General features: G+C 40.2%; 53 protein-coding genes and 2 tRNA genes (2 of these 55 cut by a window edge). 32 read left to right on the plus strand and 23 right to left on the minus strand.

All coding sequences use genetic code 11. The features are described from left to right. The 4 genes from sufD to OA84_RS03170 form a co-directional block, all read right to left on the minus strand. Positions 1–342, minus strand: the 5' portion of a protein-coding gene (sufD, locus tag OA84_RS03155) for a Fe-S cluster assembly protein SufD (protein ID WP_039342158.1). The gene continues 978 nt to the left of window position 1, outside the view; only the first 342 of its 1,320 coding nucleotides appear in the window; the start codon lies at positions 340–342; its stop codon lies beyond the left edge, outside the window. A gap of 62 nt (positions 343–404) precedes the next feature. Further along, the gene (gene sufC / locus OA84_RS03160) at positions 405–1,148 is read right to left on the minus strand and encodes a Fe-S cluster assembly ATPase SufC (RefSeq protein WP_039342161.1); all 744 of its coding nucleotides are present in this window, start codon (positions 1,146–1,148) and stop codon (positions 405–407) included. Between the two features lie 114 nt (positions 1,149–1,262). Beyond that, positions 1,263–2,711 carry a Fe-S cluster assembly protein SufB gene (gene sufB / locus OA84_RS03165; protein WP_039342164.1) on the minus strand — a complete coding sequence of 483 codons (1,449 nt, stop codon included), beginning with the start codon at positions 2,709–2,711 and terminating at the stop codon, positions 1,263–1,265. A 21-nt stretch (positions 2,712–2,732) separates the two neighbouring features. Continuing rightward, the gene (locus OA84_RS03170) at positions 2,733–3,062 is read right to left on the minus strand and encodes a HesB/IscA family protein (protein ID WP_039342166.1); all 330 of its coding nucleotides are present in this window, start codon (positions 3,060–3,062) and stop codon (positions 2,733–2,735) included. 146 nt (positions 3,063–3,208) lie between these two features. On the opposite strand from OA84_RS03170, the gene OA84_RS03175 reads away from it, so the two are divergent. Beyond that, positions 3,209–4,048 (plus strand): GLPGLI family protein, encoded by an 840-nt coding sequence (locus tag OA84_RS03175; RefSeq protein WP_039342731.1) that lies wholly within the window; start codon positions 3,209–3,211, stop codon positions 4,046–4,048. 42 nt (positions 4,049–4,090) lie between these two features. Here the strand turns inward: OA84_RS03175 and OA84_RS03180 are convergent, their stop codons facing one another. Next, entirely contained in the window at positions 4,091–4,855 is a 765-nt protein-coding gene (locus OA84_RS03180) for a murein L,D-transpeptidase catalytic domain family protein (protein ID WP_039342169.1), read from the minus strand. A gap of 139 nt (positions 4,856–4,994) precedes the next feature. Between OA84_RS03180 and OA84_RS03185 the strand changes: the two genes are divergently transcribed. The 3 genes from OA84_RS03185 to OA84_RS11140 all read left to right on the plus strand — a co-directional run bounded on the left by OA84_RS03185 (position 4,995) and on the right by OA84_RS11140 (position 8,572). Beyond that, complete coding sequence (locus tag OA84_RS03185) at positions 4,995–5,372, plus strand: hypothetical protein (RefSeq protein ID WP_039342172.1); 378 nt, start codon at positions 4,995–4,997, stop codon at positions 5,370–5,372. Between the two features lie 66 nt (positions 5,373–5,438). Next, positions 5,439–8,102 carry a TonB-dependent receptor domain-containing protein gene (locus tag OA84_RS03190; RefSeq protein ID WP_039342174.1) on the plus strand — a complete coding sequence of 888 codons (2,664 nt, stop codon included), beginning with the start codon at positions 5,439–5,441 and terminating at the stop codon, positions 8,100–8,102. A gap of 26 nt (positions 8,103–8,128) precedes the next feature. Then, entirely contained in the window at positions 8,129–8,572 is a 444-nt protein-coding gene (locus OA84_RS11140; RefSeq protein WP_052252083.1) for a hypothetical protein, read from the plus strand. Between the two features lie 47 nt (positions 8,573–8,619). Here the strand turns inward: OA84_RS11140 and msrB are convergent, their stop codons facing one another. Continuing rightward, positions 8,620–9,138 (minus strand): peptide-methionine (R)-S-oxide reductase MsrB, encoded by a 519-nt coding sequence (gene msrB, locus OA84_RS03200; protein ID WP_394332712.1) that lies wholly within the window; start codon positions 9,136–9,138, stop codon positions 8,620–8,622. A 118-nt stretch (positions 9,139–9,256) separates the two neighbouring features. Between msrB and OA84_RS03205 the strand changes: the two genes are divergently transcribed. Beyond that, complete coding sequence (locus tag OA84_RS03205) at positions 9,257–10,501, plus strand: DUF445 domain-containing protein (protein ID WP_039342178.1); 1,245 nt, start codon at positions 9,257–9,259, stop codon at positions 10,499–10,501. Between the two features lie 3 nt (positions 10,502–10,504). Here OA84_RS03205 and OA84_RS03210 read toward each other — a convergent pair whose 3' ends face one another. Further along, positions 10,505–11,512: a quinone-dependent dihydroorotate dehydrogenase gene (locus tag OA84_RS03210; RefSeq protein ID WP_039342181.1), complete on the minus strand. Its 1,008-nt coding sequence runs from the start codon at positions 11,510–11,512 to the stop codon at positions 10,505–10,507. A gap of 200 nt (positions 11,513–11,712) precedes the next feature. On the opposite strand from OA84_RS03210, the gene OA84_RS03215 reads away from it, so the two are divergent. From OA84_RS03215 to OA84_RS03230, 4 genes are all read left to right on the plus strand, one after another. Next, entirely contained in the window at positions 11,713–12,087 is a 375-nt protein-coding gene (locus tag OA84_RS03215; protein WP_156965024.1) for a hypothetical protein, read from the plus strand. A 232-nt stretch (positions 12,088–12,319) separates the two neighbouring features. After that, positions 12,320–13,861, plus strand: a complete 1,542-nt coding sequence (locus OA84_RS03220; protein ID WP_039342184.1) for a glycine--tRNA ligase — start codon at positions 12,320–12,322, stop codon at positions 13,859–13,861. A gap of 98 nt (positions 13,862–13,959) precedes the next feature. Then, the gene (locus OA84_RS03225; protein ID WP_156965025.1) at positions 13,960–15,099 is read left to right on the plus strand and encodes a serine hydrolase domain-containing protein; all 1,140 of its coding nucleotides are present in this window, start codon (positions 13,960–13,962) and stop codon (positions 15,097–15,099) included. Positions 15,100–15,177: 78 nt separating this feature from the next. Continuing rightward, positions 15,178–16,398 carry an aminotransferase class V-fold PLP-dependent enzyme gene (locus OA84_RS03230; protein WP_039342187.1) on the plus strand — a complete coding sequence of 407 codons (1,221 nt, stop codon included), beginning with the start codon at positions 15,178–15,180 and terminating at the stop codon, positions 16,396–16,398. 2 nt (positions 16,399–16,400) lie between these two features. Here OA84_RS03230 and bcp read toward each other — a convergent pair whose 3' ends face one another. Next, complete coding sequence (gene bcp / locus OA84_RS03235) at positions 16,401–16,853, minus strand: thioredoxin-dependent thiol peroxidase (protein ID WP_039342190.1); 453 nt, start codon at positions 16,851–16,853, stop codon at positions 16,401–16,403. 32 nt (positions 16,854–16,885) lie between these two features. Between bcp and nth the strand changes: the two genes are divergently transcribed. Next, positions 16,886–17,503: an endonuclease III gene (nth, locus tag OA84_RS03240; RefSeq protein WP_039342192.1), complete on the plus strand. Its 618-nt coding sequence runs from the start codon at positions 16,886–16,888 to the stop codon at positions 17,501–17,503. A gap of 2 nt (positions 17,504–17,505) precedes the next feature. Here nth and OA84_RS03245 read toward each other — a convergent pair whose 3' ends face one another. The 3 genes from OA84_RS03245 to OA84_RS03255 all read right to left on the minus strand — a co-directional run bounded on the left by OA84_RS03245 (position 17,506) and on the right by OA84_RS03255 (position 22,137). Next, positions 17,506–17,883 carry a response regulator gene (locus OA84_RS03245; RefSeq protein WP_039342195.1) on the minus strand — a complete coding sequence of 126 codons (378 nt, stop codon included), beginning with the start codon at positions 17,881–17,883 and terminating at the stop codon, positions 17,506–17,508. 6 nt (positions 17,884–17,889) lie between these two features. Further along, on the minus strand, positions 17,890–20,133 hold the full coding sequence (locus OA84_RS03250; protein ID WP_039342197.1) for a PAS domain S-box protein: 2,244 nt from the start codon (positions 20,131–20,133) through the stop codon (positions 17,890–17,892). Between the two features lie 210 nt (positions 20,134–20,343). Continuing rightward, a complete protein-coding gene (locus tag OA84_RS03255) occupies positions 20,344–22,137 on the minus strand; it encodes a DUF885 domain-containing protein (RefSeq protein ID WP_039342200.1) in 1,794 nt (597 codons plus the stop codon). Positions 22,138–22,308: 171 nt separating this feature from the next. Here OA84_RS03255 and OA84_RS03260 point away from each other — a divergent pair, with 171 nt between their 5' ends. The 8 genes from OA84_RS03260 to OA84_RS03295 all read left to right on the plus strand — a co-directional run bounded on the left by OA84_RS03260 (position 22,309) and on the right by OA84_RS03295 (position 28,027). Beyond that, the gene (locus OA84_RS03260) at positions 22,309–22,770 is read left to right on the plus strand and encodes a hypothetical protein (protein WP_039342201.1); all 462 of its coding nucleotides are present in this window, start codon (positions 22,309–22,311) and stop codon (positions 22,768–22,770) included. A 91-nt stretch (positions 22,771–22,861) separates the two neighbouring features. After that, complete coding sequence (locus OA84_RS03265; protein WP_039342204.1) at positions 22,862–23,542, plus strand: MotA/TolQ/ExbB proton channel family protein; 681 nt, start codon at positions 22,862–22,864, stop codon at positions 23,540–23,542. Then, positions 23,542–23,940, plus strand: a complete 399-nt coding sequence (locus OA84_RS03270; protein ID WP_039342207.1) for an ExbD/TolR family protein — start codon at positions 23,542–23,544, stop codon at positions 23,938–23,940. The genes OA84_RS03265 and OA84_RS03270 overlap by 1 nt, the downstream gene beginning before the upstream one ends. A 32-nt stretch (positions 23,941–23,972) precedes the next feature. Continuing rightward, a complete protein-coding gene (locus OA84_RS03275) occupies positions 23,973–24,806 on the plus strand; it encodes a hypothetical protein (RefSeq protein ID WP_039342738.1) in 834 nt (277 codons plus the stop codon). 27 nt (positions 24,807–24,833) lie between these two features. Continuing rightward, positions 24,834–26,072, plus strand: a complete 1,239-nt coding sequence (locus OA84_RS03280) for a bifunctional folylpolyglutamate synthase/dihydrofolate synthase (protein ID WP_039342210.1) — start codon at positions 24,834–24,836, stop codon at positions 26,070–26,072. Between the two features lie 52 nt (positions 26,073–26,124). Next, positions 26,125–26,199, plus strand: a tRNA-Val gene (locus tag OA84_RS03285). Between the two features lie 39 nt (positions 26,200–26,238). After that, positions 26,239–26,313 (plus strand) — tRNA-Val (locus OA84_RS03290). Between the two features lie 178 nt (positions 26,314–26,491). Continuing rightward, positions 26,492–28,027 carry a YifB family Mg chelatase-like AAA ATPase gene (locus OA84_RS03295; RefSeq protein ID WP_039342213.1) on the plus strand — a complete coding sequence of 512 codons (1,536 nt, stop codon included), beginning with the start codon at positions 26,492–26,494 and terminating at the stop codon, positions 28,025–28,027. A 46-nt stretch (positions 28,028–28,073) separates the two neighbouring features. Here OA84_RS03295 and OA84_RS03300 read toward each other — a convergent pair whose 3' ends face one another. Both OA84_RS03300 and OA84_RS03305 read right to left on the minus strand, forming a co-directional pair. Further along, positions 28,074–28,850 (minus strand): DUF4382 domain-containing protein, encoded by a 777-nt coding sequence (locus OA84_RS03300; RefSeq protein ID WP_039342216.1) that lies wholly within the window; start codon positions 28,848–28,850, stop codon positions 28,074–28,076. Positions 28,851–28,996: 146 nt separating this feature from the next. Beyond that, positions 28,997–30,106, minus strand: coding sequence for a DUF3078 domain-containing protein (locus OA84_RS03305; protein ID WP_039342219.1), 1,110 nt, complete (start codon positions 30,104–30,106; stop codon positions 28,997–28,999). Positions 30,107–30,253: 147 nt separating this feature from the next. Here OA84_RS03305 and OA84_RS03310 point away from each other — a divergent pair, with 147 nt between their 5' ends. From OA84_RS03310 to gdhA, 3 genes are all read left to right on the plus strand, one after another. Next, positions 30,254–31,024 (plus strand): rhomboid family intramembrane serine protease, encoded by a 771-nt coding sequence (locus tag OA84_RS03310; protein ID WP_039342222.1) that lies wholly within the window; start codon positions 30,254–30,256, stop codon positions 31,022–31,024. A 29-nt stretch (positions 31,025–31,053) separates the two neighbouring features. After that, positions 31,054–32,163: a DNA-processing protein DprA gene (gene dprA, locus OA84_RS03315; RefSeq protein WP_039342225.1), complete on the plus strand. Its 1,110-nt coding sequence runs from the start codon at positions 31,054–31,056 to the stop codon at positions 32,161–32,163. A gap of 183 nt (positions 32,164–32,346) precedes the next feature. Beyond that, positions 32,347–33,705, plus strand: coding sequence for an NADP-specific glutamate dehydrogenase (gdhA, locus tag OA84_RS03320; RefSeq protein ID WP_039342229.1), 1,359 nt, complete (start codon positions 32,347–32,349; stop codon positions 33,703–33,705). A gap of 157 nt (positions 33,706–33,862) precedes the next feature. Here the strand turns inward: gdhA and OA84_RS03325 are convergent, their stop codons facing one another. Further along, entirely contained in the window at positions 33,863–34,357 is a 495-nt protein-coding gene (locus tag OA84_RS03325; protein WP_039342233.1) for a YkgJ family cysteine cluster protein, read from the minus strand. A gap of 214 nt (positions 34,358–34,571) precedes the next feature. Here OA84_RS03325 and OA84_RS03335 point away from each other — a divergent pair, with 214 nt between their 5' ends. Further along, the gene (locus OA84_RS03335) at positions 34,572–34,955 is read left to right on the plus strand and encodes a group III truncated hemoglobin (RefSeq protein WP_039342238.1); all 384 of its coding nucleotides are present in this window, start codon (positions 34,572–34,574) and stop codon (positions 34,953–34,955) included. A gap of 156 nt (positions 34,956–35,111) precedes the next feature. On the opposite strand, the gene OA84_RS03340 is transcribed toward OA84_RS03335, so the two are convergent. The 3 genes from OA84_RS03340 to OA84_RS03350 form a co-directional block, all read right to left on the minus strand. Then, a complete protein-coding gene (locus OA84_RS03340; RefSeq protein WP_039342241.1) occupies positions 35,112–36,032 on the minus strand; it encodes a glutaminase in 921 nt (306 codons plus the stop codon). A gap of 41 nt (positions 36,033–36,073) precedes the next feature. After that, positions 36,074–37,300: a GTPase HflX gene (hflX, locus tag OA84_RS03345; RefSeq protein WP_039342244.1), complete on the minus strand. Its 1,227-nt coding sequence runs from the start codon at positions 37,298–37,300 to the stop codon at positions 36,074–36,076. Between the two features lie 95 nt (positions 37,301–37,395). Next, complete coding sequence (locus OA84_RS03350) at positions 37,396–37,830, minus strand: META domain-containing protein (protein WP_169743476.1); 435 nt, start codon at positions 37,828–37,830, stop codon at positions 37,396–37,398. Positions 37,831–37,923: 93 nt separating this feature from the next. Between OA84_RS03350 and OA84_RS03355 the strand changes: the two genes are divergently transcribed. After that, positions 37,924–38,433: a GNAT family N-acetyltransferase gene (locus tag OA84_RS03355; protein WP_039342246.1), complete on the plus strand. Its 510-nt coding sequence runs from the start codon at positions 37,924–37,926 to the stop codon at positions 38,431–38,433. A 49-nt stretch (positions 38,434–38,482) separates the two neighbouring features. On the opposite strand, the gene hemE is transcribed toward OA84_RS03355, so the two are convergent. Genes hemE through hemA form a run of 4 tightly spaced genes read right to left on the minus strand, consistent with a single transcriptional unit; the run spans position 38,483 to position 42,438 of the window. Next, on the minus strand, positions 38,483–39,511 hold the full coding sequence (gene hemE / locus OA84_RS03360; RefSeq protein ID WP_039342250.1) for a uroporphyrinogen decarboxylase: 1,029 nt from the start codon (positions 39,509–39,511) through the stop codon (positions 38,483–38,485). A 23-nt stretch (positions 39,512–39,534) separates the two neighbouring features. Further along, a complete protein-coding gene (locus OA84_RS03365; RefSeq protein WP_039342252.1) occupies positions 39,535–40,233 on the minus strand; it encodes a uroporphyrinogen-III synthase in 699 nt (232 codons plus the stop codon). Between the two features lie 29 nt (positions 40,234–40,262). Next, positions 40,263–41,177, minus strand: coding sequence for a hydroxymethylbilane synthase (gene hemC, locus OA84_RS03370; RefSeq protein WP_039342255.1), 915 nt, complete (start codon positions 41,175–41,177; stop codon positions 40,263–40,265). Further along, on the minus strand, positions 41,164–42,438 hold the full coding sequence (gene hemA, locus OA84_RS03375; RefSeq protein WP_039342258.1) for a glutamyl-tRNA reductase: 1,275 nt from the start codon (positions 42,436–42,438) through the stop codon (positions 41,164–41,166). Before hemA ends, hemC begins: the two co-directional genes overlap by 14 nt. A 250-nt stretch (positions 42,439–42,688) precedes the next feature. On the opposite strand from hemA, the gene OA84_RS03380 reads away from it, so the two are divergent. From OA84_RS03380 to rodA, 5 genes are read left to right on the plus strand one after another with little or no spacing between them, the layout of a single operon-like run. Continuing rightward, the gene (locus OA84_RS03380) at positions 42,689–43,714 is read left to right on the plus strand and encodes a rod shape-determining protein (protein WP_039342263.1); all 1,026 of its coding nucleotides are present in this window, start codon (positions 42,689–42,691) and stop codon (positions 43,712–43,714) included. A gap of 23 nt (positions 43,715–43,737) precedes the next feature. After that, the gene (gene mreC, locus OA84_RS03385; RefSeq protein ID WP_039342266.1) at positions 43,738–44,589 is read left to right on the plus strand and encodes a rod shape-determining protein MreC; all 852 of its coding nucleotides are present in this window, start codon (positions 43,738–43,740) and stop codon (positions 44,587–44,589) included. After that, a complete protein-coding gene (locus tag OA84_RS03390; RefSeq protein ID WP_039342269.1) occupies positions 44,586–45,092 on the plus strand; it encodes a hypothetical protein in 507 nt (168 codons plus the stop codon). The genes mreC and OA84_RS03390 overlap by 4 nt, the downstream gene beginning before the upstream one ends. Further along, positions 45,089–47,101 (plus strand): penicillin-binding transpeptidase domain-containing protein, encoded by a 2,013-nt coding sequence (locus OA84_RS03395; RefSeq protein WP_039342271.1) that lies wholly within the window; start codon positions 45,089–45,091, stop codon positions 47,099–47,101. Before OA84_RS03390 ends, OA84_RS03395 begins: the two co-directional genes overlap by 4 nt. Beyond that, entirely contained in the window at positions 47,098–48,327 is a 1,230-nt protein-coding gene (gene rodA / locus OA84_RS03400; protein WP_039342274.1) for a rod shape-determining protein RodA, read from the plus strand. Before OA84_RS03395 ends, rodA begins: the two co-directional genes overlap by 4 nt. 493 nt (positions 48,328–48,820) lie before the next feature. Here rodA and OA84_RS03410 read toward each other — a convergent pair whose 3' ends face one another. Both OA84_RS03410 and OA84_RS03415 read right to left on the minus strand, forming a co-directional pair. Then, on the minus strand, positions 48,821–49,513 hold the full coding sequence (locus OA84_RS03410) for a C40 family peptidase (protein WP_039342280.1): 693 nt from the start codon (positions 49,511–49,513) through the stop codon (positions 48,821–48,823). A gap of 333 nt (positions 49,514–49,846) precedes the next feature. Further along, entirely contained in the window at positions 49,847–52,045 is a 2,199-nt protein-coding gene (locus tag OA84_RS03415) for a glutamine synthetase III family protein (protein ID WP_039342282.1), read from the minus strand. Positions 52,046–52,294: 249 nt separating this feature from the next. Here OA84_RS03415 and OA84_RS03420 point away from each other — a divergent pair, with 249 nt between their 5' ends. From OA84_RS03420 to OA84_RS03435, 4 genes are all read left to right on the plus strand, one after another. Beyond that, complete coding sequence (locus tag OA84_RS03420) at positions 52,295–53,971, plus strand: DUF6909 family protein (protein WP_039342285.1); 1,677 nt, start codon at positions 52,295–52,297, stop codon at positions 53,969–53,971. 121 nt (positions 53,972–54,092) lie between these two features. After that, on the plus strand, positions 54,093–55,937 hold the full coding sequence (locus tag OA84_RS03425) for a M1 family metallopeptidase (protein ID WP_039342288.1): 1,845 nt from the start codon (positions 54,093–54,095) through the stop codon (positions 55,935–55,937). Positions 55,938–55,996: 59 nt separating this feature from the next. After that, on the plus strand, positions 55,997–56,755 hold the full coding sequence (locus OA84_RS03430; RefSeq protein ID WP_039342290.1) for a type III pantothenate kinase: 759 nt from the start codon (positions 55,997–55,999) through the stop codon (positions 56,753–56,755). Positions 56,756–56,765: 10 nt separating this feature from the next. Then, a protein-coding gene (locus OA84_RS03435; protein ID WP_039342293.1) for a hypothetical protein crosses the window boundary here: on the plus strand, positions 56,766–57,671 show its 5' portion. 45 nt of this gene lie beyond the right edge of the window; the window shows 906 of its 951 coding nt (coding positions 1–906); its start codon is at positions 56,766–56,768; its stop codon lies beyond the right edge, outside the window.

Raw genomic sequence — 57,671 nt, forward strand, 5'->3', positions numbered from 1 at the left:
GAAATTAAATGATAATAATTCCACGTTTTCGATCGAAATTTTTGAAAGTTCCTTGTGCAGTCTTCCATTAATAAAGACAATCCAGTCGAAATTTTCTTCGCCTAGATGAAGTTCAGCTATCTGTTCCTTGGAAATGGTGTGCGCTTCTGTCGGGAAAAAATTATAATTTTTTTCGGTTATTTCGCGCAAATTTGTGTATTTATATTCTTCGTCTTTCTTTGTGGGAAAGCCAAAATGAAAGAACTTTTGCAGGGCTGCCTTTCGGTTTTCATCAAGAAAACGGTGCTGAAGCGTATCTAAAAAAGCCGCGTGGTTATTTTGTATATTTTCTAATAAAGCCATTATTTAGTTTGATATTTGAAGTTTGATATTTTAAAAGAAATCAGCGTAGTTCAAATCTCAAATTAATTCAAAAGCCAATCGTATCCTTTATCTTCAAGTTCCAAAGCCAGCGATTTGTCGCCTGTTTTAATGATTTTTCCGTCAGCCAGAACGTGTACAAAATCTGGTTCGATATAATCTAAAAGTCTCTGGTAATGGGTAATCAATAGAACAGCGTTTCCGGCGTTACGGAAAGAATTTACACCATCTGCTACAATTCGAAGCGCGTCAATATCAAGACCAGAATCAGTTTCATCCAGAATCGCTAATTTCGGATTGAGCATCATCATCTGGAAGATTTCGTTACGTTTTTTCTCACCACCAGAAAAACCCTGGTTTAAAGAACGTGAAAGGAAATCTCTTTTAATGTTCAGCTTTTCGGAGTTTTCTTTCACCAAAGCCAACATTTCTTTCGCCGACATATTTTCTAAACCTTTTGCTTTTCGGTTTTCGTTGATGGCAGCTTTTATAAAATTGGTCACGGTAACACCAGGAATTTCCACAGGATATTGAAAAGAAAGAAAAATGCCTTCGTGCGCTCTTTCTTCCGGCGCATCTTCCACGATATCTTTTCCTTCGAAAAGAATTTCACCGTCGGTAACTTCGTAATCTTCTTTCCCGGCGATTACCGAAGCTAAAGTTGATTTTCCGGCACCGTTTGGTCCCATAATCGCGTGAACTTCACCCGGATTTATTTGAAGATTAATTCCTTTCAGAATTTCTGCTCCGTCTTCGATCTTTGCGTGTAAGTTGTTAATTTTTAACATAATATGAAATGAGGTAATTAGATAATTAAAGGTTAATTACTTCCTGTTTTTTATTTTAAATATTTAATGAAATTTTCTGGCAGGTATTTGGGCAAATTTTTTGCTTTTGGCAAATTAACCGACGCTACCTTCCAAAGAAATTTCTAATAATTTTTGTGCTTCGATGGCAAATTCCATCGGTAATTTGTTCAGTACTTCTTTTCCGAAACCATTTACAATCAGCGCAATTGCTTTTTCAGTGCTGATTCCTCTTTGGTTACAGTAGAAAATCTGGTCTTCACCAATTTTTGAAGTTGTGGCTTCGTGCTCAAGCTGCGCTGTCGGATTTTTTACTTCAATATATGGGAAGGTGTGTGCGCCACAATCATTACCCATCAATAAAGAATCACACTGTGAAAAGTTCCGCGCACCTTTTGCAGTCGGCATTACTTTCACCAAACCACGGTAAGAATTGTTGGATTTACCGGCTGAAATTCCTTTAGAAATTATGGTGGATTTCGTGTTTTTTCCGATGTGAATCATCTTTGTTCCCGTATCTGCGTACTGATGGTGATTGGTAACCGCGATGGAATAAAATTCACCGATGGAATTATCACCTTTTAATATACAGCTCGGATATTTCCAAGTTACGGCAGAACCTGTTTCCACCTGAGTCCAGGAAATTTTTGCGTTTTTCTCACAAATTCCGCGTTTTGTTACGAAATTAAAAACACCACCTTTACCTTCGGAGTCTCCAGGGAACCAGTTTTGTACAGTTGAATACTTAATTTCTGCATCATCTATAGCAAATAATTCCACTACGGCAGCATGCAACTGATTTTCGTCGCGCGCTGGTGCGGTGCATCCTTCCAGATAAGAAACGTAGCTTCCTTCATCAGCGATAAGCAGCGTTCTTTCGAACTGCCCACTACCCGACTGGTTAATACGGAAATACGTGGAAAGTTCCATCGGGCATTTTACCCCTTTCGGAATGTAGCAAAAACTTCCGTCGGAAAAGACCGCGGAGTTCAGGGCTGCATAGAAATTATCGCCTCTTGGGACAACTTTTCCGATATATTTACGAACCAATTCGGGATAATCGCGGATCGCTTCGGAAATAGCGCAGAAAATAATGCCTTTTTCCTTTAATGTTTTCTGAAACGTGGTTTTAACTGAAACTGAATCGACCACGATGTCCATCGCAACGCCGGTCAGCCTCTTCTGCTCATTAATATTGATGCCGAGCTTTTCGAAAGTCTTCAATAATTCCGGATCAACTTCATCTAAACTCGCCAATTCCGGTTTTTTCTTTGGTGCCGCGTAATATTGAATCGACTGAAAATCAACCTTTTCATATTTCACATTCGCCCAATCCGGTTCTTCCATTTTTTGCCAGATGCGGAAAGCTTCAAGGCGCCATTCCGTCATCCATTCCGGTTCTTCTTTTTTTGCCGAAATCATCCGGACAATTTCTTCGCTTAAGCCGATGGGGAAATCGTCATACTCAATATCTGTGGTAAAACCGTATTCGTATTTCTGATTTTCAAGATCAACCCGAAGGTCGTCTTCTGTATATTTTGCCATTTTCTTAAAAATTATAGGAATTTACAGGGAAAAACTTTCACCACAACCGCAAGTTCTGTTCGCGTTTGGGTTGTTGAAGATGAACCCTTTTCCGTTTAAACCTCCTGAATATTCCAAAGTAGTTCCTGCCAGATAAAGAATTGATTTTTTATCGATGATAATTTTAATACCATTATCCTCAAAAACCTGGTCAGCGTCGTCTTTTTGGTTATCAAATCTCAGTACATATTCCAATCCAGAACAACCGCCGCTTTTTACACCGACTCTTATATAATCTTCAAAAGGCCTAAAACCTTCTTCAGTCATTAACTGAATGGCTTTGTCTTTTGCGTGATCGCTAACTTTTATCATTGTTTTTATTTAGAATCATTTTAGATTGCAAAATTACTAATAATAAAATGAAAATCAAATTAGGACGTATATATTTGTCTATACCTTCAATAGCTTTAAAAATTTAACTATTGCAGGCGAATTTCATCCAAAACCAAATTAAAATAATGAAAAAATTAGGATTGTTTTTTTTGGCCTTAACGAGCCAATTTTTTTTCGCACAAGCCACGCGTTTTGTTTATCAGGTTTCAATGAAACCGGATTCTACCAACCGAAACAATATTAAAACCGAAAACGCTTACCTTGATATTACTCCGGAAAAATCGGTTTTTTATGCTGAAAACCGGCTAAAAAGAGATTCCATTATGGGTAAAGCACGACAAACCGGCAGCTTTAATTTCGACAGAAGCCAAATGCAGTCATTGCGTACAAACCTGGATTTTCTTATTGAAAAAGATTATAAAACAGGTAAAAAATTGTACAACGCCAGAATTTTGCGCGATCAATACTCTTACGAAGAAGACCGCCAGATGGACTGGAAAATTCTTCCAGAAATCGCCACAATTGGTGAATATAAAACCCAAAAAGCGCAAACAGATTTTGCAGGAAGAACCTGGTCCGCCTGGTTTACGACAGAAGTATCGTTTCAGGACGGACCATATAAATTTTCGGGTCTACCGGGTTTAATTGTAAAAGTTGAAGATGCGAAAGGTGATTATTCCTTTGACTTGAAAGAAACCAAAAAAATTGCTGAAATGCAGGATTTTAACCAGCGTGGAAATTTAGTGAAAGTAAAACGGAAAGATTTTGAAAAGCAGGAAGCACAGTTCCGCAAAGATCCCGCAGCTTTTGTTCAGGCAGCGATGGGCGCGCGTGGCGGCTCCGGAATCAGCGCACCGCAAAGCCGTGGTTCCATGAGAAGCCCGGACCCCAATCAGCGCCGGCAAATGGAAACCAGAATGGCCGAGGAGCAAAAGAAAAACAACAACCCGATTGAACTGAAATAAAAAAATAACCCGCTATTTGCGGGTTTTTTTATGTTTTGCTGTTTAGGAATTTACCTCTGCTTTCAACCATTTCGAGCTCGAAAGATATTGCTGATCAGGATAATAAATAAAGAGACAGTTTTCGTTTTTTATCGTGTTGATGATCGGCTGCGCCAATTCACGCGGCACCGCCGGGCAACCCCAACTTCTACCCAAACGTTTCTGGCTCTTAATAAAATCATCACTCACATAATCTGCGCCGTGCATTACAATTGCGCGCTGCAGCGCCGCATCATTGTAACCCGCGTCCATGCCGATGAGCTTCAGCGAATATCCGTTTGAACCATTATAAGAACCTTCGGTGATATAAAAACCCAAACTGCTTTGGTAAGAACTTTCAATATTCGAAAATTTCTGCGCAAATTCTTCACCGGTATTTTTTCCGTGTGCGACAAGTGAATTAAACAGAACTTTCTTTTCAGCAAGATCTATTACCCACAATCTTTTTTCGGTGGAAGAAAGTGAAAAATCGCAGATGGTTAAAAGATTGGAATTTTCGGGCATTTTTCCGGCTTTTTTTAAGTTTTCAAAACCAAGAAAAGCTTTTTCAAAAACTTCGGGATTAAGTTTTTTCATATCGGAAAAAGAAATGCTGTTATAAATTTCTGCCGCCTTTTCGGCCGAATTTTTTGCTTTTGACTTCAGCGGAATATTTGTGGTTTCAGCTTTAATAATATTTGCTGTGTGCTTTTCGCTTTTGCTTTTAATGGTGTAGAAAGAAGTGCTGAAAAACAGAACAGAAACTAAGATTAAAAGGAATTTTTGCATAGGTAATGTTTGGTAATTTGGAGGCGCAAAAATACAATTATTTAATTATCAAGCCTTTAAATGATAAATTTTTAACTTTTTCTTATGAAGGTTTAACAGTGTTCGTAGATCGGAAATTAATTAGTAATTTTGCATCAGCATGTTGAAAACTTTAAAAATACTTTTTATCGTCTTGGGTCTTGGAATTTTTATTCTGCCCAAACAAATGGTATTTGCACAAAGCCCCGTTGAACATTGCGACAAAAAAATGAATGACGCCAAGAACTGCTGCGACACGAAAAAGTCCACCGACTGTCATTCGAAAACCACAAAAGATTCACCTAAAAAAGACGACTGTAACCACGATTGCAACGACTGTAAATCGTGCACTGTTCAGTTTACCGTAAATTTCCTTTCGGCGGAATTCAATTCACCTTTTGAAAAGCATTTTTTTGCTTCAAAGGCAAATTTTGATTACCAAACGCTGCACTTTACTTCTGCTCTTCAAAACATTTGGCAACCGCCAAAAATTGGTTAACATACCTCGTACAGCCGAAAGTTTGTACTTTCGGTAATTTCTATGTTAACTAATTTATTTTAAAAAATGAAAACTTTATTAAGAAGTCTCTTAGTATTTATATTCTTAATTTCCTCTTTTATTTCCGCTCAAACGCTTACAAAATCTACTTTTACCGTAAAAGGAGAATGCGGAATGTGTGAAGAAAGAATTGAAACCTCAGCCAAAAAATCCGGCGCTGAAACCGCTGTGTGGAACGCTGAAACCCAAAAACTTGAAGTAGAATTTGATCCGGCAAAAACATCGGCGGATTTAATTTTAAAAAATATCGCTGATGTGGGCCACGACAACGAAAAATACCGTGCTTCAGATGCAATTTATGACAAGTTACCAAGCTGCTGTCATTATGAACGAAGCCCAGATTTATTGTCAGCAACTACAGAAACTGTAATTGCAGCACCCACTCAGGAATACTTTGTGCGTGGCAATTGCGATATGTGTAAAGCCAGAATTGAAACTGCAGCAAAAAGCGCCGGCGCCACAGATGCAAACTGGAGTGCAGAAACGCAAAAGGTTTCTCTGGAATTCGATCCTGCAAAAACGTCTGCTGAAGCTATTTTGAAAAAAATCGCTGATGTTGGGCACGATAATGAAAAGTTTTTAACCACCGGTACGGTTTATAAAAAGTTGCCTGGCTGTTGTCTTTATGACCGCGACGCAGAATTTGGTGTGCAGGGCGAAGGCGTGCATTCCGATGCGCCAAAACCTAAAAAAGATTTCAGCAACTTCGATGACCATTTTCAAAAATCCATCGACGAAGTTCGGCTTATAAAAACGGCTGATGCAACGGCTCTAAGCAAGAAGGAAACCGGATTAACCTTTAATATCGGAACAAAAGAATTGCTGAAAGCGGCATGTTGTAACCTTTCTGAAAGTTTTGAAACCAACGCCACTGTGGACGTTTCCTTCAGCAACGCAGTCACGGGAACAAAACAACTGAAAATGCTTGGTTTAGACCAAAAATACACCGCTTTAACTAAAGAACTTTTACCTTCTGTTCGCGGTTTAGCGGCGCCTTATGGTTTAAATTTGATTCCGGGACGCTGGATTGGCGGGATTCAACTGACCAAAGGTGGCAGCACCGTGGTGAACGGCTACGAAAGTATTACCGGCCAGATCAATACCGAGCTTTTAAAATTCAATGAAACTCCGGAAACTGCATTAAATGTTTTCGCTGACGCGAACGGCCGCGTGGAAACCAACATCACTTCTACTACTCCTTTGAACGAAAAATGGAACCAAACAGTGTTGCTTCACGGCAACGCAACTTTAGGTGAAATTGATTCTAATGACGATGGATTTCTGGATCAACCGACCGGGAACCAAATTAATGCTGCTTATTTGCTGAATTATAACGATTTGGAAAATTCGGGCTGGGGAACGCATTTCGGAATAAGTTTTGTGAAAGACGAGCGTTTCGGTGGACAAACTGCATTTGACAAAAAAATTGATCAGTCTCAGCAGAACGCTTATGGTGTGGGAATCGATCTTTCGCGCTTTGAAATCTGGAACAAAACCGGCTATATTTTTAAAGATAAACCCTACCAAAGTATCGGTTGGATGAACCAGTTCACCACGCACCTGCAGGACAGTTTTTTTGGAAACCGAAATTATTGGGGCAAACAGAACACTTTTTATTCAAATTTGGTTTTTGAAAGTATAATCGGCAACACCAATAATAAATTTAAAACCGGCGCAAGTTTTCTGTATGACAATTACGACGAAGATTATTTAACGCAAAATTACCAAAGAACTGAAACGGTTCCCGGTTTATTTTTCGAGTACACGCTTTCAGGTTTGAAATATACTTTGGTTGCAGGTGTCCGAACAGATTTCCACAACTTAGCCGGAACTCAGTTTACACCGCGTTTGAACTTCAAATATGATCTTTCACCGAAAACCATTTTGAGACTTTCTGCTGGACGAGGTTTCCGTACAGCGAATGTTTTCGCGGAAAATCAGCAGTATTTCGCTTCAAACCGTGAGATTGAAATCTTAGGAAATGGCGGAAAAATATATGATTTAGAGCCGGAAATTGCCTGGAATTACGGTGCAAGTCTTCAGCAGGAATTCAAATTATTTAATCGTAAAGCAAGTTTAGTTGCTGATTTCTTCAGAACAGATTTTCAAAATCAGGTCCTTACGGATTTAGACGTTTCACCGCAGAAAATCGTGTTTTACAACTTAGACGGAAATTCGTTTGCAAACAGTTTCCAAACACAGGTTGATTTTTCACCAGCCAGAAATCTGGAAATGAGATTGGCGTATAAATATTATGATGTTCAGGCTGATTTTAAAGGTGGAAGCAGAGAAATTCCATTCATGGCAAAAAACCGTGGATTCTTTAATGCTTCTTACTCCACAACTAAAAATGAAAAAGAAGGTTTCTGGAATTTTGACACCACTTTACAATTGGTGGGACAGCAAAAACTTCCGAACTTAAATTCAAACCCGGCAGAATATAGACTTCCGGAATATTCGAAAAGCTACGCGACGCTAAATGCACAGATTTCGCGAAACTTCAACAAAAATTTCCGTGCTTATATTGGTGGTGAAAATTTAACAAGTACAATGCAAGCCAACCCGATTTTGGATGCTGAGAATCCGTTTGGAAATTATTTCGATGCCGGAATGGTGTACGCACCGATTATGCCTGCAAATGTTTACGTGGGTGTAGATTTTAAATTTTAATTAATACTTTTGATAAAACAGAAAATATGCGAAAAATACCGCTAATAATTGCAGGCGCTGCGCTTTTGTATTCCTGCGACAAAAATGCGCCGGCGGCGAAAAATATCGAGCCGCTGAACACGCCACAAAAAGATGCGATGGTCGTCGCTGACACTACATCTGCAAACACAACTTTAAGCGAAAATACTGCTGCTACAGCACAGAAACCGACTTTAAATCCGGAACACGGGCAGCCGTATCACCGATGCGACATTCAGGTTGGTGCACCACTGGACAGTGCGCCGCAAAATGTACAGTCGCTACCGACGCCGGGCAGTATTGCACCTGGCTTTAATACCAGTCCGATTGCACCGGCAGTGTCATCTTCGGCAGCGCCCGTTCAGGTTAGCGGACCAAAACCGGCTTTCAATCCGGCTCATGGTGAACCGCACCACCGTTGTGATATTCAGGTTGGCGCACCTTTAATTTAAACATTAAAAGCTAAAAACAAAAAAATGCAGCAATAAGCTGCATTTTTTTAATTGTTATTTGCTGTTTTCGAGTCGGGAACAAAATCCAGACTTACGGAATTCATACAGAAACGTGTGCCTGTAGGTGGCGGACCGTCGTTAAAAACGTGTCCTAAATGAGAGTCGCAGCGTTTGCATAAAACTTCGGTTCTTTCCATGCCGTAGCTTGAATCTCTTTTATAGATGACGCCTTCTTTATCAGCTTCAAAAAAACTTGGCCAGCCACAGGTTGAGGAAAATTTAGAATCTGAGCGGAAAAGATGGTTTCCGCAAACAACGCAGTAATATTCACCTAATTCGTCGAACTGGTTATATTTCCCGGTCCCGGGTCTTTCCGTTGCGGCTTCCCGAGCAACTGCGTAAACTTCCGGTGAAAGTATTTTTTTCCATTCCGAGTTGGGAACATTCAGTTTGGTGCGGTCGGTGCGGGAATAATAAGGGTTTTCTTTTTGAGTGGTGGAATTTTCCATTGAAATTGAATTTTTATTCTGTTGAGAAATTTCGGGTTTTTGAACTTGCGAGCACATCTGTAACGACATACAGAAGGCAAAAAAAAGAAAGTATTTCATAGATTGATAAACTGATTTTTGTGTAAAATCGTATGAAGTAAAAATTGTAAAACTCAAATTTAGTACATTTGAAACAATGAACGATTTTGAAAAAAAAGCGCAACTGCGTAAGTACAAAATGTTTGCCACCGGGCTTTTCTTACTGATGGCGCTTATTTTCGTCACTACAACAATATTAGCAAAAGAAAATCCGGCGCACTGGATCGGTTACCTCAAAGCATTTTCAGAAGCTGCGATGGTCGGCGCTCTGGCAGATTGGTTCGCGGTTACCGCACTTTTCAATTATCCTCTCGGGCTGAAAATTCCGCACACCAATCTCATCGAAAACAGCAAAGAGCGCATTGGTGACAATTTGGGAAATTTCGTGGTTGATAATTTTCTTTCGCCACAAAATATCCGGCCTTACATCCAAAAAATTATGATTTCCCATTTTGTAGGCGAATGGCTTTCCGCTTCTCGAAATCAGGAAAAGCTGATTAAAGAAGTTTCGAACATTGTTCTGGATATTTTAAATAAACTGGACGACACCGAAGTTGTAAATTTTATTGAAAAGAAAGCCAAAGAAATGACCGACGATGTAAAAATCAACCAAATAATCGGCAACGGACTGGAATATATTTTAGATAAAAATGACCACCAACGCCTGATAACCAATCTTTCAAAACAAATTAAAGAATATGTTCTGAAAAATCAGCAAATGGTGAAAGAACGGGTAAAAAGCGAAAGTTTTTTTCTGGTTCCGAGGTTTGTCGAAGATAATATTGCAGACAAAATCACCGTTGGTCTTTCGAAGTATTTTGAAGAGGTGGAACATGATGAAAACCACTCTTTACGGCACGAAATTTCTAGCAAATTGTACACTTTTTCAAACGAAGTAAAAACCGAAAACCAATGGGCTGAAGAATTTCGGAACATTAAAGATGATTTTCTTACATCCGAAAAAATCACGCAATATTCTGCCGATATCTGGAACTCCATTAAAAAATCGCTCAGCAAAGAATTGGAAGACGAAAATTCTGCGCTGAAAAATTATGTTCAAAAAAACCTCACAGAACTGGCAAAAAATTTAAAAACCGACGAAAAGTTTCAGAATAAAATCGACCATTGGGTGCGCGTTACGGCGTATAAATACATTTTAAAAAACACGCATCAAGCCGGAAATCTCATCAGCTCCACAGTTGGTAACTGGCAGGGAAAAGAGTTGAGCGAAAAACTGGAACTTGAAGTAGGGAAAGATTTACAATTTATCCGAGTGAATGGAACAATTGTCGGTGGTTTGGTGGGCTTGATCATTTATACCGCGACGAATTTTTTCCTCTAAAAATTACATTTTTTCCAGAATTTGCTCGTTGATTTTCCGGATGAGTTCCGGACCTTCATAGATAAATCCGGTATAAAGCTGAATTAAACTGGCGCCTGCTTCCAGTTTTTCCAGTGCATCTTCCGCTGAATGAATTCCGCCCACCCCAATAATCGGAAATGCTTTTTCACTTTTTTCAGAAAGAAACCTAATGACTTCGGTGGAACGTTTTGTTAAAGGTTTCCCAGAGAGTCCGCCTGTTTCGCTTTTATTTTCGGACACCAAATTTTCGCGCGAAAGCGTCGTATTGGTTGCAATTACACCGGCTATTTTGGTATCTTTTACGATATCGATAATTTCTAAAAGTTGATCATCAGAAAGATCGGGCGCGATTTTCAGCAGCATTGGTTTTGGTTTTTCCTTTTTGGAATTGATTTCCTGTAATGTACCAAGCAGTTTTGTTAAAGGTTCCTTGTCCTGAAGTTCACGAAGGTTGGGTGTGTTTGGCGAACTTACATTCACCACAAAATAATCCACAACCGGAAACAGTTTTTCAAAACAGATGATATAATCGTTCACCGCGTCTTCATTTGGTGTAATTTTATTTTTACCAATATTACCGCCTATAAGCACGTTTTTTTTCGATTTTAACCGAGCGACAGCGGCATCTACTCCACCATTATTAAAACCCATTCGGTTGATAATTGCGGAATCTTCTTTCAGTCGGAATAATCTTTTCTTCGGATTTCCCTCCTGAGCTTTTGGTGTTAAAGTGCCGATTTCTATAAAACCAAAACCGAGATCTGAAAGTTCCTGGAACATCTTCGCGTCTTTGTCAAAACCTGCCGCCAAACCGACAGGATTTTTAAATTTCAAACCGAAAACTTCGCGCTCCAGACGTGGATCTTCGAGTGGTTTTGGCAGAAAAATTTGCGGTAAAAAGCGCAGATTTTTTAGAACTGAAAAAGTAAAATAATGAACTTTTTCGGGATCGAAATTGAAAAGAATCGGGCGGATAATGCTTTTGTACATGGAAGAAAAGTTTAGCAAATTTAAGGTTTTCTGCGTGCTGCAAAAAACAATTTGTGTGGTTTCAAAAATTTGCCTTTTTTAGCCGGAAAAATTTTTATGAAGAAAATTCTACTGTTAAGCGCTGTCCTCAGCTTTCAAACCGCTTTTTCACAAGTTTCTATGACCGGAATAAACTAGAAAAAGACGGACAAACCTACAAAATGTGTAAATCAAATGATGTTTTCAGCAATCCTGAAGCACAGAAAGCCTTCAAAAAAGCAAGAACCAACAACACTGTAGGACAGATTTTCGCGATCAGCGGCGGCTCTCTTATCGGCATTGGAATAATACCGGCTTTAAGCGGTAAAAAACAGGAAGTAAGAAACGGCGTGGTTTATGAAAACCAACCCTCTCGCGGCTGGACGGTAGTCGGAATGGGTGCGGGTTTGGTGGGAATTGGAATTCCGTTTGCGATTGCAGCTAATAAAAATGCCCAAAAAGCCTTGGAAATTGAAAACGGAGGTTCAACCGCATTTCAACCATATTTCAGATTGGAAACTGCAAGCAACGGCATGGCTTTGAGCTACAACTTCTAAGAAAACGAAAAAACATATAAAAGGGCGGAATATTTTTCTGCCCTTTTCTTTTTACCGAAGTTTTTTTATTAACCCAAAAGCCATAGCCTGATTGAAGCGGCATCCTTTTGCAGAGCGCAGCGGAGCAAAAGATACAGCGGAAACCTAGCGAAGTGGTTCGGCGTAGCCAAAGCAGGTTCCCGGCTCCTGAAATGAGAATTAAATTCCCTATTTTTGCACAAATTCAAAAAAAATGGCTAAACAGGAGGATGTTTTTAAAAAACTGATTTCCCACGCGAAAGAATATGGCTTTATTTTTCCTTCAAGTGAGATATATGACGGATTATCAGCAATTTACGACTACGGACAAAATGGTGCAGAGCTGAAAAACAACATCAAACAGTATTGGTGGAAAGCGATGGTGCAGATGAATGAAAATATTGTGGGAATTGATTCTGCGATTTTCATGCACCCCACGATCTGGAAAGCTTCCGGCCATGTTGACGCCTTTAATGATCCTTTGATCGACAATAAAGATTCAAAAAAACGCTTCCGCGCCGATGTTTTGCTGGAAGATTATTGCGCAAAACTGGAAGATAAAGCGAAAAAAGAGATCGAAAAAGCGGCGAAAAGATTCGGTGACGCCTTTGATAAAAATGAATTTGAAAGCACCAACGGCCGTGTTTTAGAATACCGTGAAAAGCAGAAAACAATTTTGTCGCGAATGGCAAAATCTTTGGAAAACGAAGACTTGGCCGATGTAAAAGCACTTATTGAAGAGCTGGAAATCGCTGATCCGGACACGGGTTCTAAAAACTGGACCGATGTTCGTCAATTCAACCTCATGTTTGGAACGAAACTCGGTGCTTCTGCAGACTCGGCGACAGATTTATATTTGAGACCGGAAACGGCGCAGGGAATTTTTGTGAACTTTTTGAATGTGCAGAAAACTTCGAGACAGAAATTGCCATTTGGAATTGCACAAATTGGGAAAGCTTTTAGAAATGAGATCGTTGCACGACAGTTTATTTTCCGTATGCGCGAATTTGAGCAGATGGAAATGCAGTTTTTTGTACCGCCGGGAACTGAACTTGGCTTTTATGAGGAATGGAAAGAAAAACGCTTGAACTGGCATTTGGCCTTAGGTTTGGGCGAGGAAAACTATAAATTTCATGACCACGAAAAATTGGCGCATTATGCGAATGCTGCGGCTGATATTGAATTTAAATTCCCGTTTGGTTTCAAAGAACTGGAAGGAATTCACTCGCGAACTGATTTTGATTTAAGCGCTCACGAAAAACATTCCGGCAGAAAACTGCAATATTTTGATGCGGAAAGAAATGAAAATTATGTTCCGTATGTCGTAGAAACTTCGGTTGGTTTGGATCGGCTATTTTTGGCGATATTCTCGAGTTGTCTGAAAGACGAAGTTTTAGAAGACGGCTCAGAACGCACCGTTCTTTCGCTTCCGCCGGCTTTAGCACCGGTAAAAGCCGCGATTTTACCTTTGATGAAAAAAGACGGTTTGGGCGAATATGGCGAAAAAATCTTCAATGAATTGAAATACGATTTCAACATGATTTACGAAGATAAAGACAGCATCGGGAAACGTTACCGCCGCCAGGACGCCATCGGTACGCCATTCTGTATTACCATCGACCACGACTCTTTAACCGACAACACGGTGACCTTGCGCGACCGCGACACGATGAAGCAGGAAAGAGTTGCTGTTGCAGATCTCCGCAGAATTATCGACGAGAAAACGAATTTCAGAAACCTGCTTTCTAAGATTTAAGCACTTTTATATTTTTAAAAAATTTCCGGTTTTAGGCCGGAATTTTTTTTATCTAAAAATGCCGATTATAATTCTAAATTTGTAAAAAAGGTTAAAATATGGCGCAAAAAATACTTCAGGGTTTTCTGGTGGCGGTGGCGGCAGCAATTGCTTTGTCGTACACTTTTGGCTACAGCTATCTTTTCAAAGGAATCCGCGAAACTTATCTGCGCGGCACCACCGGATCTTCAATCGACGACGGAACGTATTTTCCCTCGCACACCATTGCGAAAGGCGTTCCGATCCCGTGGAAAAAAGATTCAACTTATAACAAAAAGTCTTTACCGAAAGATTTCGTTGAGGATTTGAAAAATGCAAAAACAGCTTCTTTTTTGGTTATTAAAAACGGAAAATTAGTTCACGAAGAATATTGGGACGGCTACATGCAGACTTCGAAAACCAATTCATTTTCGATGGCTAAACCCGTGACCGTAATGCTTGTAGGAAAAGCCATTGAAGAGAAAAAAATTACCGGCTTTAACGCCAAATTTTCGGATTTCTTCGAAAATTATAAAAATATAGAGTTTGGTAAAAATTTAACCTTACGAAATCTTGCTGAAATGGAAGCTGGTTTAAATTGGGACGAAAATTACAACAATCCTTTTTTGCCAAATGCCAAAGCGTATTACGGCAAATCGCTGGAAGAAGCAGTTTTGCTGCGTGGCTTTAAAGCTGAACCTGGAACGAAGTTCGAATATCAATCCGGTGCCACACAACTTTTGGGGTTTGCATTGCGAAAGTCATTAAATAAAACTATTGCGGAATATGCTTCAGAAAAATTATGGCAGCCACTCGGCATGGAGCAAAACGCGGAATGGAATACCGATGATTTCGGAATGGAAAAAACATTTTGCTGCATCAACGCAACGTCGCGCGATTTTGCAAAACTGGGTCAATTATTTCTGCAGGACGGAATTTTTAATGGTGAACAGATTTTAAATAAAAGTATTATTGAGGAAATGCACATGCCCACGAAATTATCAAATGGCGCTTACGGAATGGGACTTTGGATTAATAACGATTCGGCAACCAAGCATTATTATTTCCGCGGTTTGTATGGGCAATACATCATCATTATTCCCGAAAAAAATATGGTAATTGTGCGCACCGGAATGAACAAAAATGAAAATCTGGACCAAAAAGGCCGGCCGAAAGAAGTGGAAAAATATGTTCACGAAGCCGTTAAAATTTTCGATTAAACTGTTTTTTAGCCGCTCGGATTGTACGAAATATTCAATTAAAAATTGCGTAAATTTGAAGCATTCTAAATAAGCAATATGTTCGACATTGAAAATATACGCGCGCAGTTCCCAATTCTTACGCAAACCGTAAACGGAAAACCTTTGGTTTACCTCGATAACGGCGCAACTTCGCAAAAACCAATTTCGGTTTTAGATTCCTGGCAGAAATATTACACCGAAATCAACGCTAATGTTCACCGCGGAATACACACTTTGAGCCAACTTGCGACGGAAGAAATGGAAATTGCCCGTAAAAAGGTGCAAAAATTCATTAATGCTAAAAATGATTTTGAAGTAATTTTCACCAAAGGAACGACTGAAGGTTTGAACCTCATCGCCTACTCGATGACGAATTTCATTAAAGAAGATGATGAAATTATCATTTCCTATCTCGAACACCATTCGAATATTGTCCCGTGGCAGCTGCTTTGCGAAAGAACCGGCGCGAAACTGAAAGTCATACCGATGGATGAAAACGGTGTTCTTCGGCTGGATTTTTTAGAAAATAATTTAAGCGAAAAAACCAAAATTGTTTCTTTTAACCAGGTTTCAAACGCGCTTGGAGTCATCAACCCGATCGAAAAAATCATCGAAATAACCCGGAAAAATTCCAGCGCGCTGATTGTAATTGATGGTGCGCAGTCCGTGCCGCATTTTAAAATCGATGTACAGAAAATGGATTGTGATTTTTTTGTTTTCAGCGGTCACAAAATGTACGCGCCGATGGGAACCGGAATTCTTTACGGAAAAGAGGAGATTTTAAGAAAAATACAGCCTTTTCATGGCGGCGGAGAAATGATTGCCACGTGTACTTTCGAAAAAACAACGTACGCGGATTTGCCTTTTAAATTCGAAGCAGGGACACCGAATGTTGGCGGAAATATCGCGCTCGGCGCAGCGGTTGATTTTATGGAAAATATCGGTCACGAAAATATTCAAAAGCACGAAAATGCTTTGCTGGAATACGCCCAGAAAAAACTGCTTGAAATTGAAGGTTTGAAAATTTATGGTGAAAAGGCGAAACGCACCGGTGTGGTTTCCTTTAACCTCGAAGGAATTGGTATTGCGTCGGATGTCGGGATGATTCTGGACAAACTTGGTATCGCCGTAAGAACGGGACACCACTGCACGCAACCGATTATGGAATTTTTCAATATCGCCGGAACGGTCCGCGCGAGTTTCGCGGTTTACAATACCTTCGACGAACTTGATATTTTGGCAGAAGGTGTGCGGAAAGCGCAAAAAATGCTGGGCTAAAATCACGTATTTTTCAGGATTTGCTTTGCGGCATTTTTAGTGTTTACTTTTTCGATGACGCGCGTACACACGCCGTTTTCATCAAAAATAAAAGTGGTGCGCACGATTCCCATGTATTCTTTACCCATGAATTTTTTTAGCTGCCAAACACCGAATTTTTCTAAAATTTCTTTGGATTCATCAGCGATTAAATCATATTGAAAACCAAATTTTTCATGAAATTTTTTCTGTGCTGAAACCGAATCTGCGGAAATTCCGAGGAGTTCGTAACCTTCTTTTTTCAGTAACGAAATATTGTCATTAAGGTCGCAGGCTTCGGCTGTACAACCCGGCGTATTGGCTTTTGGATAAAAGAATATAACCAGTTTTTTACCGGCAAAAACGGCAGATTTTACCGTTTTACCATCTTGGTTTACACTTTCGAATTCCGGTAAATGATCGCCTACTTGTAACATAATGTTTAATTTTGATCAAATTTAGTTTTAAAATGTTGAAAAAACAAAGAGCGGAAATTGTAAGAACGGAACTTGAAAAATTATATCCAAACGTCGGAATTCCGCTCGATCATACGGATCCTTTTACTTTACTGGTGGCAGTTGCACTTTCCGCGCAAACTACCGACAAAAAAGTAAACCAAATTACACCGAAACTTTTCGAAGTTGCCGGCGATCCGTTTAAAATGAAGGAGCTTGAAGTCGACGAAATTAAATATTTAATTAAGGAAATCGGGCTAAGCAATACAAAAGCAAAAAATCTGCGCAGAATGGCCGAAATTTTAGTGGAAAAACATCAGGGAATTGTACCGCAGAGTTTTGAAGAACTGGAAGCGCTGCCGGGTGTGGGCCACAAAACTGCATCTGTCGTGATGAGCCAGGCATTTGGAGTTCCGGCTTTTCCGGTTGATACGCACATTCACCGGCTGATGATCCAGTGGAAACTGACGTCGGGAAAAAATGTGGTGGAAACTGAAAAAGATGCTAAAAAATCATTTCCGAGAGACAGCTGGAATAAACTTCACCTGCAAATTATTTACTACGGCAGAGAATTTTCGCCGGCGCGGGGAAATAAAGAGAAAGACTTTATAACAAAAATGCTATTTGAGTAGAATTATTTCGCCTTTAATTCCGGGTTTTTTGCTAAAAGATTTTGAACCTTATCTACTAAATCATCAATTTCAAAGGGTTTTGCAAGAAAGTCATCAGCCCCGATTTCTTCACAAATTCTGCCGGCATCCGGATGCGCAGACATCAGCATCACTTTTACATCAGCAGTTGCCTCGTTTTTTTTCACGTCCTTGGTTAAAGTCCGTCCATCAAAACCCGACATCAGCATATCTGTAATAATAAGTTCCGGTATGGATTTGGTGAGTTTTTCCTTGTATTCTGCAGGATTGCAGCATGATTCCACATCATATCCATCAGCGAGCAAAATACTTTCGATGAGCATACAAATATCTTTGTTGTCATCAACAACCAATATTTTCATATTTTTCTATACATTTTCTTTCAGCGGCAGTGAAAAAGAGAACTTACTTCCTTTATTTTTCTGGCTTTCAACCCATATTTTTCCGTTATGGCGGTCCATAATATCTTTAACAATGAAAAGCCCGATGCCGAATCCCGGAAAGGTCATTTCATCTTTACCCGAAACGCGGTAGAAACGGTCGAAGATTTTGGTGAGCTCTTCTACATCCATCCCAATTCCGTAGTCTCGGACAGAAACAATTGCGCAATTTTCTTCCACGAGAAGCTCCACGTCCACCTTTGTGGCATTTGGGGAGTATTTAATGGCGTTGGTTAGCAAATTATTGAGCACCTGGTTTATGCGGTGCTTATCTGCTAACACCTCAATATCTGAAATGTGGCGCAGTTCAAAGTTTATTTGGTGTGTGTGGTGCGCTGCTTTTATGTCTTCGATGGTTTCTGTGACAAGTTTGACAAGGGAGAACACATTTTTATGAAGCGGCAACTGGCCGGATTCAATTTTGGAAATATCCAAAAGATCGCCCATCAAACCGTTTAGTTTATTGATTTGGTTTTCGATGGTATTTAAGGTATTTACCAAAAATTTGTCTTCGGAATCACCACGCATTTTTTTCAGCAGCTGCACATAACCTTTAATGGTTGTTACCGGCGTTTTCAGCTCGTGATTAGCGATTTTCATGAAATCGTTTTTATGCTGATCCTGGCGTTTCATGTCATCAATGTCCGTACTTGTGCCCACCCACTTATCTACTTTGCCGGCTTCATCGAAGTGCGGAATCGCGCGGCTGAGAAACCAGCGAAACTCTCCATTTTTATTCCGGAAACGGTGTTCGTTGAAATAGGGTATTTTTTGGGAAACACTTTTTAACCATCGGCGTTTGTTTTCCCAGCGTTCATCCGGATGAATTAAATCCAGCCAGCCATCGGCCTCCAACATATTTTTATAGTTGAGGCCGGAATAATCCATAGTTGCCTGGTTGAAGTAGGTCAGGCTTCCATCACTTTCGGCAAGCCACACAATTTGAGGAATAGCATCCGCTAAAAAGCGATATTTTTCTTCGCTTTCTTTGATATTTTTTTCGTATTCTTTAACAGTCGTAATATCGCGGATCGTTCCTGAGATATATGGTTTGGTTTCACCCAAATTCTTCATCAAGCGCCCGTAAATTTCAACCCACTTTATTTCGCCACTTCGCAATATGATTTTGCACTGGTAAAAAAGGTCGCCGGTTTCTTTTGCCTTTTTTAAAGCTTCGCTGCGCGCCTCCGCAAAGTCCGGGTGAATATGTTTTTCAAAAACATTTGAAGGAATGGTTTCTGTCTCCGGGTCATATCCCAAAATAGCGAGCGAGCGCGCAGAAAAATTATATTTTCTTTGCGTCTCATAATCCATATCAAACCGGCCGAGTTTGGTCGCTTCCAGCGCGGTGTTTAACTGATGGTGACTTTTTTGGAGGAGAATTTCATTGTTTTTTCTTGAAGTGATATTCTGCATGACGCCCAACATCCTAGTCGGTTCATCTTTCGAGTCACGGAAAATTTTACCGTTGGTAAAAATCCATTTTAGCTCACCATTTTTGTCGATTATCCGGGCTTCGTATTTGTAAATTCCCGTTTTTAAAGCTTTAGCAAATGCTTTTTCCACGATATTTACACGGTCAAAATCTATTAGATGACTTTTTAACTGTTCATGCGTGAGCTTTTCATCTTCTTCGTAACCGAAAATTTTGGTTAAATACGGCGAATGGATGATGTCGCTGTTTTTCAGGTTGAGATCCCAGGTCGCGGTGTGGGAGCTTTCGGTTGCTAAACGAAGTCTTTCTTCTTCGTCGCGAATTTTGCTGCGAATCCCCACCAAATCAGTAACTTCAATAACAACGGTAGCAAAATACTGCAACTGGCCACTGTCACCGTAAATCGGCTGATATACAAAATTGAAATACACGTCCTGAAGCACGCCGTCTCTTTTGAGACGCACGCTGTGTTCCGGCGCATAAAAGGGTTGCCCGGTACGTTTTACATTATCAAAAATGGAAAGAAGCTGATCTTCAGTCTCCGGGAAGAGTTCAAACATATTTTTCCCGATAACCTCTTCACTGGTTTTCTGAACGATGTCTAGCCATGCAGTATTCGCATATTCGAAAATATAATCCTCATTAACGAGAGAAAAACCAAACGGTGTTTTCTGCATTACATTTTCTAAAACATGTTCTTTCAGTGAAAGCTGATTATGAGGAAAGTTTGCCTCCATAAACAAAAATTGTTTTTTAACCGGTAAAAATACATATTTTATTTAATCCTTTCCTAAAATAATTTCAAAAGATCAAATAAAAAAACATTCATAAAGACTTTTCGGTGGTAAACCTGCTAAAAGATTATGGTGTTTACTGATGATAATCGAAAAAAAGCAAATCCGCAGAAAAACGCTGCGGATTATAAAGTTACAAAATTTACTGTTTTATCACTGCTTTTTTGCCCACAAACTCATTTTGCGGTCCAGTACATCCAGTGGTAAACAACCTTGATTCAGAATTTCCTGGTGAAATTTTGCCAAGTTGAATTTGCTGCCTAACTGCTTTTCGTACAGCGTGCGCAATTCGCGCATTTTCAATGAGCCAATTTTGTAGCTCACGGCCTGTCCGGGCATCGCCATATATCTTTCAACTTCCGCTGTCGCGCTGCCCTCATCGTAGGAAATATTGCTGAGGAAATATTTGATAGCTTCTTCTCTGTTCATCGTTCCGGTATGTAAACCTGTGTCGATGACAAGCCGCACCGCACGCAACATTTGGTCGCTTAAATAACCCATTTTCTGGTACGGATCGGTGTACAGACCAAACTCAGGTCCTAAAGTTTCGCAGTAATGCGCCCAACCTTCACCATAAGCACCGAACCAGCCAAAACGCATAAATTTCGGCAGCTGCAAATTTTCCTGCTGAAGCGAGATTTGATAATGATGTCCCGGAATTGCTTCATGTAAAAACAGAGATTCCATACCGGAAGTCACATTAAATTTGGTGGGATCCGGAATGGGAATATAGAAAATCCCCGGTCTTTTTCCGTCTGGTGTTCCCTGAATGTATTCAGCGCTCGCGGTGGCTTCACGGAATTTTTCAGTTTGCCGGATTTCAAAAGGTGTTTTCGGATTTACGCCGAACATTGCACCGAGTTTAGGTTTAATTTTCTCTAAAATGCCGTTAAAAGCAGCCAAAATTTCTTTTTCATTTTTGTACGGCATCGCTTTCGGATCCGCTTTCACGAAAGTGATGAACTCCTCTAAAGTTCCTTCGAAACCAACTTCTTTTTTTACTTTTTCCATTTCACCACGCAGCATCGCCACCTGCTCCAAACCCAATTTGTTGATTTCTTCAGGAGTTTTTCCGGTGGTGCTCCAGCTTTTTACGTAATAAGCGTAGATTTCATTTCCCTTCGGCAAAGCATTAATTCCGTCTGTTGTCCGTGCTTTCGGCAAATATTCCTGCTCCAGAAAACTTCCCATTTGGGTATAAGCCGGAATGATTTTTTTGGTAATTACATTGCCGTATTCCGTGGTGAATCGTTCTTTTTCAGCAGCTGAAAATTTCTTCGGAAAATTACGGATCGGGCCGAAAAAAATATTTTTTTCTAAAGACGGATCTGTTAATTCGGCGGCGTTCATCTGAACAATCATTTTTGCCACCAAAGATTTTGGTAAAACGATGCCGTTTTTCATTCCGGTGCGGAAATTTTCAGTCGCGGTTTCCATCCATTCCGGGAATTTTTCCATTCTTTTCAACCAATCTTCGTAATCTTTCACGGTTTTAAAGGGCTGACTTCCTTCACCACTTCCCAATAGCGGAAAGTCCAAAGGCAAACCACCGAACTGCGTGAACGGAATATATTCCGGATGATAAGCGTAGCGTTCAATTTTATCCTTTAAAGTATAATCCAAAACATCGTAAACTGTTTTATCATTGTCATTCAAACCGTCATAATCCACTTTTTTTAGCTGGTTTTGAACTGAAGCGTAAAACGAAATTTCTCCGGAAATAAAATCTTTATCAATATTATTCGGTAGCTGATCATTATACCTTGGATCGCCTTGTGCTGTGGCTTCGAGCGGATACAGTTTCAGATATTGTTCGTAATAATTTGCGGCGATAGAATCAATTGAAACCGGTGTGACTTTAGTTAAAGGCGAATCGGTTTTTTTGCATGCTACAGCACCGAATAAATAAGTGATAGAGAAAAGAATGACGTAAAAAGAATTTTTCATCTAAAATGGATTTTGTGATGCTAAATTAATGTTTTTGAATAAAGATTCGAACAATAAAATGCGTCGTGGAAGGCAAAACGAAAAAAAACTTTAAAAATTTTGCGCAATCGTGCAATTTTTTATCTTTGTTCACTAAGTTTTATAAACATTAACACTTTTTTTTCTTTAGCAATGAAAGGGATTTTGAAAATCTACCACCCGGATGAAACCCTGAAATATCACATCCAAAGTACCTATTGCAAAGCCGTTTACAGTAATACGCAACATTTGCTGGAAGTAGAAATTATCACCGATGATTCTTTGGATCATGTAGATGACGATTCGCTGCAATATCATTTTCCGCAGATCGCGCTCAACATTTCAGATTTTCCGGTCGCGGATGGTGAATTATGTGGTAAATGCCTTACGGTTGAAGACAGTGAGGATGAAACCTACACGGCGGTAGACCTTTTCGATGACGACGACGCTTACCTTTCTAATAGCAAACTTTCTTTCCGGAACAATGCTGAGGGCGTACTGGAGCTTTTCTGGGAAGGAAATATCGATGATTTTTATACCGGAAGTTCAGAATCCATTCCTTTTAAACTGAAGTGCAATTTCAAACCGGATGAAATTGTTGTTGATGAAGATTAAGTCCTAATTTCCAGACCGTTTTCTGTTTTTTCGCCTTAATCCGTAATATTACGGTAATTTTGCCGTTCCATTTTTAATCTAAAATAAACTCATGTTTTTACAAACTCCCACACCAATCACCACAACCACCACAGAAAAGCACGTTTTTTCGCTTTGGGAAATTCTATTTGGCGGCGGCATGCTGGGAAATATCATTATGATTGCGATATTTTTACTGGGAATTTTAGCACTTTATATCTTCCTTGAAAGGTATTTCTTCATTAAAAGAGCTTCGAAAGAAACGCCGAACTTTTTAGAAAATATTAAAGATTTCGTGCAGGAAGGTAAAATTACCACCGCGATTGATTATTGCAAAACTTTAGATTCTCCCGAAGCGCGGATGATTGAAAAAGGTTTGGCCCGAATCGGACGCCCGATTTCCGATATTTCAAACGCGATGCAAAATCAGGGACAACTGGAAGTTTCTAAACTCGAAAAAAACCTCAATATTTTAGCTTCAGCTTCGGGTGCAGCTCCGATGCTCGGGTTTTTAGGAACGGTTGTCGGAATGATCATGGCGTTTTTCGAAATCTCAAACGTTACAGGCGCAGTAAGTCCAAAACTCTTGGCATCAGGAATTTATACCGCAATGGCAACCACGGCAGTTGGTTTAATCGTGGGTATTCCTGCCTATTTTTTCTATAATATTTTGGTGACCAATGTGGACCGTTTGGTTTTGAAAATTCAAACTCATGTGAATGAATTTCTGGATACTTTAAATACGCCACTATAATGGAGTTGAAAAGAAGAAACAGGGTAAACGCCGAGTTTAGCATGGCTTCGATGACAGATATTATCTTTCTGTTACTCATCTTTTTCATGATTACAAGTTCTGCCATCAGCCAAAGTTCAATTGAAGTGAAACTACCAAGCGCAGACACCACGAACGCGAGTGTACAAGATCCGGCCGTTGTTACAATTAAAGAAGACGGCAACTATTTTGTTAATGATAAACCTATTGGAAAAAGCGAACTGGAGCAATATTTGGTAAATACCTTAAAAGGTGAAGAAAATCCCTCTTTCACCATCCGTGCAGACGAAAATACAAAACACAAAGATGTGGTATTCGTAATGGGAATTGCGGAAATGCACCGGTTTAATTTAGCAATTGCTACCATCCAGGAAAACTAGACGATCAATTCTTGCAGAAAGAATTCCGTATTATGAATTACATTCTTCAACATAAAAAAAACGAACAGAAAGACCGCACGAAAAGCCTGATTATCACTTTTCTCTTGTCAGTGCTGGTTTTTTTGCTTATTTTCTTTTATTCCTTTACCAAAGAAATCCAGAAACCTGCCGAGTTTACCACTATGCTCATCAATTTCGGTGATAATCAAAACGGTGCGCAGCTGGAAGAACCTGCAAATCAGGAAGGAAGTTTAGCCGCAGCAGCAGAAGTAGACCAACCGCAACCTGCCGAAGAAGTAGCAAAACCTGTGGTTCCGGAAAAAATTATCACCGGAAACAATCCTGTGGTGAAAGCGCCAAAAGCAGAAAAAACGGCCAAAACACCGGTAAAAACTGAAACTAAAAAAACAACACCTACAAAAAATTCCGCGACAAAAACCACTACACCAAACGCAAAAACCGGAACCGGAGACGGCAAAGGAACGGCTGCAATTGGAAATCTTTTGAAAGGCCGCGGCACCAAAACCGGCACGCAGGGAACAGACGGAACAACAGGAAATTCCGGTGATCCTCTTGGCGGTGACGGAAACGGCGACAGCAAAATAGGAATTGACCGCCAATTGGTTGGTTTTATTCCCGGAACAATGGGTCGCGGTGGCGCGCAGCCTTCGCATAGCTGTAGCGCAAGTGGCACCATTAACATAGCGTATACTGTAGACAAAGCCGGAAACGTGGTTTCCGCAAGACGCAGCGGTGGTGTTTCAGATGCTTGCGTGGTTTCAACTTCAGTAAGCTGGGTGAAACGTTATGTAAAAGCAGAACGAGCTACGTCCTCCTCCACCGGAACCTACAGCATTACCTTCTAAAACCGCGAAATTTCAAAAATTTCTCACATGACAAACCAGGAATATCAGGAAGCGATCGACTGGCTTTTTGCACAATTGCCCAATTACCAAAAGGAGGGTAAAACTGCATATAAACCCGGTTTTGACAACATAAAAAAGCTGTGTGAAATCTTCGGAAATCCGCAGGAAAAACTGAAAATGATACACATTGGCGGCACCAACGGCAAAGGTTCTACCAGTAATATGCTCGCTTCTGTTTTGCAGGAAGCAGGTTTTAAAACCGGACTTTACAACTCGCCACACCTCATCGATTTTACCGAAAGAATTAAAATAAACGGCGAAAACTGCAACAAAAATTTCGTTTTTAATTTTATTAAAAAAATGCGCGGTTTGCCGTCAGAATTTAAACCTTCATTTTTTGAATTTACCACAGTGATGGCTTTCGAATATTTTTACCAGAACCAGGTAGATTTCGCCATTATTGAAGTGGGTTTGGGCGGCCGACTGGATTCCACAAATATAATTAAGCCCATGCTCAGCGCAATTACCAACGTGGCGCTGGATCATCAGGAACTTTTGGGCGAAACTTTGGAGGAAATCGCGGGCGAAAAAGCAGGAATTATCAAGCCACATATCCCAATAGTTTCTGGTGATGAAAATGATGTGGTGAAAAACATCATTAAAGCTAAAGCCGAGATAGAAAACGCACCGTTTATCGATGCTACAGCTTTTGGAACCAATTTAAAATCCGACCTGGAAGGAAATTATCAGTCAAAAAATATTCGGGTTGTTTTGGCATTAGTTCAGGCATTGGGAAAACTTGGAACTTCAATTTCAGACGAAAATGTAAAAAAAGGCCTTTTAAACGTCCAAAAAAATACAAACTTTATCGGCCGATGGTTTAAATTTTCCGAAGATCCGCTAATCATTTGCGATACTGCACATAACCTTGCGGGTTTAGAGCTTGTTTTTGAGCAACTTAACGAAATTCCGGCCTTTAAGCACCTGATTTTTGGTTTTGTCGCAGAGAAGAAAATTGAAGGTGTTTTGAAAATTTTGCCTCGTAATGCGGCAAATTATTTCATTAAACCAAATAACAACCGCGGTAGACACCCGAAGGATTATGAAGAATTGCTGAAAAAATTTAAAATTAATTATAAAATTTTTGATCATCTGCAGGATGCCTATCTTTTTGCGAGACAGGAACTTAAAAAAGACGAAATGATTTTTGTCGGCGGCAGCAACTTTGTAGTGGGAGAATTTTTAGAAAATAATTTGGAGAAATAAAAAAACATTGTATATTTGCCGAACCAAAATTTGAGAAATCAATGACGGTATCGGGCTCTTAGCTCAGTTGGTTCAGAGCATCTGGTTTACACCCAGAGGGTCGGGGGTTCGAATCCCTCAGGGCCCACAAAAAAAACCTCAGCTTGTCTGAGGTTTTTTTATTTCCGGGCGGTTAGCTCAGTTGGTTTAGAGCGTTGCGTTGACATCGCAGAGGTCGCTGGTTCGAACCCAGTACCGCCCACACTTACAAAGAAATCCCCTGCTGTTTGGCAGGATTTTTCGTTTTTGCTGATGAAAACGGCTTTCTTTTAAACCTGAAAAATCAGCCCTTTTAGCGGCATACTTTTCCTTTTTAACAATCTGAAAATCATTATTTTTGTTTTATAATATTTTACTAATTTTATCTAAAATCACAAAGGATGTTAGTAAAGATTTACGGCAGCGCCATCCACGGTGTTTCCGCGCAAACCATTACTATTGAGGTGAATGTGGATACCGGCGGCGTTGGTTATCATCTCGTCGGCTTGCCGGACAACGCTATTAAGGAAAGCAGCTATCGAATTTCTGCCGCGCTGAAAAATATCGGCTTCAAAATTCCGGGCAAAAAAATTACCATCAATATGGCGCCAGCGGATCTTCGGAAAGAAGGTTCAGCTTACGACCTCAGTATCGCGCTGGGGATTCTTGCCGCTTCCGAGCAGATTAAAGCTGAAAACATCGGTGATTACATCATTATGGGAGAACTTTCGTTGGACGGTGGTTTATTGCCGATTAAAGGGGTTTTGCCCATCGCCATTAAAGCCAAAGAAGAGGGTTTCCGCGGGATTATTTTACCGAAACTGAATATCCGTGAAGCCGCAATCGTCAGTGATTTAGAAGTCTACGGCGTTGATAATATTAAAGAAGTTGTCGATTTTTTTAATGATGGAAAACCGCTGGAAAGAACAACCATCGATATCCGGAAAGAATTTCAGGAGAAAATACACTTTTTTCCCAATGATTTTTCGGAGGTGAAAGGTCAGGAAACCGCAAAACGTGCGATGGAAGTTGCGGCAGCGGGCGGACATAATATTATTCTCATCGGACCGCCGGGCAGCGGAAAAACCATGCTTGCAAAACGTGTCCCGACAATTTTGCCGCCTTTGACTTTACGTGAAGCTTTAGAAACCACAAAAATCCATTCGGTAGCCGGTAAAATCGGTACAGAAACTTCATTAATGACCGTTCGGCCGTTTCGCAGCCCACATCATACGATTTCGGATGTTGCATTAGTCGGTGGTGGAAGCTACCCGCAACCGGGCGAAATTTCATTAGCACATAACGGCGTGCTTTTTCTGGACGAAATGCCGGAATTTAAAAGAACCGTGCTGGAAGTCATGCGCCAGCCGCTGGAAGACCGCGAAGTCACTATTTCCCGCGCCAAATTCACGGTGAATTATCCCGCAAGTTTTATGCTCGTCGCAAGCATGAATCCCAGTCCGAGCGGCTTTTTTCCGGATGATCCGAACAACACTTCATCACATTTTGAAATGCAGCGGTATATGAATAAACTTTCCGGGCCGTTGCTGGACCGGATCGATATTCACATTGAAGTTCAAAAAGTGGAATTCGACCAGCTTGCAGACCGCCGAAAAGGTGAACAAAGCAATGACATCCGAAAGCGGGTTTTACTTGCTCGCGAAATTCAAACTAACCGCTATAAAGATTCAGCAATACATTACAACGCGCAAATGGGACCAAAAGAAATTGAGAAGTTTTGCGAACTCGACGAAGCTTCACAGCAGCTTATAAAAACTGCGATGGATAAACTGAATCTTTCCGCGCGCGCTTACGACCGGATTTTAAAAGTCGCACGTACTATCGCTGATCTCGAAAGCATCGAAAAATTAAATCCTGCACACATTTCCGAAGCAATACAATACCGAAGCCTGGACCGAGAGTTTTGGAATACATAAAAATTGCCTGCTTAAGCAGGCAATTTTTTTACTTTTGGAGAAGCATTTATTTTATTAAAGTCTTAGTGCCAAGGTCTAATACTTTTCCAAAAGTCACCGTTACATCCTGTGTAACATCTTTATAATTCGTGGTGTCCAAAGCGTCGTACATCAGTTTATAGTTGCCTTCCGGAATACCGCGCAACATAAAATATCCGTTTGCTTCCGGAATCGCAGTCATAATTTCTTCGTTTGTTGTCGCGTTCAGAAGTTTAACCGTAGTTTGTGCTTCCGCCGGCGCTACATAACCTTTGATCTGACCATCGGTTTCTTTACTGAAAATTCTGATTACAGGTTTCAGCAAATAATTACCGTTCCCTTGTTTTACCACAGATTTGTCAGCATCAAAATCTAACCAGATCTCATAAGCGCCGTCTGGTTGTAAAGTCTGATTCCAGTTTAATTTAATTCCGGACTGCTGCGCAGAAGGAGTTGCCAACGGATAACGTACACCATCAACAGTTACGTAGTTTTCTGTACCTAAAATCATTCGCATCTGCGTAACAGCGCCAGCCGGTAAAACGGTTTCACCTAAAAGTACATCTACGCCATTATTTAAATCCAAAAGGTTATAGATTCCTATTTTAGCCATGTTTAACGTGGACCATTCAGCATCGGATTTTCCAAGTTCCAGTTTCTGGATGTCAACTTCTACCTTGTCGTATTTCGCCGGAGCGTCGGTTAGGTGCACTTTTAAAGATGCATTTCCATCAGAAGTCCCGTCGTTCTGGCAGGATGTGAATGCCAGAAGCGTTGCGCTGAGCGCCAGAAATAGATTTTTCATTTGTTTTATGTTTTGATTAAACGATCATTTAAGATTTAAGCAATCGAATTATCTTTCAAACGAAAAAAGTGCCGAAATATTTTTTATCGCCTTAAAACGGCAAATTTTTGGATTTTTCCAGCTGAAGTTTATTGCCGGCAAAAGTGCTAATTAGAAACGAACGGCTTGATTTGCTTTTTGTTACGCTCTTTAAATTCGTAACCAAGATTGTAAGAAAAACCAACGCCTAAAGTCTGCTTCATTTGCAGTTTCTGCAGTTGGTCGTGATCATAAATTAAATCCAAGCTGATGACCGTTGTGATAAACTTGTTGAATTTAATATTTAAAGCACCGTTGTACGCAATATCCACGCGCTCCGGATGCGAAACATAATTGCTGAAGAAATTTACCTGGTTCACCAAATTGATGTCTTTGTATATTTTCAAACGGTAAAGCACATTCACCAGGGCACCGAGTTCCGCACGTGCCGACTGACCATCACGTTCCAAACCATATCTGCCGGCTTTCTGCAAAAGCGGATCATTAACAAAGGTAAATTTGCCGTTTACAGGCCGAAAAATTACCTGAAAGTTTTCACTCGGATTATACAAAATTCCGAGCCCGGCGTACAGATATCCGGGTGACATAAACCTGGAAATTCGGTCTGCAAAAGTTGGATTCGGCGTTGCAGAATAATTATATCCGGCTGCAAACTGCGACAGAAACTGAAAACCCGTAGAAAGGTAGAAATTTTTCCCAACATCGTAACCGTAATTGCTCATGATGTTTATGTAATCTTCTGTTTTCCGCGAAGCTTCATTTTGCGAAGCTACAAAACCATAACCAAGCTGAATATTATTGTCTAAAAAGTGTCGGCGGTTTTTGTAGCTGAGGTTGTAGTTGATTTTACCGATAATTCCGATGTTGTTGTTTCCTCCGGAATTCCAGTTCGAATAGGAAGACTGGTTGAAAACCAAATTATTCTGGCCGTAATAAAACCATTTTATCGGATCTTTCAGTTGAAGAAGATTGTACGGGGTCACCGGAATCTCCTCATTTTCCGGGATTATTGCAGTTTTATCTTTGATGACCAAAGTATCTTTAAACTTTACTTCAAATTTTTCGAATTTTGGGTCCGCTAAGCTGTCGAGATCCAAAGCGCGGGCTTTCCAGCGGTTTTGCGAAATAGAGTCGATTTCTGCGAGAATACTTTTTTCCTCTTGCGAAAAAGCAGTTACGGCAAGAAACAGCGACACGAGTACCAATAATTTTCTCATAGCCAGCAAAAATAAGACAACTATTTAAAATTAAAAACCGGAAATCCAAAACTTGGCATTATTTGGCCGATTTTTTTTACATTTAGAAAAGTATTAGCCATATTTTCTTCAATTATTTTTTGGTCAAAGTTTTGACAAAAACACCGAATGTCTGATAAAACCCTAAACTTTTCCGCTGTCCTGTATGCCGCACTGGTGGTCGCTGCGATGTGGTTTGGTTTTCTGCTGCAGAATTTGGGGTGGTTCAGCGGATGTTCCGGCGCCATTATTCCCTTAAGTCCATACGGCTTGAAAGGAATTTTTCTTTCACCTTTTTTACACGGCGGTTTGGAGCATATTTTCGGAAATTCTGTGCCTATTTTTGTGCTTATTTTTCTGCTTTTTCAATTCTATCCGTTTATCGCTAAAAAAGTTTTTATTGTCGGCTGGGTTCTTACCGGTTTTTTAGTTTGGCTCCTGCCGCCGATCGACATTTTTACCGGTGAATATAATCAGGTTTGTATTATCGGTGCCAGTGGAGTTGTGTATGTTTTGGCTTTTTTTCTGTTTTTCAGCGGCGTCTTCCGCTGGAATATGAAATTCCTCACTGTTTCCATGGTCGTTGCGCTGTATTACGGAAGTTTAATTTGGGGCGTTTTGCCGGAAGAATTATTTTCTCACCTTGAGGAACCGAGCAGAATTTCGTGGCAGTCGCATTTATCGGGCGCGGTTGTCGGAATTATCATGGCTTTTGTTTTCCGGAAGAACGGTGAGCGTAAACTGAAATTTATCTGGGAATTTCCAAATTATTACAGCGAAAAAGACGACAAACTTTGGCAGGAATATAAAGAAAATCACCCTGATGATTTTCTGGAACTACCTCAAAAAAAGAAAGATACCGTCTGGAATCACCTGGATAAAATCCGCCGGAATGAATAATTTTTGATATTTTTATAAAAATTTTTCGCATGCATTCCGAAGAGGTTTTATATTCCATCGCGCTTCGCCGCTGCCCGCTTATTGGCGATGTCATTTTTCAGAAGCTGATAAACGAAGCCGGCTCTGCGAAGCAGGTTTGGCAACTGTCAAAATCCGGTTTGCGGAACATTTTCGGTATCGGCAAAAAAATAGCGCTTGAAATCGGAAATAAAGAGCATTTGCATTTCGCGGGACAGGAAATTAAATTTTGCGAAAAACATGATATTAAAATTAACCTCCGCCATTTAGGAGACTTACCTCAACTTTTAAATTCCTGTGATGACGCACCCGCCATTCTTTACCAAAAAGGAAATTTAGCAAAAACCGCAAATTTCGTGAGCATTGTCGGAACGCGGAATATTTCTGCTTATGGAAAAAGCTTTATCCACGATTTTTTGCATCAAATCAAAGCGCAAAGTGTAGCAACAGTAAGCGGTTTAGCATTAGGTGTAGATTCTGAAGTTCATGAAATTTCGCTACAAAATTCTCTGCCGACCGTCGCGGTTTTAGCGCACGGTTTTCACACCCTTTATCCGGCAAAAAACCGCCGATTAGCCGAAAGAATTTTAGCTGAAGGTGGAATGCTTTTAACTGAATTCAATTCTTCACAAAAACCCGACCGCGAAAACTTCATTCAGCGGAACCGCGTCATTGCAGGCTTGTCGCCGGCAACAATTGTGGTAGAGACCGCATTTGGCGGCGGTTCCATAAGTACCGCAACTTTTGCTAATAATTATAACCGCGACGTTTACGCGCTTCCCGGTAGAATTGACGAAAAATACAGCCAGGGTTGCAACCAGCTAATATTTCAAAATAAAGCTACCGCAATTTCCACCATTTCCGGTCTCATTACAGAACTTGGTTACAACAGGGAAAAAGAAAAAACCGGCGAACTTTTTCCGTCTTCGGAAATTAGGTTGCTTTTGCCCCAAAATCAGCAGGATATTTTAGATCAACTTCATAAGTCGATTCCGCTTTCTCTGGATGAAATTTCCGAAAACCTAAAATTGCCTTCTTATAAAATTTTGCCTGATTTGCTCGAACTGGAAATTTCAGGATACATTCGTGCACTTTCCGGCAGACAATATTTGCTTTTGTAGTTTTTTACCGTTTATAAGAATTTACCATTCACAGCATTACATTGGTTTTTCCGCACCTAAAAAACACTTTCTTTACCGCTAATTTAGGGATTTTAGGGTTTATATGAATTTCTGAAAAGATGAAATTTTGTAGCTAAAGTTTTTAAAAAAAAATTAAATTTGTTTGTAAAATAACACCTTTTTATGGAACAATATAATGTAGAACAAAAAATCCAGGACTTCATCGCAGACATTGAAGCGAGAAATCCAAACGAACCAGAATTTCTTCAAGCCGTAAAAGAAGTAGCTGTTACCGTGATCCCGTTTATTGCCGCTCATAGCCAATATGACGGTAAAAAACTTCTGGAAAGAATGGCGGAGCCGGAAAGAACAATCATCTTCCGTGTACCATGGGTTGACGATTCCGGAGAAATTCAGGTGAACAGAGGATTTAGAATTCAGATGAATTCTGCTATTGGACCATACAAAGGTGGTATCCGTTTTCACCCAACTGTAAATCTTTCCGTTCTTAAGTTTTTGGCCTTCGAGCAGACTTTTAAAAACTCGCTGACTACATTGCCAATGGGCGGTGGAAAAGGTGGCGCAGATTTCGATCCGCAGGGCAAAAGCGATATGGAAATTATGAGATTCTGCCAGGCCTTCATGACCGAACTTTGCAAACACATCGGCCCTGAAACCGACGTTCCAGCTGGTGATATCGGTGTAGGCGCACGTGAAATCGGTTATTTGTTCGGACAGTACAAAAAAATCAGAAATGAATTTACAGGTGTTCTTACCGGAAAAGGTCTTGCCTACGGTGGTTCGCTAATCAGACCGGAAGCTACTGGCTACGGTGTGGTATATTTCTGCGAGCAAATGCTCAAAACAATCGGACAGGATATTAAAGGGAAAACTTTCGCTGTTTCAGGTTTCGGAAATGTAGCTTGGGGCGTGGTAAAAAAAGTAACCGAATTAGGCGGAAAGGTTTTAACAATCAGCGGACCAGATGGTTACATCTACGATGAAGACGGGATTTCCGGTGATAAAATCGATTATTTGCTGCAACTTCGCGCTTCCGGAAACAACAGGGCAGAAGATTACGCAACCAAATACCCAAGTGCGAAATTCTTCGCTGGCAAACGTCCGTGGGAAGTGAAATGTGACGTTGCAATCCCGGCTGCTACACAAAACGAACTGTATTTAGAAGATGCTGAAATGCTTGTCGCAAACGGAGTAATCTGTGTAACCGAAGCGGCAAACATGCCTTCAACTTTGGACGCAATCAATTATTTCCTTGACAATAAAGTTTTATTCTCCCCGGGAAAAGCTTCGAACGCTGGTGGTGTTGCCACGTCCGGTTTGGAAATGACGCAAAATTCCATCAGGCTGAACTGGTCTTCCGAAGAAGTTGATATGAGATTAAAAGAAATCATGATCGGTATTCACAAAGCGTGCAGCGATTATGGTAAAGATAAAGACGGCTACGTGAATTACGTAAAAGGCGCAAACATCGCCGGATTTGTAAAAGTAGCTGAAGCAATGCTTGCGCAAGGTGTTGTCTAAATAAAAATAAAGCCGGTTTTTGCCGGCTTTTTTTATAAACCTGTCCCGGGGAAATGGGAGAAAAAGTAAAGTGAAAGGATAAAAAGCATTGAATTTTCAATGCTTTTTATTATTTAAAAATTTGCCTCTAAATGGGCATTTTTTTCAAAAATTTCCGCTATTTATTTTTCAGGACTTTTTCCTGCATGCGTTCTACAAATTCAAAAGCGGCGGGACAGATCACCGTATTTTTCACGGTTAAATGATTGATCTGGTAAATCTTTTTGCGGTCAGTATGCGGAAATGCGCGGCACGCTTTGGGCCGGATTTCGTAGATTGAACAGGTGTTGTCTTCATTCAAAAACCAACACGGCAGATTTTGCAAAACTTTGTCCTGGTCTTCATCGGTGCGCAAATATTTCGCTTCAAATTCTGCCGGCTTCATCCGGAAATTTTTTGATATTATTTCAATGTCTTTTTCGGTGAAAAGCGGTCCGGTGGTTTTGCAGCAGTTGGCGCACTGCAGACAATCTACCTTGCTGAAAACCTCGTCGTGGGTTTCCTGCGCAAGATAATCTAGGTTGCGTGGCGGTTTTTTCTTCAGGCCGGCGAGAAACTTTTGGTGTTCCTTATTTTTGGCGAGTGCCTGCTGTTTGTAAAACTCTAAATCCATTTTGCAAAAATACGGGTAAAAGTTTTAAAAAAATGCCTGATTAGCAGCCAAAAACCGCGGCCGTGATAGCAGCGGCTACCCCGCAGGGCGGCGGCGGAGCGAAGCGGAGCCGCCAACCGAGGAGTAATAGCGGATAGCACGAAATGTCCGCCCGAAAAAAAACGCCCTGAAAACGGCAAATTTTCCGCATTAAAAATTTGACTAATTTTGCATCATGAAACAATTAGAAAGCCGGGAAGATATTGAAAACCTGGTGAATTTTTTTTACGAAAAGGTGCAGAAAGACGCGACGATTGGCTTCTTTTTCAATGATGTGGCGAAGGTTGACTGGTCGCACCACTTGCCGAAAATGTATTCTTTTTGGGAAACGCTGCTTTTCGGACAGATTTCTTACAAAGGCAACCCGATGTCGAAACATTTTCCCATCAATGCTGAGGTTCCGATTGAAAAATTTCATTTTGCACACTGGATAAAACTCTGGACGGAAACCGTGGAGGAAAATTTTACGGGTGAAATGGCGGAACTTGCCATTTATAAAGCCACGAATATTGCAAATCTCATGGGCCACAAAATGGAAGTTGCGCGCAAACTTTCCTGAGGTGAAAAGTGCTTAAAGTTTTGCAACAGCAATTAAGCTAAAACCAGAAAATCGGGCGGTTTTGCCGGTAAAAAATTTTAAGCAAACTAAAAGCAAAGCAGCAGCTATTTCACGTGGAACATTGCTGAAAAATCCGGTGCTGTTTGGTGCTTTTTCTTAGAAAATACTTTCGCCAGATTGTGTGGTAAATTCTTCCAGAAACTTCATGCCGCGGTAAGAATTTCCTTTGGAATTCAGCTTTGGACTCCATACCGTGATGCAGTAATGGCTCGGATAAAGCGCGATAATTCCACCGCCTACACCACTTTTTCCTGGTAAACCGACGCGGAACGAAAATTCACCTGATTCGTCGTAAAAACCACAAGTGAGCAAAATTGCGTTGATTCTTTTGACTTTGCTAAAAGGTAAAATTTGTGCTTCTGAGCCCGGAATTTTTCCTTCATTGGCGAGGAATAAAAGGCTTTTGCTGAGCTGTTTGCAACTCATTTCTATTGCGCAGAGATGACAATAAATTTCAATAACGTCTGCCGGCGAACTTCTAATATTGCCGAAAGATTTCATGAAATTGCAAATGGCGGAATTGCGGAAGCTGTTCTGCATTTCGCTTTTCGCCACTTTTTCGTTGAAAGTAATATTATTGTCGCCCGCAAGATTTCGGATGAAAGCCAGAATTTCTTCTTTCGGATCGGTACATCTTTCCAACAGAATATCGCAGATGACAAGCGCGCCTGCATTAATAAACGGATTGCGCGGAATTCCTTTGTCTGCTTCAAGCTGAACAAGCGAGTTAAACGGATTTCCGGAAGGTTCTACGTCCACGCGGGACCAAAGCTTTTCGCCCAACCTTTCGTAAACGTACGCGAGGGCGAAAACCTTGGAAATGCTTTGAATTGAAAATTTTTCTTCAAAGTCGCCAAAACCAAAATTTTGGCCGTTTAAGCCGGTAAAATTTACACCAAACTTTTCAGTAGAAATATCAGCAATTTCAGGAATGTAATCTGGGATTTTACCTAAATTTTCCTCAGCTCTTACCTGCGTAAAAACTTCTGAGATTATTTTTTGATAGTCGGGCGTCATGAGCTAAAACGAAAAAATTAGGTGAAATAGCGGCAAATTTTTTAAAGTTCCTCGGTGGATTCTTCTTCCTCGTCGAAATATTGGAAAAGGAAATCGTTGTACGGGAAACGTGAAATATGAATTTTTAAAACCTCGTCATAAATCATTTTTTTCAGCTCCGGGAAATTTTCTTTTTTCAGTGCGGAAATGAAAACCGTTGGATATTTTGATTTCGACATCCAGGTTTTCATCCATTCTTCAAGTGAGATATTTTTGCGTGTTTCCGGGCTTAAATCATCATCACTTTTTTTCTCGTAAGCAAAAGCATCGATTTTATTGAAAACCATGATCATCGGTTTTTGATGCGCTTCAATTTCCATCAACGTTTGGTTTACGGAATTAATGTGGTCTTCAAAACTTTCATGCGAAATATCCACCACGTGAATTAAAAGATCGGCTTCGCGAACTTCGTCCAACGTTGATTTGAAACTTTCTACCAGCTGTGTCGGCAATTTTCTGATGAAACCTACGGTGTCTGTCAGAAGAAATGGCAGATTTCCGATGACCACCTTTCGTACGGTCGTGTCTAAAGTTGCAAAGAGTTTGTCTTCTGCAAAAACATCGGACTTCGAAAGCGCGTTCATCAAAGTTGATTTTCCCACATTCGTATAACCAACAAGCGCGACGCGCACCATTTTTCCGCGGTTGTTACGCTGTGTCGCCATTTGTCGGTCGATGGTTTTCAGCTTGTCTTTTAATAATGATATGCGGTCGCGGATAATCCTTCTATCGGTTTCGATCTCCGTTTCACCCGGGCCGCGCATCCCGATACCACCCTGCTGACGCTCGAGGTGAGTCCACATTCTGGTAAGTCGTGGCAAAAGATATTCGTATTGCGCGAGTTCAACCTGAGTTCGTGCGTAGGAAGTTTGAGCGCGCTGAGCGAAAATATCGAGGATCAAATTGGTTCTGTCGAGGATTTTAACCTCAATTTCTTTTTCGAGGTTTTTTAGCTGAGAAGGCGAAAGTTCGTCATCGAAAATTACGGTACCGATTTCGTTTTCTTTTACATAATCCCGTATTTCCTGTGCTTTTCCGCTACCGATAAATGTTTTCGAATCCGGCTTTGTAAGCCTTTGCGTAAATCTTTTGTCTACGCTGGCGCCCGCAGTGTACGCGAGAAATTCCAGCTCATCGAGATATTCTGTTAATTTTTCTTCGCTTTGATTTTGAGTGATTAAACCGACTAAAACGGCTTTTTCGTATTGATGGTCGTTTTTTTCTAACATAAATTGCTACGGCATTTAAACAAAGATACTACTTTGCATTTTTTTATTAAAAAATCTCAGGCATTTAACCTAAGATAATTTTTTTGCTGATCATTTTAATCCCAGTCGGCAGCTGCGAATTTCATTTGCTCACCGCTCGGTGCGCTTAAAGTCAGAAACTGACCTTCCACTTTATATCTCGTCATTTTTGGGAGATTTTCAATAAAAGCCTTTTCCAAATCCATATTTTGTTCGCAGTACATCATCGTACTTCCCACCGCTGAGAATTTTACGCTTCCGCTAGTACCAAACGTTGCAGTACCAAACATGCTGTTGCATCCCATATTAGCAGAAAATTTTCCTGGCATTTCATTCTTGATGGCTAAATTAAGGTGAGCCTTATTAGTCACCATTACATCTTTATTAAAATCCTGAAATTCTACCAACATCCAATAGCGCTTGATGTTTTCGGGTATTGTTGATTGTGTGGTGCAGTTAGCTAAGAATAAAAGTGCAATGATTCCAAAGGTTGCGGAAATTAGTTTTTTCATTTTAAAAAATTTCAACCTACAATTCCATATCTGTGCCATGATTTCTCTAAATTTGACCGGTTTAGCGGCCAAAAAATTTAATTCAAAAAAAATATGGAAACCGAACGCTTATTTTTAAAACCCATCACCACCGATGATGCGGAATTTTTATTTGAACTTTATAATTCGCCTCACTTTCTGGAATTTATCGGTGACCGAAACATTAAAAATTTTGAAGCGGCGGCGGAATATATTGAAGCGCGTTTTCTACCGCAACTCGAAAGATTGGGTTATGGGAATTATGTCATCATCCGAAAAGCTGATCGGCAGAAAATTGGCGCGGTGGGTGTTTATGAAAGAAAAGGTTTAGACGTTCAGGATATCGGTTTTTCTTTTTTACCGCAATTTGAAGGGCAAGGTTATGGTTTTGAAGCGGCTTCGAAAGTTTTGGAAACTGTTTTTAATGACTATAAAGTGAAGAAAATTTCGGCAATTACCTCTAAAGCAAATTTCACTTCGCAGAAGCTTATTAAAAAATTAGGTTTGAAATACATTAAAAATGTTTTGCTTCCTGGCGATACCGAAGAATTGCTGTATTTTGAAATTGAAAACCAGACATTATAAAACCAAAAAAAACGCCCTTTTGAGGCGTTATTTTTTATATTTAAAATAATTAATTCGGTTTCCAGTCCACCACCGCGCGGATAAATGCTTCGGCGTTTTCCAGCGGAATATTCGGTAAAATTCCGTGACCAAGATTCGCTATATAGCGGTCTTTACCAAAACGGTTAATCATTTCAGTCACCATTTTAGTAATGGTTTCCGGCGAAGAATTTAATCGGTTTGGGTCAAAATTTCCCTGCAAAGTCATGGTGTGATTTGTGAGCATTCTTGCCAACTCGGGACGAACCGTCCAATCCACACCCAAAGCGGAAGCTTTAGATAAAGTCATTTCCTCCAGCGCAAACCAACAACCTTTACCAAAAACCACCACGTGGGTCAGCGGAGCTAAAGCTTCAACAATTTGGTTGATGTACGGCCAGGAGAAAATCTGGTAATCTTCCGGCGACAAACTTCCGCCCCAAGAGTCGAAAACCTGAACGGCAGAAACTCCTTTTTCAACTTTTCTCTTTAAATAGGCAATCGTGGTCTCGGTGATTTTCTGTAATAAAAGATGTGCAGCTTCTGGATTTTTAAAACAGAAAGATTTTGCAACATCCCAGGCTTTAGAACCTTTTCCTTCAACGCAGTAGCACAAAATCGTCCACGGTGAACCTGCAAAACCGATTAACGGAATATCATTATCCAATTTCAGAAGCGTAAGTTCAATAGCGTCGAAAACGTAACCCAAAGTTTCATTTACATCCGGAACCTCAATATTTTGCACATCTTCCAAAGTGCGGATGGGATTTTCAAGCCAGGGTCCTACACCTTCGCGCATCTCGAAATCCATTCCCATCGCTTGCGGAACCACCAAAATATCGGAAAAAAGAATCGCAGCATCCAACGGAAATCTGCGGATGGGCATCATGGTAATTTCGGACGCCAATTCTGGTGTACGGCAGCGCGTGAAAAAATCGTAATCATCGCGCATTGCCCGAAATTCCGGTAAAAACCTTCCTGCCTGACGCATCATCCAAACGGGCGGTCTTTCAACCGTCTCACCTCTTAAAGCTTTGAGGTATAAATCGTTTTTTATCATAATTTTTGCACTTAAAACCGAAATTATTCCGGCTTTAAGGTTGAATTTTTAGTAATTTCCTGTTTTACCAGTTTCAGCAAACCTAATAAATCATTTTGTTTGCCCGTAAATATTTTCTGGTCTGTATGTTTAACGATTTCCGCCGTTGTAGTTTCGCCGATTGAAAAAATATATTTAAAATCCAGCGAATTTTCTTTTATAAAACTCCGTACGCCACTCGGTGAAAAAAAAGCCACTGCATCATAGTTTTTTTCTGATTTCGGATACAGAAGTTCAGTTTCATAAACCACCACTTTTTTATAACCGATATTTTGGAGCGGTAAATTTTTCTGAAGAATATCGAGCGCCAAATCTCCGCAGAAATGCACGAAACTTTCTTCGGGACAGCTTTCAATGATAAATTCTGCGAGCTCCTGGGCGTTTTTTTTCATTTTGAAAACACCGAAGCCATGCTTTCTGAGCTGAAGTTTTGTTTTCCTGCCGACGCAATAAATTTTATTATAATTTCTGTCGGTGAAATTTTCGTGTGGTAGAAAACCATTTTCAAAAAAAGCTTCAACGCCGTTCACGCTGGTAAAGATCAGCGATTTATTTTCGAGGTTAAAAGGGCTAAATTTTCTGAAATTAATTTTAATGACTTCTAAAAACGAAGGTGAAATGTCCGTTCCCAAAACATCGGAAACTTCCTTTTCATCAAGCATTTTTGTAAACAGAATATTCATTAAAACAGCTTAAAATAACCTGAGAAAAATTACTTCATCTCGCGGTTTATTTGTTCCATAATTTCTGCACCGCCATTAGCGATAATTTTTTCCGCCAGAATCTGACCAAAATTATCATTAGGATTCCACTGGAAAATCTCGTCGGTTTCGATGCATTCTTTTCCGTCAAGCGAGCAAAGCCGGCCTACAAATCGAACCTCATCGAATTCATTGATCACCGCATAAGCGCCAATCGGCGCGGTACAGCCACCTTCGAGCGCACGTAAAAACGCTCTTTCGATTTCGATACAAATGCGGGTTTCGCGATGGTTTATATCTTTAAAAATTTCCTTAATTTCTGCGTCGTCAGCACGTCCGCAAACAGCAACCACACCTTGCGCAGGCGCTGAAATCATGAACGGAAGATACTCATAATCAACATTTAAGCTCATTCTTTCAATAGCAGCTAAAGAGAATAAAGTTGCATCAAAATCCTGATCTTCAAGTTTTTGCAAACGCGTTTGAACGTTTCCGCGGATGTCGCAAAATTCGGTTCCCGGGTAAGTTTTTGCCCAAAATGCGCGGCGACGCAAACTACTCGTAGCGATTTTCAAATCGTGAAGCTCTTTAACTTTTGAAGATTCTTTTCGCACCAAAACATCTTGGGGAAAATCCCGGGCTAAAACGGCAATAATTTCGATATTTTCGGGAAGTTGGGTGGGAATATCTTTCAAGGAATGAACCGCGATATCCACTTCTTTATTTAGCAAAGCAATGTCTAAATCTTTAGTGAAAATGCCGGTAATTCCCATTGCGTACAATGGTTCAGTCAAATTTTTATCGCCGGAAGAAACAATCGGGGTAATATCTGTTTTGTAATTTCTGTTCTGCAGATTTCTGGCGACTTCGCGAGCTTGCCATAAAGCCAGCGGCGAGTTTCTCGTCCCAATTTTAATGCTTCTCATTGAATTCGTTATTTGGCTGTTCTACTAAAATCTCGTGCATCAGCTTCGTGATCTCTTCGGCTTTCCATGGATTATCGATGATAAACTTGGCAAACCTGTTTGTGATTTTTTGAATCATACGATCGGAAAGTTGCATATCCGCGACGTCCACATACTTATGTTTTTTGTGGATATTGTGCATTTCATTGCGTTCCATATTTTTCAGAACGGCTTTAAAATGATGAATATTCGGTGCTAATTTTCTCTTTTTTTCCCATTCCAGAAAATCCTTGGTCATTTCCTTGATGATTCCTTCGGCCTTTGGAATTTCTTTCTGACGCTGCATCATGGTTTCATTGATGTGCAGCGAAAGCTGATCGACATCAACCAAACTCACATTTTGGTTGTCGGTAATGTCTTTTTCAACATTGTTCGGAATCGAAAGATCAATTACCAAAGTTTCCTTGCCGTTCGGGAAATGCGTTTTATTGATGATTGGATGCTGCGCGCCGGTGGCGACGATCAAAATATCGGTTTGACGAAGTTCTTCATCAAAACTTTCAAACTCGATGTATGGAATTTTATATTTATCAGCAATTTTTTCTGCTTTGTCGGCAGATCTGTTAGCGATTTTTACACGCGGTTTATAGACGTGTTTCACCAGATTTTCGACGGTATTCTGCCCAATTTCTCCAACACCCAAAAGCAGAATATTTTTTTCTGAAATATGCGGCTGATTTTTCAAAATATAATGCACCGCCGCGTACGAAACCGATGCTGCGCCATGCGAAATGCCGGTTTCGTTTTTAATTCTTTTTGAAATCTGGATCGCAGAATTGATCGCGCGCTCCATAAAAGGATTAGAATATTTTTTTTCTTTGCGGAAACGGTGGTACGCGTTTTTTATCTGGCCGATAATTTCGAAATCGCCGATAATCTGGCTTTCTAAACCGGCTGCAACACGGAATAGATGATTTAAAGCTTCTTCATTTTTTATAATCTGAACATACTGCATAAAATCGGTGAGCGTAACGCCCACTATTTTGCAGTAGAGTTCAGCGATGAGAAGATAATTTTGGGTCGTGGTGTAAATTTCTGTACGGTTGCAGGTAGAAACCACGAAAGCATCACCCAGATTCAAATCGTGAATTTGGTTGACGAAATTTTTCACATTTTCATCAAAAAAGGCAAATTTGCCCCTTATTTCTGCATCTGCTTTTTCAAAACTGACGCTAAGAGCCGCAAAATTGGCTGTTTTGTGAATGTTAGTATCCTTAATCATAGACCAAGCGCAAAATTAAGGTTTTAAATTGAATTAAAGAAGGATGTTTGCTATGATGATTATCACTTGTCTCTATCGCAAAGTGGTGATTTTTTATACTTTCCAAAAAAATACAAATATTATGGTAATTAAAAAGTTATCTTAAAAGAGTCGGTAATTTTAATATAATTTTAACCAAAATTAGCGACATTGCAATTTTTAGAACGGTTCTAAATCTATATCTTTGTACACTTTAAAAATTTAGCATAAAATGGGGTTATTTGATATGTTTACGCAGGATATTGCGATCGATTTGGGTACAGCCAACACGCTGATTATCCACAATAACAAAATCGTAATAGATCAGCCATCAATTGTGGCGATCGAGCGATCTTCCGGAAAGCCGATTGCAGTTGGCGAGAAAGCGAAACACATGCAGGGGAAAACTCACGAAGACATAAAAACAATCAGACCTTTGAAAGACGGTGTAATTGCTGATTTTCACGCGTCTGAACACATGATCAAGGAATTCATCAAACAAATTCCGGGCATAAAAGGCAAACTTTTTCAACCTACATTAAAAATCGTAATCTGTATTCCTTCCGGGATTACCGAAGTGGAAAAACGTGCGGTTCGCGATTCTGCACAAAAAGTAAATGCAAAAGAAGTACGCTTGATATATGAACCAATGGCAGCTGCAATAGGAGTTGGAATTGATGTTCAGAAACCTGAAGGTAACATGATCATCGATATAGGTGGTGGAACTACAGAAATTGCTGTTGTTGCTTTAGGCGGAATTGTGTGTGACAAATCTGTAAAAATTGCCGGTGATGTTTTCACCAACGATATCGCTTATTATCTGAGAACGCACCATAATTTATACATCGGGGAACGTACTGCGGAACGAGTAAAAATTGAAGTCGGTTCAGCAGTTGAAGAACTTGACGTTGATATCGAAGATATTCCGGTTCAGGGACGTGATTTAATCACCGGAAAACCGAAAGAAATTATGGTGAATTACAAAGAAATCGCGCGCGCACTCGACAAATCGATTATTAGAATTGAAGACGCGGTGATGGAAACACTTTCTCTTACGCCACCGGAGTTGGCGGCAGATATCTACAAAACAGGAATTTACCTCGCCGGCGGCGGCGCTTTGTTGAGAGGTTTGGCAGACAGACTTCACCGAAAAACAGGTTTGCCAGTTTTCGTTGCCGAAGATCCTTTACGCGCAGTAGTTCGCGGAACAGGAATTGCCCTGAAAAATATGGACAAATTCAATTTCCTGATTAAATAAAATCAAAATTTTTGGCCTAACGGATGGGATTTTTGCTGAGATTATTTTCGAAAAACGGTTTATTCGTTTTCTTTATATTTCTGCAACTCATTGCTTTAGTATTGATTTTCAGCCGAAATTCAATGCAACAGTCGTGGATTGCGGGCCAGTCTGCAGCATTTAACTCCTGGGTTTCCGGCTATATCGATGAAGGCGCTTCCTATTTAAAATTAAAGCAAACCAACGAGCAGCTGGTAGAGCAGAATAAAGTTTTGATGGAACAGCTTTATGGAAAAAATGCCAAAATAACGCCGAATTTCCGGAAAGTCCACGATACCATTGGCGGTGGGCAAATTTATACTTTCGTAGATGGTGATATTGTTTTCAACAGCATTAACCGGAAAGACAATTACTTCACCATAAACCGCGGAAAAAGAGACGGCGTTCAACCGAAAATGGGTGTAATGGCGCCGGGCGGAATTGCTGGAATTGTGATCAATACCACCGATTCTTATTCTTTGGTACAGTCGGTTTTAAGTTTAAATAAAATTAAAATTAATGCTGCGCTGAAAAATTCCGGTTATTTCGGTACTTTAACCTGGCGCGGTGAAGATTCGCGTGTAATGCATCTGGCCGATATTCCGAAATATGTGCCGCTGAAAGTTGGAGACACCGTTGTAACTGACGGAAAATCAGCTATTTTCCCACAGGGAATTATGATTGGTAAAGTTGCCGGTTACGAAGTGGATAGCAAAACCGGCTTTTGGGACATTTCTGTAGAACTCAGCGCAAAAATGGGAAACATCAGCAAAATATTTGTTGTTAAAAACCTAAAAAAAGCAGAAGTTTCTAAAATTCAGGATACACTGCAAGCTACTATACAAAGAGAAAAATGATAAGCCGTACATTATTTACCGACATATTATTAATTGTATTGCTTATTGCGCTGCAGGTTTTTGTCCTGAACAGAATCACGCTTTTTGGGAAATATACTCCGGTGATTTATCCGGTTTTCGTAATGTTTTACCCTTTTTTCCGAAATAAATACCAATTTCTGCTGCTGAGTTTTCTGCTTGGTTTAGGCGTCGATGCTTTCCTTTATACGTGGGGCATTAATGCATTCGCGACAACGGTTATAGCGTATTTCCGGACCTTAATTTTCCGGACTTCAACGGATACTTCTACCGACTTTTTTTCGTTTCAGTCCTTACAATGGTCTCAGTTTCTGTTTTTCATTTTGATGAGTATCCTGATTCATCAGTTTTTAGTTCAGTATATTGAGATTTTTAAATTTTCGCGGTTCTTTGACGTATTTTTAAATGTTTTGGCAACCAGTGCTATTTCGTTTATCTTTATTTTCATCTACGCATTAGCCTTTAAAATCAAACAAAAAGTTTGAAATCACAGTACATCAAAATTTTCATATTTCTCTCCTTTATTGCTCTGATTTTCATAGCACGGCTCGCTTATTTGCAACTTTTCACGGACAGATATGCACTGAACGCCGCAAATACATCCATAAAAACCGAATATATTATTCCGCAGCGCGGTGTAATTTTCGACCGAAACGGAAAAATTCTGGTCGGCAACCAACCTTCTTACGAAATCTCTTTCACCGAAGCTTTGATGAAACCGGATTTCGACACCTTGGAATTTTGCAATTTATTACGGATTTCGAAGGAAGATTTTATTAAAAATGTCAATGCAATAAAAGCTGAAAAATATTATTCGAAGCTGACGCCGATGACGTTCATTAAAAATTTAAGCCGCGAAGATATTGCAAGAATTCAGGAAATTATTTTTAAATATCCCGCGTTCAGCATTGTCTCCCGTCCGCAGCGCCAGTATGAAGTTTCAACTTCCGGAAATCTTTTGGGTTACACCAATGAGGTAAATGACCGTGATATTAAAAAAGATTCCCTTTATTATTTACCGGGCGATTTCATCGGAAAAACAGGAATTGAAAAATCTTATGAAAGAGAACTGCGTGGTGAAAAAGGCGTTCAGTACATTCAGAAAGACATTCGGCTTCGCAACATCGGCAAATATAAAAACGGTGCGTTAGACCGCGATGTTGTTACCGGCAAAGATCTCACGCTCACCATCGATTATGATCTGCAGAAAATTGCAGAGGAAATGATGATCGGCAAACAGGGCGCCATTGTAGCTCTTGACCCCAGCAACGGCGAAATATTGGTTCTTGCAACCGGCCCGGACATCGATCCGAACCTTTTTGTCGGTCCGGAAAAAACCCGCAATCTGTACCGTCTGCAAATGGACACAATTTACAACAACCGACCAACTTTCGACAGGTCTTTACAAGCGGCTTATCCGCCGGGTTCAACCTTCAAATTGCTTACAGCTGCAGCTGCAATGCAAATGGGCGTGATGGATGAAAACACCATTTTCCCGTGCGGTGGCGGTTTCAGCTATAACAGACTTAGAATTAAAGGTCATGGCGGCGCGGATCCATTAATTCCGGCAATTCAGGTTTCCAGCAACTGCTATTTTTCATACGCCTTTATCGCTATTATGAACAAATATCCTGGCGATCCAAGTCGCGGCGTAAATGAATGGAAAAAAATCATGAGCAGCTTTGGCGTTGGTGAATTTTTAAATAACGATTTAGCAGTTGGTTCAAAAGGCCGAATTCCATCCGGAGAGTTTTACGAAAAAAGAAGCGGCAAAAAAAACTGGTCTTCCGCATATACCATGAACGGATCAATTTTCAATGGAATGGGCCAGGGCGACGTTTTATTAACTCCGCTTCAAATGGCAAATTCCATCGCAGCAATTGTAAACAGAGGCTGGTATTATACCCCACATATCGTAAAATCCATTGACGGCAAACCTAATCCCGATCCTAGATTTAAAGTAAAACATAAAACTTTGGTAGATCCGAAACACTTTGAACCGATTATTAAAGGTATGGAAGCGGTGGTTTTGCAGGGTACAGCGCGCGGTCTAAAATCCAATGATTTTACAATGCTGGCAAAAACAGGAACGGCACAGGTTCCGCAGGGAAAAGATAATTCCATTTTTGTTTTGGCGGCGCCGGCAGAAAATCCTAAAATCGTGATCGCCGCTGTGATGGAACATGCGGGATTTGGAGCCACTTGGGCGGGCCCGGCTGCAACGGTAATTGCTGAAAAATATCTGACAGGAGAAATTAAGCGGGAACATTTGTACAAGAAAATGGTCAACGCGACTTTTATGCCGGAATATAAACGTCAATGGGTGGTGGAATTGAAGCGAAAAGGTTTGTACAAAGAACCGAGCAAAGATTCGCTGTTTCTGCAAACCGTGGAAACAAAGCTGGAAAATGCAAAAACCCAGGCTGAAAAAAAACAGCTGCTCTATCAAAAAGATTCTATCATTAATAAAATTAAAATTTCAGCAAAGAAGTGAAGTGGGCGCAAGGAATAGATAAACTCGGATTAACACTGTATTTCTTGCTGTGTGCATTTGCCATTGCAAATATTTACAGCGTGGAGCCTGCCAGCGGAAGCCGCCAGGCAGTCTGGTTCGGCGTGTCGGTTTTTGTCGGAATCATCATTTTCATGATGCGGACCAAGTTCTTCGAAAATATGGCCGGCATTATTTATATCATCGGTTTGCTTTTGCTAATCGGGCTTTTTCCGTTCGGAACAGAAATTTTGGGCCAGAAAAACTGGTATAAGTTTGGGCCGGTGAGTTTACAGCCGGTAGAATTTGCGAAAATCGGTACTGCTTTAATGCTGGCAAATTATGTTTCCGGACCGGATTTTAATTTAAAAAACAGAAAATCGCTGTGGACTTCATTAGCCATAATCGGTGTGCCGGCTGTAGTGGTTTTATTAATTCCGGATGTAGGTTCACTTCTGGTCTTTATCGCCTTTTTTATCGCACTGTACCGCGAAGGACTTTCAGGTTGGTTTTTCGGAGTCGGATTTATATTCGCCGCGGTTTTCCTGGTTGCTCTCGCTATAGATCCGCTTTATGTAGTTGCTGGAATTGTTATTATTGCCGGAATTGCGGTTTTTCTGAATCAAGCGAGAATTCACTGGAACGTCATTTCCGTTTCCGCTATTGTTGGTGGAATTGGAATTTTGTGCGGCTTGGCGTATGCGACACCAACCATTCTGGAAAAACTGCCGACCCACCAACGCGAAAGAATAGAAGTTTTATATAAAGGTGAAAAAGCCTTCCGCGACACGTCCGGTTATAACTTGCTGTACTCGAAAACGGCGATTGGTTCAGGCGGCTTTTTTGGTAAAGGCTATCGTGAAGGTTCGGTAACGCAGGGGAAATTTGTACCCGAACAAAGCACCGATTATATTTTCTGTACCGTGGGTGAAGAATGGGGATTTTTCGGCAGTTCATTGCTCGTAATTGCCTATTCCGTATTTATTGGCCGGATTTATTACCTGTCCGAAAAGCAAAAATCAACTTTTAACCGCGTTTTTGGTTATTGTTTCGCATCGATTTTGCTGATTCACTTTTCGATAAACCTCGGCATGGTGATGGGACTTTTCCCGACGGTTGGAATTCCGTTGCCGTTTTTCAGCTATGGTGGAAGCTCGCTGCTGGCATTTTCTACGATGACGTTTATTTTCTTTAAACTGAATTACACCGACCGCAACAGTTTGGTATAAACTTTTTCCAATAAATTCGGCGTTTAAACAGCAATTTCTCTGGATTTAGCGATAACAATTACTCTAGTCTTCAGCTTTAATTTAAAACAGAAAAATTCGGCGTTTTTGCGGCGAATTTTTTCGGTTTAGCAAAACCTTTACATCAGAATTGAGCTTTACTTTAAAACAGAAAATTTCGGCGTTTAAACGCAAATTTTTTCGGTTTAGCGAAACATTTTGAAGCACACTTCAGCTTATTTTAAAACAGAAAAATTCGGTGTTTTAACGGCTAATTTTTTAAGTTTTGCTAAACGTCTAAATCAGTTCGGCTTTCATTTAATAATCAAAAAATCCGTGATTTTAGCAGCAAATTTTTTCGATTTAGAAAAGCATTTACAGCAACTTCGGCTTAAATTTAAAATCAAAAATTCGTGCTTTTAGCGGGAAATATTTTAAAAGTAAAACAAAAACCATCTCCGAAGAAATGGTTTGAAGTATTTATCAATTATTTACTTTAGTTATTTTTTGCGAAATTGGTGTTTGCGGTTTCCGGAGAAATAACTCTTTTTGCAAATCTGTATTTCGGTCCCCAGTAAGAATCATTCAGTGAAGAAATCATGACACCTCTGGAAGTTGCAGCGTGGATGAATTTTACTGTCCCGTCTGCATCGATGCTTTCAACGATACCCACGTGTGAAATTCTACCTCTGCCCTGGTGCGAAAAGAAAACCAGGTCGCCTTTCTGAAGGTCGGTTTTTTCAACTTTTTCGCCTTCCTGCGCTTGCGAAGCTGCAACTCTCGGTAAATTTACACCGGCGCTGCTGCCGAAAACTGAAAGTACGAATGCTGAACAGTCAATCCCGCTTCTGGTGGTTCCGCCGTATCTGTAAGGAGTTCCTAAATAGGTTTCGGCTTCGGTCAGGATATCGTCAATTTTTTTTGTGAAGTGAATAGCTGAGGCGATTTCCTCGTTTCTTGCTATATTTTCAAGAGTTTTAGCTGCTACAATCTGTTCTTCGCGGATGCTGTTAACCAATTGCTTTTTAGCGCTTTCTATTTTTTTACTGTCAAGTGACGCAAGTTTGGCATTTGATTTGTATTCTGAAACGTAACTTGTTGGAGTTGAAACTACGTAATTTGTAACACAAGACTGCAAGGAAAAAGTAGCGACCACAGCAGTAACATAAAACAAAATTCTTCTCTTCATATATATTAATTCTCAGTGTTAAAATGTAATATCTGTTTTAAAAAGCAATACAAAAGTAGGTATTACGGCAAAAGTGGGGGTGAAATCACCTCTCCTTCACTGGTGTTTTAACACATTTTAACAGTATTTTTTGTAATGTTAAAAGAATTTACCGTGCAATCCCTTTATTTAGGGATTGCCGTTTTCTATTTTATTAAGATTCGTTAACATTTATAAAATCTCTCTATTCAATATATAAGATTGATCAATAATGTGTTATAAACCCAGATGATGAATATAAAAAAAGCCTCTTAATGAGGCTTTTTTTATTATACATATATATTATATTACGTGCTATCTCGTAAATAGCAGTTCGCGGTACTTGGTTAAAGGCCACAATTCATCGTCCACCATCATTTCCAGTTGGTCGGAAGCTGAACGGATTTTAGCAAAAAACGGAATCACGTCGTTACAGAAAGATTCTGCCATCTCCATTGAGGAATTTTTTGCTTTTGCTCCAGCTATTGCCTCAAGCAAGTTTTCAACTTCAACTTTAATGGTGCTTACATGCCCGGAAATTCCACGGATTAAGCTCGTCTGTTCCTGTGCTAAATCTTTAAATTCCGTTTCGCCAAAGATTTCCTTTAAACCTTTTACATTGTCAATCAAACGGTTTTGATATTTCAACGCGCTTGGAATAATGTGGTTTCTGGCAATGTCTGCCAAAACGCGTGCTTCAATTGCAATAACTGAGGAATATTTTTCGAGTTTAATTTCGTTTCTGGCTTCAACCTCGCGAGCGGTGTAAATTCCCAGCTCTTCGTATAGTGCAATAAATTTCGGATCAAGTTCGCGGCCCAAAGCTTCCGGAGTAGTTTTAAGATTGTTTAAACCTCTTTTTACCGCTTCTTCTGCCCATTCAGCTGAATATCCGTCGCCTTCGAACATGATGTTTTTACACGCCTTAATATATTCACGTAAAATATTGAAAATGGCTTCATCTTTTTTCAGGCCTTTTTCAACCAAAGCATCAACTTCTTTTTTAAAGGTCTGAAACTGTTTTGCAGCAATTGCATTCATCACCGTCATCACCTCAGCACAGTTTGCAGAAGAACCTACGGCACGGATTTCAAATTTGTTTCCGGTGAATGCAAATGGTGAAGTACGGTTTCTATCCGTATTATCTAAAAGAATATTTGGGATTTTACCTACAACATTTAGCTTTAAATCGGTTTTTTCTTCAGGTGAAAGTTTTCCGTCTTTTACTTTTTCCAGTTCTTCTAAAACTCCAAACAACTGGGAACCGATAAATGCTGAAATAATTGCCGGTGGTGCTTCATTAGCTCCCAAACGGTGATCGTTCCCTGCAGATGCAATGCTTACGCGCAAAAGATCGGCATAGTCATGAACCGCTTTTAAGGTATTTACAAAAAAAGTAAGGAATTGCAAGTTTTTTTTCGGATTGGCACCCGGGCTCAAAAGATTTTCACCGGTGTCGGTCGCCAAACTCCAGTTGTTGTGTTTTCCGCTACCGTTTACACCAGCGAATGGTTTTTCGTGGAAAAGAATATGGAAGTGATGTTTGTGAGCAACGCGTGCCATCAAATCCATTAACAATGAATTATGGTCAACCGCAACGTTCACTTCTTCGAACATCGGAGCAAGTTCGAACTGGTTTGGTGCAACTTCATTATGTCTCGTAGTTACTGGAATTCCCAATTCAATTGAACGGATTTCCAATTCCTTCATGAAATTCATCACACGCGTAGGAATGGAACCGAAATAATGATCATCAAGTTGCTGACCTTTCGCTGGTGAATGTCCCAGCAAAGTTTTTCCGGTAATCACCAAATCCGGTCGTGACTGGTATAGAGCAGAATCTACGAGAAAATATTCCTGCTCCCAGCCTAAAGTTGGGCTTACTTTGGTTACATTTTTATCGAAATAAGAGCGACAAATATCCGTTGCAGCTTCATCTACTGCATGAAGAGCGCGCAATAAAGGTGCTTTATAATCAAGCGTTTCGCCGGTGTAAGAAATAAAAATGGAAGGGATACAAAGCGTAGTTCCCATGATGAAAGCCGGGGAAGTCGGGTCCCAGGCGGTATAACCACGCGCTTCAAAGGTATTTCTGATTCCACCGTTCGGAAAAGATGACGCGTCCGGTTCCTGCTGAATCAGCATGCTGCCGGAAAAGCGGTCGATTGCGCGGTCGCTTTCAAATGGTGTAAAAAAAGAATCGTGTTTTTCTGCAGTGGAACCTGTAAGCGGCTGAAACCAGTGTGTATAATGGGTAACGCCTTTGCTTAAAGACCAATCTTTCATGGCTACAGCAATCTGGTCGGCAACATCGCGCTGGATTTTGGTTCCTCTTTTTATTGCGTCTTGAATGGAGGTGAAAGCCTCTTTGGTTAAATATTCGCGCATGGTTTCTTCAGAGAAAACCTTTTTGCAAAATAATTCGGATAAGCGGGAAGGAACTTCCACGGCGTTTTCTTTGCGAAAGTCTTTCTGAGAAAGCAATTCCAAAGCTTTAAATCTTACATTTGCCATTTGATGTTGTTTTATTGAGGCAAAATTACAACAAAATCATAAAAAATTGCACAACTACCCCATATTTTTTAGGGGTGATCGTAAAATATTTTGAAATTTAAGTGGATTTCTAAAAAAATTTGCCGCTAAAAGGCCGAAATTTTTTATTTTGTAAATAAAAAAGTCAGTTCGATTAATTTTTGTTCATGAACCATTTACCTGAACGGCTTTAAAGAGAAAAAACCCTATATTTGTGTGAAATTTTACATTATGGTAAATTCACGCGCAAGAGAAACCACTGAAGCAATCGAAAGACTTTACGTTTCCATGCGGCACTTGTTTTATAGAGGTTTCTTTAAACCTGCCGGCATCTCCGGCGAAAGTCTACGGTCACTACTGACCACTATTAATCCAGAAATCTACGGAACCATGAGCGCGCCTAATAAAATAGAGCTCGATGGATTGCTGTATGTTTTAGACCGACTTCCGGAAGGAATTGAGGAATGTTCTTTTATTCACCTGACTTCTGATGAAGGTTTTGAAAAAGGGAGTTTTGAAGTAATCGTTCCGAAAAAACGTCGCAGAAACTGTTACCGGATTGATGAGCATCAAATGAATATTGAGGTGCTTTTGGGCCGTTCGGAAATCTATGATATTTTAACGCACCTTACCTTCTTATATATAGAAGCAGATAAAATCCGGCAATTGGCTTTTATTTCCGACGAAAATGACAAATCAACGCGCGCCTGGAAAGAAATTGAAGCGGTGGCGATTGGTGACAAGAAATTAAGCAGAAAAGAAAAAGAAGTTGCGCTTGTTCATCTTTCTTCGCTTCTGGGAAGAACTTTTGATGAAACACTGAATGCTTACAACAATTTCGGCGACGATAAAAATCCGGACCGGTTGTTTAAAATCATCTATCATCTGGGTGATGAAAGCTTTAACGATTATAAAAAAATCCGAGAAAGAGAAGTGCATTTTTCCGCAATCCTGCGCGAACGTGTCGGTCATCATTTTTTCGGGGAGAAATGGGCAAATAATGTCAAAGCGGTTTTGGCAGAAAACGGTTTGCAAATGCGACCGCTCCATATTATTTCCGCCAACATGCATTCGGTTAAAAATATGCTTTTTGCTAATGATTCCATCGGAAAAAAAGTGAGCAAGAAGGTAGATTATAAAATGTACGAGGAAATTTCTAACAAGAGATCGCTTCAGGAAAAAATTCTTACGCACTCTCAGGACGCCGGACTTATTTACATTGACGATGAAAGCGGAAGCAATATCGATGTTCAGATTATCGATTTAGCAAAAACCGATTTAAGCAATACTCCTTTTGCAGGATTAAATTATTCAGGTGACGATGTCATCATGGTCTTCGATTATGCTTTTGGTGAACAGGCTTATGAGGTAATGGACGAACTTCTGCGGCCGTACGAATTCAATGAAGAAGTGTACACGATGAAGGTGAAATCCATTTCAATCATGGGGAAGGCTGGGATTTTAATGGGCGGAAAAGGCGATATTATGATTCCTACCTCGCACGTTTTTGAAGGAACAGCAGATAATTATCCGTTTGAAAATGCTTTGAGCCTCGCCGATTTTGAAGATGACGAGCTGCAGGCTTTCGAAGGTGGAATGGTGACCGTTTTGGGAACTTCACTTCAAAATAAAGACATTTTAAAATATTTTATGGACACTTCCTGGAAAGCCATTGGACTGGAAATGGAAGGCGCGCATTATCAGAAAGCGATTCAGGTTGCTTCGAAAATACGCCACCATATTTCGGAAGATCTGTTTGTAATGTACGCTTACTACGCATCAGATAATCCGCTTGAAACGGGCTCCACCTTATCATCTGGCGGCTTGGGACTTACGGGCGTAAAACCGACTTATCTTATTACATTTAAAATACTTGAAAAAATTCTGCAAAGTTCAATGAACGACTAAAAGCTAGAATTTCTCGGAACTAAACTTCACCTTTCAGCTCGTAAAGCTGAAAGGTTTTTTTAAGCGTTATTAGCATATAAAATCTAAAATTCTTATCTTTAAAGCTTCAAAATAATTTTGTATGAATAAAAGTTTACTCTTTATTTTTTCCTTCTTTTTCGCTTTATTTTCCGCACAAAAAGGTCCATATTATCAGCAACGCGCTGAATATAAAATGGACATTGATGTTGATGCGAAAAATTTCACCTACAACGGTCAACAAACTTTAAAATATACCAACAATTCACCAGACGAACTGGATGTCGTTTATTTCCATCTGTATTGGAACGCTTTTAAACCAGGTTCCATGATGGATCAGCGCGTTGCTTCACAAGGTAAAAACGGCGATTCGCGTTTGCAGATTAATGGTGTTTCGCGTTTAGCTTCCATTCCGAAAAGTGAGGAAGGTGCACAAAACATTCACTGGATTAAGCAAAACGGTAAAAACTTGAAATTCGAAATTCAGGAAACCATCATGAAGGTTTATCTGGACACTCCAATTAAAGCCAATTCTACAACAACTTTCACCATGGAATGGGATGCTGTCATTCCTATGCAGATACGCCGTTCAGGCAGAAATAACCGCGAAGGTGTGGACATGACCGTGACGCAATGGTATCCTAAAATTGCGGAATACGATTACGATGGTTGGGCAACTTTTGATTATATCGGAAGAGAGTTCCACGCGCCGTTCTCGGATTTTGAAGTCAATATTAAAATTGATAAAAATTATGTCGTAGGTGCCGGCGGAACTTTAGAAAATCCTTTTGAGGTGAAAGGTTATGAAACGAAACCTTCCATTAAAGCTGATAAAAACAACAAAGTAACCTGGCGCTGGACCGCGAAAAACATGCTTGATTTTGCGTGGGCCGCAGACCGAGATTATATCGTAGAATCTTTCGTGATTTTAGACGGACCAAAAGTTTATTTTGTTTATCAAAAAAGCGATAAGACCAAATATTGGTCGGAAGCAAAACCTTACGTTACCAAATTTTTCCAGTTAATGAATGCCACTTACGGCCGCTATGTTTATCCTTCGTACTCCTTCATTCAAGGTGGCGACGGCGGCATGGAATACGGCATGTGTACCATGATTTTAGGTGAAGCGAAGTCACTTGAAGGATTGATTGGTTTAATGGTTCATGAAGGCGGACATTCCTGGAACCAGCAGATTATGGCGTATAACGAAAGTGTAAGACCATGGATGGATGAAGGGTTTACCAGTTATTATGACGACATGATTATGTACCAGCTGTTTCCTCCCGCGACAGCGAAACCCAATCCGTTTACCGAAAGTATCGAAGGTTACCGAAGATTTGTAAAACGCGGAATTGAAGAACAAGCTGGCTGGCTCGGCGATCACCATGATAATGGTTCTGCTTACTCCGTAGCTTCTTACACTAAAGGTGAACTGTTTTTAGTTCAGCTGGGTTATATTATGGGCGAAGAAAATCTTTCGACCGTGATGAAAGAATTTTACAAAGAATGGAACTTAAAACATCCTACCGACCGCGATTTTATGCATATCGCGCAGAAAGTTTCCGGCATGGATTTAACCTGGTTTCACCATTATTGGATCAACACAACGAAAACCATCGATTACGCTGTAAAAGATGTTAAATACGATGAAAATTCCACCACAATTACTTTAGAAAATAAAGGCACCATTCCAATGCCTGTTGATTTTTCAATTTTAACTTCCGATAAAAAGGTAGTGAATTACCAGATTCCGCTCAACATGACGCATACATGGAAAAGCAAAGACATTTATGGAGATTTCAAAACCATGAATTATTGGCCGTGGACGCAGAAAGAATATACACTGACCATTCCGTATAACAAATCTCAGATTTCAGCATTAGGAATTGATTTTTCGCAAAGATTAGCGGACATCAATCCCGAAGACAACTTCGTAGAAGTTAAGTAACAACGATTGGTTTTGCTCTTTTTAAAAAATTAGGCGCAAAACAGACCAAAAAAACACAAATGAATTCCATCGTTGTAAATATAGGAAATACCAATATCCGGTTCGGCTTGTTCCATGAGGACAAGTGCGATATTTCCTGGATTTTAAATACCAAACCCTACCGCACCAGTGATGAATTGCAGATGCAGTTCATCATGATGTACCAAACCCACAACATCGCTCCGGCGGACATTGAGAAGATCATTATCGGTTCTGTGGTACCTCAGCTCACCTACGATATTTCGCGCGCACTCCAGAAAATTCACGGTAAAAAACCAACTGTTGTTGATCGCAATACACCTTCGGAAGTCCAGCCGAAATCTAAACAAATGGGTACCGATATTTATGCGAATCTGGTTGCCGCATATCATCTTTACCCGCACGGTAAAAAAATTATTTTCGATTTCGGGACCGCGCTTACCGCAAGTTGCATTGATGAAAACGGTGAAACGATTGGCGTAATTATCGCGCCGGGAATTATTACTGCTTTAAATTCATTAATTCACGATACCGCACAACTCCCGGAAATTGAGTTGGTTAAGCCGAAATCTGTTTTGGGATTAGACACGGTTTCGTGCATGCAAAGCGGCATGGTTTACGGATATCTCGGCATGGTTGAAGGCTTTATTGACCGCATAAATAACGAGGTAAAGGACGAATGTTTTGTAATAGCAACCGGCGGTGTCTCGCATGTTTACAAGCCGTTAACCGATAAAATTAACATAGCAGACCGGCTGCATACTTTGAAAGGTCTGTATTATTTAGGTAAAGATCTGTAAGAATGGAAAAATGAAAAAAATAGCCCTTTTAACCCTGTTTTTTTTATTTACGGTTCAAAATATTTTGGCTCAGAAAAGTCTTGTGGGCAGTTACCAGATTTCTTCCACCAATCCGTACGATGTGGCCTCGCACTGGCTGCTTTTCGATAATGGTGAATTTGCTGTAGTTCGTGCTTCGATGGTGGTTTCCGGGACTTACGAGGAAAAAGATGACGGAATAGAATTCACGCCGTCAGTACCAAAAGAACCTTTCCATGTCTTTGGCAGAAATAACAGGGAAATCAGCGGCACCAGAATTATGCTGAAAGGCGTCGATTTACGGGAAAAAATCTACGTCGCCACATCTTCTGACCAGATTTATTCCGTTTTCAGGAAAGACGCGCGATGTCTGCCTGCTACTCTACGGAAGATTTATGAAGAACCGATTTCAACGCTGATTCTTGCGAACCATTTAGGCGATGGTGATGAACCGGTAAATAAGTTCAGTTCAGAATACGATATCGGAAATTTCAACGATTTCATTATCATCTATTTTAATTCGCAAACAATTTTACCGCCTTTTAAGGGCAAAATTTCTAAAAATAAATTACGTGTTGAGTATGGATTATCATCATACGATAACCTCATCATTTCCGAATCTGATGAATTTAATGTAGGAATGTCCGTAGAAAAACAGCAGAATTATTATAAGCAAGATTCTTTGATCTGCGATAATGAATACAATTTTGTTACTTTCTCACCGGATTTAAATACCAATACCGTTCAAAGAATTGTAAACGATGAAGATTATGAATTTAATACCGACGAGGAAATTTTCACCATGAAAGCTTTGGCAGAAGGTGAAGAAAAAATGCCCGCGGATTTCGAAAAACTTTTTGTGTATAAAATGCTGCAATATAAAACAACATCTACTCCA

This window comes from Kaistella solincola, from assembly GCF_000812875.1.
Classification (GTDB): domain Bacteria; phylum Bacteroidota; class Bacteroidia; order Flavobacteriales; family Weeksellaceae; genus Kaistella; species Kaistella solincola.

Coding starts and splice junctions, on each gene's coding strand:
- OA84_RS03280 (WP_039342210.1), top strand. CDS start 24,834: ATGACAAACCAGGAATATCAGGAAGCGATCGACTGGCTTTTTGCACAA.
- OA84_RS03205 (WP_039342178.1), top strand. CDS start 9,257: ATGAACGATTTTGAAAAAAAAGCGCAACTGCGTAAGTACAAAATGTTT.
- OA84_RS11140 (WP_052252083.1), top strand. CDS start 8,129: ATGCGAAAAATACCGCTAATAATTGCAGGCGCTGCGCTTTTGTATTCC.
- hflX (WP_039342244.1), bottom strand. CDS start 37,300: ATGTTAGAAAAAAACGACCATCAATACGAAAAAGCCGTTTTAGTCGGT.
- OA84_RS03415 (WP_039342282.1), bottom strand. CDS start 52,045: ATGGCAAATGTAAGATTTAAAGCTTTGGAATTGCTTTCTCAGAAAGAC.
- OA84_RS03185 (WP_039342172.1), top strand. CDS start 4,995: ATGTTGAAAACTTTAAAAATACTTTTTATCGTCTTGGGTCTTGGAATT.
- OA84_RS03215 (WP_156965024.1), top strand. CDS start 11,713: ATGTGTAAATCAAATGATGTTTTCAGCAATCCTGAAGCACAGAAAGCC.
- OA84_RS03425 (WP_039342288.1), top strand. CDS start 54,093: ATGAATAAAAGTTTACTCTTTATTTTTTCCTTCTTTTTCGCTTTATTT.
- dprA (WP_039342225.1), top strand. CDS start 31,054: ATGCATTCCGAAGAGGTTTTATATTCCATCGCGCTTCGCCGCTGCCCG.
- nth (WP_039342192.1), top strand. CDS start 16,886: ATGTTGAAAAAACAAAGAGCGGAAATTGTAAGAACGGAACTTGAAAAA.
- OA84_RS03325 (WP_039342233.1), bottom strand. CDS start 34,357: ATGGATTTAGAGTTTTACAAACAGCAGGCACTCGCCAAAAATAAGGAA.
- mreC (WP_039342266.1), top strand. CDS start 43,738: ATGGGATTTTTGCTGAGATTATTTTCGAAAAACGGTTTATTCGTTTTC.
- OA84_RS03170 (WP_039342166.1), bottom strand. CDS start 3,062: ATGATAAAAGTTAGCGATCACGCAAAAGACAAAGCCATTCAGTTAATG.
- sufB (WP_039342164.1), bottom strand. CDS start 2,711: ATGGCAAAATATACAGAAGACGACCTTCGGGTTGATCTTGAAAATCAG.
- OA84_RS03300 (WP_039342216.1), bottom strand. CDS start 28,850: ATGAAAAATCTATTTCTGGCGCTCAGCGCAACGCTTCTGGCATTCACA.
- OA84_RS03270 (WP_039342207.1), top strand. CDS start 23,542: ATGGAGTTGAAAAGAAGAAACAGGGTAAACGCCGAGTTTAGCATGGCT.
- OA84_RS03245 (WP_039342195.1), bottom strand. CDS start 17,883: ATGAAAATATTGGTTGTTGATGACAACAAAGATATTTGTATGCTCATC.
- OA84_RS03255 (WP_039342200.1), bottom strand. CDS start 22,137: ATGAAAAATTCTTTTTACGTCATTCTTTTCTCTATCACTTATTTATTC.
- OA84_RS03175 (WP_039342731.1), top strand. CDS start 3,209: ATGAAAAAATTAGGATTGTTTTTTTTGGCCTTAACGAGCCAATTTTTT.
- OA84_RS03295 (WP_039342213.1), top strand. CDS start 26,492: ATGTTAGTAAAGATTTACGGCAGCGCCATCCACGGTGTTTCCGCGCAA.
- hemC (WP_039342255.1), bottom strand. CDS start 41,177: ATGAGAAGCATTAAAATTGGGACGAGAAACTCGCCGCTGGCTTTATGG.
- OA84_RS03220 (WP_039342184.1), top strand. CDS start 12,320: ATGGCTAAACAGGAGGATGTTTTTAAAAAACTGATTTCCCACGCGAAA.
- OA84_RS03355 (WP_039342246.1), top strand. CDS start 37,924: ATGGAAACCGAACGCTTATTTTTAAAACCCATCACCACCGATGATGCG.
- OA84_RS03225 (WP_156965025.1), top strand. CDS start 13,960: ATGGCGCAAAAAATACTTCAGGGTTTTCTGGTGGCGGTGGCGGCAGCA.
- OA84_RS03190 (WP_039342174.1), top strand. CDS start 5,439: ATGAAAACTTTATTAAGAAGTCTCTTAGTATTTATATTCTTAATTTCC.
- OA84_RS03265 (WP_039342204.1), top strand. CDS start 22,862: ATGTTTTTACAAACTCCCACACCAATCACCACAACCACCACAGAAAAG.
- hemE (WP_039342250.1), bottom strand. CDS start 39,511: ATGATAAAAAACGATTTATACCTCAAAGCTTTAAGAGGTGAGACGGTT.
- OA84_RS03310 (WP_039342222.1), top strand. CDS start 30,254: ATGTCTGATAAAACCCTAAACTTTTCCGCTGTCCTGTATGCCGCACTG.
- OA84_RS03305 (WP_039342219.1), bottom strand. CDS start 30,106: ATGAGAAAATTATTGGTACTCGTGTCGCTGTTTCTTGCCGTAACTGCT.
- bcp (WP_039342190.1), bottom strand. CDS start 16,853: ATGTTACAAGTAGGCGATCATTTACCGGAATTCGAAAGTGTAAACCAA.
- OA84_RS03210 (WP_039342181.1), bottom strand. CDS start 11,512: ATGTACAAAAGCATTATCCGCCCGATTCTTTTCAATTTCGATCCCGAA.
- hemA (WP_039342258.1), bottom strand. CDS start 42,438: ATGATTAAGGATACTAACATTCACAAAACAGCCAATTTTGCGGCTCTT.
- OA84_RS03350 (WP_169743476.1), bottom strand. CDS start 37,830: ATGAAAAAACTAATTTCCGCAACCTTTGGAATCATTGCACTTTTATTC.
- OA84_RS03230 (WP_039342187.1), top strand. CDS start 15,178: ATGTTCGACATTGAAAATATACGCGCGCAGTTCCCAATTCTTACGCAA.
- OA84_RS03275 (WP_039342738.1), top strand. CDS start 23,973: ATGAATTACATTCTTCAACATAAAAAAAACGAACAGAAAGACCGCACG.
- OA84_RS03180 (WP_039342169.1), bottom strand. CDS start 4,855: ATGCAAAAATTCCTTTTAATCTTAGTTTCTGTTCTGTTTTTCAGCACT.
- OA84_RS03380 (WP_039342263.1), top strand. CDS start 42,689: ATGGGGTTATTTGATATGTTTACGCAGGATATTGCGATCGATTTGGGT.
- OA84_RS03365 (WP_039342252.1), bottom strand. CDS start 40,233: ATGAATATTCTGTTTACAAAAATGCTTGATGAAAAGGAAGTTTCCGAT.
- OA84_RS03260 (WP_039342201.1), top strand. CDS start 22,309: ATGAAAGGGATTTTGAAAATCTACCACCCGGATGAAACCCTGAAATAT.
- sufC (WP_039342161.1), bottom strand. CDS start 1,148: ATGTTAAAAATTAACAACTTACACGCAAAGATCGAAGACGGAGCAGAA.
- OA84_RS03250 (WP_039342197.1), bottom strand. CDS start 20,133: ATGGAGGCAAACTTTCCTCATAATCAGCTTTCACTGAAAGAACATGTT.
- OA84_RS03340 (WP_039342241.1), bottom strand. CDS start 36,032: ATGACGCCCGACTATCAAAAAATAATCTCAGAAGTTTTTACGCAGGTA.
- gdhA (WP_039342229.1), top strand. CDS start 32,347: ATGGAACAATATAATGTAGAACAAAAAATCCAGGACTTCATCGCAGAC.
- OA84_RS03420 (WP_039342285.1), top strand. CDS start 52,295: ATGGTAAATTCACGCGCAAGAGAAACCACTGAAGCAATCGAAAGACTT.
- OA84_RS03430 (WP_039342290.1), top strand. CDS start 55,997: ATGAATTCCATCGTTGTAAATATAGGAAATACCAATATCCGGTTCGGC.
- msrB (WP_394332712.1), bottom strand. CDS start 9,138: ATGTGCTCGCAAGTTCAAAAACCCGAAATTTCTCAACAGAATAAAAAT.
- OA84_RS03335 (WP_039342238.1), top strand. CDS start 34,572: ATGAAACAATTAGAAAGCCGGGAAGATATTGAAAACCTGGTGAATTTT.
- OA84_RS03390 (WP_039342269.1), top strand. CDS start 44,586: ATGATAAGCCGTACATTATTTACCGACATATTATTAATTGTATTGCTT.
- OA84_RS03410 (WP_039342280.1), bottom strand. CDS start 49,513: ATGAAGAGAAGAATTTTGTTTTATGTTACTGCTGTGGTCGCTACTTTT.